This is a genomic window from Leuconostoc sp. UCMA20149, from assembly GCF_030400235.1.
GTDB lineage: Bacteria > Bacillota > Bacilli > Lactobacillales > Lactobacillaceae > Leuconostoc > Leuconostoc pseudomesenteroides.
The window spans coordinates 115,343-173,013 of the sequence record NZ_VJYC01000002.1 but is presented as its reverse complement, the minus strand read 5'-3'; the positions used below and the strand labels follow the sequence as shown (position 1 = coordinate 173,013).

The window sequence follows — 57,671 nt, the reverse complement described above, 5'->3', positions numbered from 1 at the left end:
GACGATATCCAATTAAATGTTGACTAGGTTGACCAGCATCGCCATTGTCTTGACCATTTGGGGTGATCATATATTTCATGCCCAGCAGTGCATCAGATAAGAGACTGCCATTGCTATACACAACATAATTATCGCCGTCCGGTTGTCCAAAATTGCCAAAAAAAGTTGGCGTAGATTTTGGTAAAGCCGAGCTGAAATGGGCACCGCCATAATAATCAAACATCATGCCATCACCACGAGTGCGTTGAAATGTTTGCGCTACACGATACCAAGAGGTATCTTTTTTTAGAAACTTTTTATCCGCTGTGAGCGCTTTGATCGTATTTTGATACTCTGTATTTGTTAAATAAGAAAAGTTGTCTAGCGTGAACACAACATTTGCTGTGAGGGATAATAACGTTAAGCCACCTAAAATGGGTAGCCAAAATTTGTCATGAACTTTAAAAGTGAACTGCGCCAATGTTAGCAGCGCTAAGCCAATAAATAAAGCAATACTTGAACGATTGATGTAATTGATTTTAGCATCACTGAGTGTGGCATAAATAGCAATGGCACTAAATATGACTAACAAAGTAGTAATGGTCATCAGGCGTGGCCGCCAAGTTGGCTGCCAACTAATAGCAGCTAAATAAATGACAAAGAAACTAATCAAAAAACTGAAACGGTATGGATACCAAACTGGGTATTGAAAACCGTGGAATAATAAAGTAAGTGGTGCCCAAGTAGTGGCTAATATTAAGAAGGCTAACAGTAAAAATGCCCCGATTTTGACGCGTAATTTAATAACACGTGTCGTGAAAAAAGCTGTTAATGTGATTAAAACGAAAGCACTGACATAAAAATTTGCTTGTCCATTTTGCATCTGGTCAAAATTAAAACTACCCGGAATTAATTTAAACAAAAGATGTAAAGGATTATTATCAAACTTGAAAGAAAAATCAGAATTGTACTGTGTTTTGCCTAATTTAAGCTGAAAATAAGTCGGTAAAATTAGCCAAGCTGATAGGCCACCACCAATAGCTGAACTAACAATAAAGCGTCTTAGAATTAGCCAACGATGTTTAATATTTGGCCAAGTCAAGCGCCAAGAAAAATACAATACGACAAAAATGGCGACCATATAGCCAATATAATAGTTACAAATAATACTGGCACCAAGCAAAAGGCTATATTGCCACCAAGATTGTTGATAAAACAAACGTTCAAGTGCCAAAATTACCAATGGCAGTAAAATGACGGTGTCGAGCCATAACAAATTTAAGTCGTTTGCAATGAACCAACCAGATAGTGCGTAGTTAACGGCGAACAAAGTGACATAGTAATGTTGTTGCAGGTGCAATTTTTGCAATAGATAAGCCATTGATAGGCCAGCTGCCCCAAATTTGAGCACAGTGACGAGTAGAATGGCGCTGGGGAGTGAGGCGTTAGGAACCATTAAAAAAATAAGGTTAAAAGGACTCATTAAGTAATAAGCCCATTCACCCAGCATATCTCCGCCTAAGGCATTGGAAAATGAATAAAAAAAGCTACTAGGATGCTGCAGTAAGGTATGCTTGAATGCTGCAAATTGATCAATGTATTGTTGACCGAGGTCTACTGTTAAAATTGAGTTGGTGCCAAATGGTGCCATGTGACGATAGGCAAAATAAGCTAACATAATCAGTAGGGGGATCCAAAAGCTGAGTGCTAATGGTGACAGTGTGTAGCGTTTTAAAGTGTGTTTCATAAATGAGTGTTCCTAAAAAATAACAACTTGCTAATAAAAAAGGGCAGAAAAATTTGCTTAGTCAAGGCAATTCATTCTGAGACCTTTTTATGATTATCAAGATTAATGAGTTGACGAAATCGCAACGGATTCAGCGATATATTGGTCGGGATTGTTGATGAGTTGTGTGACAAATTCTGCGACACTAGTGCGTGTGATTGGCCCACCAATAATTTCTTCGTTTGGATCAGTTTGAACGTTAAGTTGCTGCATTTTATTGTCATCAGTGAGTTCATTGGGTCTGATAATGGTGTAATCAAGTTGAGATGCTGTAATACGTTGTGCGGCAGCGGCTTGATCACCAATGTAGCTGTTTTCGTTTTCGGGAGTACCCAAAATATTGCGCCATAAATCAGCTTGCTGTGGTGGCAACTCATTGTAAATGCCAATTGTCGCGATCCAAATCAGTCGAGACACACCGGCAGTATGCATGGCGTTGACTAACGCATTAGCCACATTTTTTTGACGACCTTCGGCACCAACATTGGCATATACGATGTCAATATTTTTTAATGCTGTCACCAAATCAGCTTCATTTGCTGCGTCTAGCTTGGTAATGTGTTGGGCTGGTTTGGCGTGAAGAGAGGTGAGCTTTAATTGTGTGTCGGTATTGGCTAACATATTAACCACTAATTTGGCAATTTGACCATTAGCACCGAGAATTAGAATTTTTTTTGTCATACTTTCATTTTAGCATGATTGTTTGGATTGCGGTAAAATATAGATAGGAATGAGGTTCATTATGAGTTTAACTTATCAACAACTATTAACGGCAGTCCCACTGATATTACGAGGCGGTAATGTCCCTAATATTGTTGGAGAAGCAGGCATTGGCAAGTCTGCTTTAGTGAGCGATGTGGCAAACCAAATGAACGCGCAATTGTTTACAACGGTGGTTTCTCTGTCAGAAAAAGGCGATTTGGCGATTCCAATACCGCCCTTGACTGAAAGCGCATTTTTAGAAACTAAGCATTATGGGCAACTTGCTGATGTTAAATTTGGCTACACACACACGCTGATTCAAATTATTCAGCATGCCGAATCGGTGCCGCGTCAACCAATCATTTGGTTTTTAGATGAATTTAATCGCGGCTCACAAGCTGTTCAGGCCGAACTGATGAATTTAGTGCTACAACGACAGATTAATGATCTAGTTTTGCCAAAAAATGTTTTCCTTATCTTGGCAGAAAATCCAGATGATAGTATGCATGGTTTTGAGACATCTGAATATGCGGTTCAAACTTCTGATGCCGCAATTAAGGATCGGACAACAAGATTAGTGATGAGCGTATCAGTGAAAGATTGGCTAGCATGGGCTGCTAAAGGCGATCAACGACCCAATATTCATGATTTGGTGCGCAGGTTTATCGCTGAAAATGCTGGTTTGTTATATCCTGATGTGCGTGAAGTTGACTTGAATCCAACGCCACGTGCTTGGCAACGTGTGTCGGATAATCTTTTTGAATTGCTTGGGCTGTCTAGTCGTCAGCAAGAAGATTTATTATTTGATATTGTGGCGGGTGATTTAGGTCAAGTAGTAGCTACACAATTTGTTCGATTTGTACGGGAACAAACGCCAAGTCTCACAGCTGAAGACGTTTTTGACTCAAAACCAGACGGCCCTAAAGTACCTTTAAACATTCGTTCTAAATTCGAAAGTTATTCAGAAATTCAAAAAATGACAGTGATGAAAACATTGTTATTGACGGCAGATATGACACACGATAATAACGCTGCACGTTTTAGTGAATTACTACAATTGGTGGCGCCAGATGGTCAATATGCACTGGTTAAGCAAATGACAAATGCTCCAATTTTAGATGATCTATACAATTCAGAAGAACACTATGCAAACGTGTTGTATCAACAAATTATGGATATTGCGACCAGATGACAACGCAGGATGAAACGGATAATTTAATATTAGGTGGTATTAAAACCTTGCTAGATGTTTCACCGCTATATGGCAACATTGTCATGAATTTAACCCGTGAAATGAACCTGTTAGCACCGCATCCATTGGCATTAAAATGGCAAAATCATCGTTGGTACTTAGTAATCAATCCAGCTCGTTTAACAGAAAATTTCAGCACATACAATCAGATTGCGGCTGCATTGGCACATGAAGCACTGCATGTTATTTGGGAACACCCAGTTCGCTATGCTACAACGCACCAAGCAAAATCAGTTGTTGATCTAGGAACTGATGTGGCGATTAATCAATATTTACCTAAGGAATTAGGTGAGTTACCAACGGCTGTGACTTTGCAAATGCTGTTTGATGTGTACGGCGAATGGTTTGCGCCTTATCAAGATTCGCAAACTTATATTGATTTAATCAGTCGTTTTGAAGATGATGTGCCCGCTCATGGGGACATCGACGGCCACGGTGATTGGGCGAGTGTTGGCGATGAGGCTGATGAGGCTAAATCGGCACTTGAACAAGTCATTCGCCAAGCCAATGAAGATGCACAAAAATCTGGGCGAGGTCACTTGACTAGTGCTGTCATGCAGCAGATTGCTGCGGTGGTGGTGCCTAAAAAAAATTGGCATCAAATCCTCAAAACAGGGGTAAGCCAAGTACCTAATCAAAAGAAACCATCACGCGCACGATTTAATCGACGCCAAGCCTACCGAATGGATTTATTTGGTGAAATTAGTACGTATGAAAATGAAATTTTGGTATTTGTCGACAATTCGGCTTCTATTAGTGATAAACTAGTGGGTAAATTCCTAGCCAATGTGATGCAAATAACACAACAATTTGATGCTAAAGTTCGCGTGTTTTCATTTGATACAGCAGTTGAAGTGATTCAAAATATCAATCATTGGCAGCGCCGTGCTGGCGGGGGGACGGCATTTCAAAGTATTTTTGACTATCTAGATAAACAAAAAACACCTCGTGAGACGACAACAGTGATTATCCTAACTGATGGTGACGGTGAAACATCACCGATTATGTCACAGTATCGTCGTGTTTATTGGATACTGCCAGAACAGCAACAACTCAGTTTGCCTAATCAAATTGGAAAGGTGTTGACCCTATGAAATTAAATCCAAGAGATCTGAGTAGTTTTATTGCCAAAGACAATCGGTTCAAAAGAGCTGAAGCATTATTAACCGATCAATGGGAATCACTGTTGCTGAGCGAGCCATGGGGCATGACGATGATGACGCGTTCAGATATTGTTTATGCAAAAGCATTAGTTGCATCAGACGCTATGACACCCACAGTTGATCTGACAACGTTTAAAGGCGTTCAACAGTTTATTCAGCGTAATGCAGTTCGGCTTTCACCAGATGTCGTCACAATGTTAAAGGAGCCATTCTTATGAAAATTAATCTTGTACTTGCACCAGAACAGTCAGTTTCAGAATTATTAGCACTTCAAACAGCGAATCCAGACAATGTGTTTTACCTCGGGAAGGTATCACAATTGGCTGGTTCGAATATTTTGATTTTGGATGCACCAGAAATTGTCCAACAATTTCAACGGCCATTAGGATTTGATAGTCGTTATACTAATGGTCAGTTAACTGGTCGTGTGATTCATCAAATTACCTTTCAGGCTAAAGATGATAATGATAAACTAATTGGTAAGTTAGTAAATGTTGCCGGTGTTGTGGCTCAAAATGATAATGGTAAAGCAGATTATATGCTGTGGACTTTTTGGCAAAATCACAGTCAATTAGCTGATTTTTTGAAAAGTACGCAGTATCAGCAAATGATTAATTTGATGAAAAATCCTTATACAACAACTTATCAACGTGTTACAAGTGATTCGCAATTGTCACTAAAACATCAAATGAGAGATGTTGATCCTGAATGGTGGGGTTGATTATCTGGTGACATTCATTTACACTTATCTTGAATTAAATAAAATATCTGGGGTGCCGATTGGCTGAGAAATACCCATTGAACCTGATGACGTTAGTACGTACGCAGGGAGATATGTTGCATAAGCTAGTGTTTTTTAAATGTTGATTACTGGCCGTGAACGCATCTTCTTGGAGTGGGTTCGCGGCCTTTTTGTGTCCTATTATGGAGAAAACATGACCTCATTACAAACCATTAGAGAACAATTTATGCCTCAAATCATGGCTGAACCTTTCGTGAAAGCTATTGGCAGTAATTCATTAACTCAGCGGCAAGCTGATTATTATACAGCACAAGATGCAAGCTACATTGAAGCATTTATGCCCATTGTGAATCAAATTGATGAATCATTACATTTAACCAGACCGACAAGCGACGATGAAGGACAAGCACATCTTAGTCTAGTGGATGCTGTTGCCCCAAAGCCTTTAGATTTGGTTGGGCAATCTTATGTGAATCACATGCGTTCTGCAGCTCAAAAAGGTGCTATGGCAGCAATTATGGCAACCTTACCTTGTGTAGAATCCTATTATTTTATAGCTAAAGCACTGGCACATCAAACAAACAATGGTTGGCAGCAATATTACGCCAGTAAACAATATCATGATTTGGTAACCTATTACTGGCAGATTGTTGACCATTCAGACGGTCAACTGGATGTCGCTATTTTTGAAAAATCATATCAATTTGAACTAAAATTTTGGCGGAATGCCTATGAAAAAGGGAGTCAATACTAATGACGATTAAAAATGTACGGACACAATCACCGCTTGTTCTGACTTATGCTAACTTTGTTACCCCACAATTCGTAGCCAATGTCGTGAATGTTATTGGTGCTTCGCCACTTATGAGTAGGGAAGTTAGTGAATTTAATGATTTATGTCAAATTGCAGATGCCGTTGTCATCAATATTGGTACGCTTAAGGCCAATGAACTGTCTGATATTGTAACGCTTTCAAAGGTCGCTACTAATTTAGATAAACCTGTTATCTTGGATCCAGTTGCTGTTGCAGTACCTTTTCGTAGTAAGGCTGTGCAGACTTTGATGCAAGAAGGGCATGTTGATATTATTCGAGGCAACGCAGCGGAAATAGCGTGGTTTGCCGATATTGATTTTGACAGTCAAGGCATTGATGCCACTGGTAGTGGGGATGTGATTGCCATCGCACAATTAGCAGCAGAAAAGACTGGTGCCATAATTGCATTAAGTGGCGCCAAAGATGTTATTAGTGATGGCCATCAAACTGCCGTCATTGAGACAGATGTGCCATTATTATCAACTAATGTGGGTACTGGCGATGCATTATCGTCTGTTATTGGTGCCTTTGTAGCTGAATCACTCACTGTGGAAAATGTCACGTATGCGATGGCAACTTTTAAGTTAGCTGGGCTCAAAGCCAGCCGTCAAATTACGACACCAGGTTTTTATAGTATGCAATTGCTAGATGAGCTTGCTGCAATTACAAGCGAGGAAGTAGCGACATTTATGACTGAAAGTGTGCAATATTTATGAGCAATGAAACACCACAAGTATTAACAATCGCTGGTGCTGATAGTAGTGGTGGTGCCGGTATTAGTGCTGATTTAAAGACATTTGCTGCACAGGGTGTCTATGGTGCTAATGTATTTGTCGCTTTAACAGCGCAAAATACATTGGGTGTTCAAGATGTTTTGATGACCCCACCTGATATGATTTGGTCACAAATGAAATCAATCGCTGATGATTTAGCGATTAAAGCAATCAAAACTGGCATGCTCGGTAACGCAGAGACAGTAGCGCTTGTTGCCAAAGGCTTGCAAAATTTTGATTTTGGTAAATATGTGTTAGATCCGGTAATGGTTGCGAAAGGTGGCGCAAAGCTGCTTAATCCTGATGCAGTGGCTGCCGTGAAAAGTTTATTGTTACCGCTGACAGAACTTGTAACGCCTAATATGCCAGAAGCTGAAATTTTAAGTGGTCAAGCGATTAATAATCGGCAAGACATGCAACGTGCAGCTAGGACGATTCAAAAATTAGGCGCCAAAAATGTTTTATTGAAAGGAGGTCATGGGCAGTCATCACGTATTGAGGATTACATCTTATTGGCTGATGGGACAGATTTCTGGTTGGCAAGTCAGCGGGTCCATACTGAGCGTACCCACGGCACCGGAGACACTATTTCGGCAGCGATTACTTCACAATTAGCGCTTGGCAAAACTTTAGATGTGGCAATTTTGAATGGGAAAAGATACGTTGACGCCACAATTCGTGATGGCATTGCTGTTGGACACGGACATGGACCACTTAACCATGGGACCAAATTGGTGACAGAAGATACAATTGAGGTACTTCATGACATTTAATCCGTTAATATTACGACGTTATTTTGTTTTAGGCACTCAAAATGTGGAAAACGAATCACAATTTTTTGATATTTTAACAATCGCTTTGAAATATGGTATTACTGCTTTTCAATATCGTGAAAAAGGTGATGGCGCATTAAAAGGCGCTGAAAAATATCGTGTGGCAGAGCGTGTACGCGATTTAACACGCCAGTATCATGTGCCTTTAATCATCGATGATGATATACCATTAGCTCACCAAATTCACGCTGATGGTGTACACTTTGGTCAAAAAGATGGTAGTATTATTGAAAATGTGCGCGCTTGCAATGGTATGTTTGTTGGTGTGTCCGTGACGACAAAGTCAGATTTTCATCGTTTAGAAGGTCTATCCGGAATTGATTACATCGGTGTTGGACCAATATTTGCGACGCAGACAAAGGCTGATGCTAACCCACCAATTGGTCTTGAAGGCTTGAGACACATTAAAAGCATTAGTGATTGGCCAATCGTCGCTATTGGTGGTATTTCAAATCAAAATATTGATGATATTTATACGACTGGCATCAATGGCGTTGCTGTTATTAGCATGATTAGTGCAGCTGATAATGTCGCAGACGCAGTGATAAATTGGCAACAAAACTCATAAAGATTAAAAGAGGCTCAACATGTTTAACACGTTGAGCCTCTTTAATATGATTTTTACTTGATAAATTGTTCAGATAGCGACAAGAATTCATCAATATCTTTTTTAACCAAATCAGCACCAGCTTGCCAGAAATCTGGCTTAGTCAGATCAACACCTAAATGTTTTTGAGCTAATTCTTCTGATGTCATATTTGCTGTGTCACGAAGCAACGCAATATATTTATCCTCGAAATTATCACCATCTTTTTGTGCTTGTGCATAAATACCGGCTGAAAAGAGATAGCCGAAAGTGTATGGGAAATTATAAAATGGGACTGAATCAATAAAGAAGTGCAACTTTGAAGACCAGAAATGTGGGTGACGTGTATCTAGCATACCATCAAAGGCACTTTTTTGTGCTTCATCCATCAATTCGTTCAGTCGTTGCGGTGTGACAACGCCATTTTGACGTTCAGTATAGAAAGCATCTTCAAATAAGAAACGCGCATGAATATTCAAAAACATGGCAATAGGATTAGTCATTTTAGCGTCTAATAAGACCACTTTTTCAGCGTCAGTCGTTGCTGCTTTTACGTTAGCGTCATTGACAATAAGTTCGGCGAAAGTTGAAGCTGTTTCAGCGACATTCATGGCATACGCATCACGCCAGAACGGCAAATCATTAAGTTGTGCAGAGTGAAAAGCGTGTCCCAACTCATGGGCAATCGTTGCGGCATCATTGACTGATCCAGTATAAGTTAGAAAAATGCGTGATTCATGTAAATCAGGGACAGATTCCATATAGCCGCCCGGTTGTTTGCCAGGGCGGTTTTCAGATTCAATCCAATTATTTTCAAATGCCGTTTTGGCAAAATCAGCCATTTTAGGTGAAAACTTACCAAATTGCGTGATAATAAATTGTGCTGCTTCATCGTAAGAGACTTCTTTAGGGCTGTAGTCACCGATGTTTGTGAGCGGGGCAACTTGATCTTGCCAACCTAATTGCGAGAGACCAAGCAAGGCTTTTTTACGATCAAAGTAAGGTTTGAACATGCCTTTGTTGTTATCAACGACTTGCCACATCGCCTTTAAGGTTTCTTCAGACATGCGATTCATTTCCAAAGGTTGTTCTAAATAGTTTTGACGTTGATGTGCTTTCTGATTAGTTAATCGGAACCCAGCCAAATGATTCAGCGTGTCAGCAGTGAGATTTTCTGCATTACCCCACATTTTCTCATAATTAGCCATAATATTGGCGCGCGTCTCGTTATTGGGTTCACCGTCTAGCATATTAAGCGCTTGACCAGCGGAAATTTGTCGTGTTTTGCCCGTTTCGTCAGTGTAGTTCATTGAGAGTGAAGCCGAAATAGTGTCATAGTGTTGAGACCATGCTTGCTGACCATCAAGGTCAAATTGATTGATCAACGACTCAGTGCTGTCATCCAAAAGACGCTTGGCATCCGTACGTAGCTCTGTCAAATAGAAAGCAATCGGTGATAAGCGTTGTGTTTTAATGGCTGTGGCAAAGGTTGCATCATCTAATTGTAATAACAGCTTTTGGAAGCGGTTGAGTGGCGTTGAAAAAGCAACCCACAAGTTACCTAATTTATCAAAATGAGGTGCATAGACACTATTACCATAATCAACAGATGACCAACCATTAACAAAAATACCTGCTGTGCCAATACCAGCACTAATTGTTTGTGCTAAATCAGCTAAGTTAGCTAATTGGTCAAAATCTTTATCATCAGATGCGCGGTATGCGTCAACTTTTGTCGCGAAGTCTTGTGTTTGAGAAGTGATGAGATCGTATTTTTGAGTGAGTTGTGGTGATGTGATGCCACCCGGGAAAATACTTTCCAAATCCCAAGTTTGTGAATAAGCCATGATTGAATACCTCAATTTATTTTTATCGTTACCTTATGATAACATTGTTTGAAAAAATTGGATATATGAGATTATGAGGAGAACAACATGGCAATTTTTGAAAGGATTAAAAATAGTGGGAATCAACATATTTGCCCCCTATACAATTAAGTTGTAAAATAAAAAGATTGAATTCGAGGAGAATGTGAGTATGAGAAGTGTCTATAAGTGGTTAATTGGTCTGGTAACCGTAGTCATGCTGATATTATTATCAGCGGCGATGTATTTTTTTCATGTTGCAGAAGTTCGCAATCCCGCTGCAAATAAACCAGATGCACTTAGACCAAAATCCAGTCCTGTCTATGATTATGAGCACACGTTTTTAGCACGTCATAAAGCGACTTGGACGCAAAAAACTTTGGATGGGCTGACACTCGATGCTTGGTATGTGACAGCTAGTCGGCCAACAAATAAAACCGCAATTTTGGCACATGGTTGGCATAATAATAAAACAACGATGGCCATCTACGGCGAACTATTTCACGATCTTGGCTATAATGTGTTAATTCCAGATAATCGTGCACATGGTGATTCACAGGGTAAATTAATTGGATACGGTTGGACAGATCGTCGTGATTATATGGGCTGGATTAATCAGGTTCTAAAGAAAAATGGGCAACAATCTGATATTGTTATGTACGGAATGAGCATGGGTGCAGCAACTGTTGTTAATGTTTCTGGTGAACATGATTTGCCAAAACAAGTGAAAGCGTTTATCGAAGATTCGTCATACACTAGTGTTTTGGCAGAAGTGAAACATGAGGCTGGGGATATGTATGGGCTACCTTGGTTCCCTATTGTTAACATTGTCTCCGGTATTTCCAAAGTACGAGCTGGATACTCATATGGTGAGGCTAGTCCGTTGAAGCAGGTTGCGAAAAATAAACGACCAATGTTGTTCATTCATGGTGACAAAGATACGTTTGTACCAACACGCATGGTTTATCAGCTTTACGCGGCAACAAAGGGGCCAAAAAAATTGTGGGTGACGAGTGGTTCAAAACATGTGCAAAGTTTTCCAGATCATCCCGTAGCTTATCGACAAAAAGTGACCAACTTTTTGAATCAGTATGACAAATAAAAACACAGCTGTTGTTCATAACAGTTGTGTTTTTATTTTGCATCTTTAGGGTCAATACCATATAACTCAATGTGATAACCAGAAATATTGAGACCGCTTGCCTTACGAGCCGCGTCAATTAATGGCTGCACGTCAAAATTATTAGCATCAATAATCTCGTGTGTTTCTTGGTTTATGATGTGATAGTGTGGTTTGCCATAATAATCAAAGTGGCGTTTATCATCGTTCACGTCGATAACAACGACTAAACCAGTTTCTATTAATTTTTCGAGCGTATTATAAACGGTGGCTAAACTAATTGATTGCAAGTCAGCGTGGATCATTTCAGCTGTCGGATGGGTTTTGTGAGACATCAGATAATCTAAAATAATCATACGCTGAGACGTTGCTTTTAGTCCACGTTCTTGCAACATGTTGCGCAATTTTTGATCAGGCATCAGCATCTCCATTTAATATGACCTCATTATATCACGTCTAAAATATTCTACCAAGAAACTTGAATTGTGATAAAAAGAGCGTTATGATGTTATTATATTAGAATGATTCTAAAATCGAGGGGGGAATAAAATGTCGGAAAAGCAGAGTTTGATGCAACGTAACAATGTCATTCGTGCTGCAGTGATGGGCGCCAATGATGGCATCTTGTCAGTATCAGGAATTATATTGGGTGTTGCTGGCGCCACCAGTCATACTGGAACAATTCTTTTAGCAGGTTTTGCCGGTACTTTAGCCGGAACGGTTTCCATGGCAATGGGAGAATATGTGTCCGTGAGTTCACAACATGATGCACAAGAAAAAGTGCGACGAGAACAATCATTAGCGTTGGAACAAAATTTTGAAGGTGAGTTCAACTTTGTTCAAAAGAAATATGAAGATAATGGTATTTCTGAGCAGCTTGCAATGCAAGCAACTCGTGAAATGATGACTAAGGAACCACTTGTAACCACAGTTCGTGAACGATTTGGTTTCTCATTAGACAATGAATTGAGTGCCAAAGATGCGGCATTAGCTTCGTTAATTAGTTTTCCAGTTGGGTCTATTTTGCCGATGTTAGCAATGTATTTGTCACCTAAAAGCAGTCGTGAATGGTTGACTTTTTTCGCCGTTGCTATTGCCTTAGCACTGACAGGCTATGTCGCTGCACATTTGAATGGTGCTGATAAAAAACATGCTGCTATCCGAAATGTGTTAGCAGGTATATTTACGATGGTTGTGACATTTGCCATTGGTAGTTTATTTCGATAAAAGGGGGACACAATGTCAAAGCAAAGAAATAATAAAAGTATGACAATGGATGAGCGACTAAACGCGATTCGAGCAGGTGTTCTTGGGGCAAATGATGGCATTTTAACTGTTGTTGGTGTCTTGTTTTCGGTTGCAGCCGCCACGACTAATCATTTTGCGATATTTATTGCTGGTTTAGCAGATTTGTTAGCGTGTGCTTTGTCGATGGCTTCAGGGGAATATGCGTCAGTAAGTTCGCAATCTGATAGTGAAAAAGTCGTCGTCGCACGTGAAAAAAAGTTATTACATGATGATTTTGAAGGACAGCGAAGGAGCGTGGCAGATTTTTATGTTGAGCGTGGGGTATCTCAAAATACAGCGCTAGCGATTGCAGATGAACTATTAGTTAAAAAACCACTCGAAACAGTTTTGAGTGTTAAATACGATTTGACGTTGGGACATTATATGAATCCTTGGTCAGCAGCATGGTCGTCACTATTTAGTGCTGCGATTGGGGGCGTTTTTCCATTAGCTGCCTTAATATTGGTCACAGGACGCTATCAATTTGTTGCTACCATTGTTGCGACTGTTGTGGCTGTCGCGTTAACTGGATTTTTGAGTGCCAAAATTTCTAACGGTCTTGTTAAGCGTGCCGTTATCCGAAACATTATTATTGGTCTTGTAACAGTCGCCATTCACTTTGGTATTGGAAAATTGTTTTGAGATAGACTTGCTCATGGGGCTTGATATTTGAGATAATGGGACCATGAATAACAAAATTAAGCAAACATGGCGTGTGATCGATGCGCGTTTTAAATTATCCACCTTAGGCGAGCTTTTTTCGCGATCACAAATCGGTTACGTTGGTCCGACTTTTGCTTATTATGCTTTGTTAACAGTGTTTCCAATATTGATGGGCGCAGCGATGATCGTGTCCTTTACAAGCTTTAGTACAGCAGATTTATTGACTGCCATGCGCAATATGCTACCAAAAAATATTGAAAATATTGTGATTCCAATTATGCAGTCAGTTTTGGCGTCAAAAAGTGCCTCATTACTGTCGTTTACTGTTATCTTCACCATTTGGTCAATTTCTCGCGTGATTGCTGTATTCCGTAAGTCTTTCAATGCCATTGCTGATGTTGATGAACGTTTTAATAACATGTTGACACGTTTGTTTTCATTTCTATGGTTACTTGTGATTATTGCAGCGTTCGCTTTATTGATGATTGGGAGTAATGTTCTAACGATTGCTATGCAGCACTTGCCGCATACGCAATGGACCAGCTTTTTGCAACACCAAACACGTTGGTTTATTTGGTTGGGGATGTGGTTAGCTTTAACCATGATGAACTTTTTGTTACCCACTAAAGATGCTAGAGCGCCTCTGCGATTTGTCGTGATTGGCAGTTTCATAGAATTATTGATGCTAAATGCTTTGAACAAAGGGTTTACCATCTATGCTAAGATTGCGATTGGGAAATATGACTTCTATCAATCTGTGAGTTCTATGATTGTACTGTTGATTTGGTTAAATTTGATTGCAACAATTTTAGTATTGGGATATGTAATTATAAAGTGGATAGCTGAGATAAAATGGGGGAAAGATCTTGTTTCAAGACAGTGATTTTGATATTTTTAATGATGAAACGTTAGCAGGGCGAATGGCTAAAATTAAGGCTATTATTGATCCAAAATTTGTTGAATTTGCTGACATAGCTTTACCAATTTTGCAAGAAAATGGACAAGAATGGTATGCACATGTCGCAAAACATTTGCGGCGAACTACCTATGCGCCGGATAATACATGGGTGGCTTTTGCACCCAATCGACGCGGGTATAAAATGTTGCCGCACTTTGAGCTGGGTATGTGGGCTGATCATATTTATTTTTATTTGGCGATTGAAGAAAATATGAAGCCAAAACAAACTGCTGACATTGTCAATAAAATGACAGCAGTGACTGATATGGTTTTATCTTTACCAGCCAGTTATCGGCTTAGTCCTGACCACATGGTCAATGAAACAGTGCCCCTGTCAGACTATTCACACTTAGTTAAACGGTATCAAGATGTCAAACACAGTGAGGTGTTGATTGGCGTTGTGATACCAAGAGGTGATCAACGCGTGGGCACTGAAAGCCTAGTGGTGGCATTAAGCGATGCTCTAAGAACATTAAAACTAATTTATGAACAACTCGTTTAAAAAAAGAACTTCACTGAAGTTCTTTTTTTAGCCACCAATGGCGTCAAACTGATTGTTTTCTTGCAGCTGTAAAGTTTGTGCTTGGTTAATTTCAGTGTATAAGACACTCGCCATTGACGTTGGAATAAAGCCATCTGTGACACCCTGTTGCACAAAATCATATTCAAATTGAAATGCTTGGATGTATAAGCTGTTGTCAACTTGTGTTGTTTGTTGGCGGTAATCACGTTTAATGGCACTGAAGAAGCGATTCATTGTTTCGCGAGTCATGTAGATATAGTCGTTGTCGCTTTGTTTATTATCGAGGCGTTCTCTTAACAAATCATCTAAATGTTTGTCTGTGGCAGTGATCACATCCTCATTTAAGCGCAACATTTCTTTTCTTGTATTAGTCCATTTTTCAACGCTTTCGGCAAATTTGGGGTCACTAGCAAGCTTTGTTTTTCGTATTCGGTCACGTTGCGCTTTGGTAATTGCACCATTAGCTAAGTGCCAAGCAGATTGTCTCATAAAGCGCTTCAAAGTATGCTTCAAATGATGACTAAAATGTCCCATTGTTTTTTGACCATTATTAAATGAATAAGTCAGTATTTTTGTATAAGCGTTGATGGTAGTCAAGCTATATGTTGCAGAGGCATAATCACCATGCACATAAGCTATCATAAAATCCTGCGTGTCAGCAATTAAATCAATAAATTCAGATGATTGACGTTTCCTGTCATCCATCATAAACAGTTTATTTTTTTGTGATTGTAGTTGTGCTGATAGCACTTCACGTGTGTTATGGTCGGTGACAGTATCTAAAATTTTGAGTGAGGCATAATCGACCATCTTATCACGGATATGAATTAAATCACTATCGGAATAAGCTTCTACTTTTTTTGGCAAACTAAGTGGTAATACAATTGCACTGATCAGCATGCTGAGTAAAATGACGATGGTGGCAACAATGATGAGCTCTTCACGATACGGAAAGGCATGACCGCCAATTTGATAAGGTAATGAGAAAGCCATCGCTAGCGTCACAGTACCATGAACACCGCTGATAGCAAAAATTTGGGCATAAAAACGATGATTTTGATCATTACGATCACCAAAGAATGAAGGAAGTGTCTGACGATGACGACGTGAACGATTGTTACGATCATCGTCACGTAAAGCCCAAAAGTATCGTAATACAAGCATAACGACATAAATTAAGAGACTTAGCGCAGCTAGTTGGAGTGTACCAGACACCCCAATCTTAGTCATGGCTGACCAAACAGTTGGTAAGGAAATACCTAAAATTAGAAAGACAATATCGTTTAAAACATCAGCAATGGTGCCCCAAATAGTTCTTGAAGTCAGCTGAACACTTGTTGAAGTTAGTCGCAAACGACTTGATTCCCAGTTGTGGACCATACCAGTGGCCACGACCGCTAAAATACCAGATGTGCCTAAGTGTTCAGCTAATAAATAGACAGCAAACGGTGTTAATAAGCTGATGGGGATGATGGTCGTTTCAGGATTGGAGGCGCGTTGTTGCAAATTGACACGCAATGCCACAATTAGAAGCCCAGAAATAGTGCCAATGACAACCCCGCCAAAAGCGACAAAAAAGAAGTGTTCCAGACCGTTAAGCACCGAAAAAGTGCCTTTTGAGAGGACGGACAAGGATAAATCTAACATGACTAAGCCTGTGGCGTCGTTAAAAAGTGATTCCAATTCTAATGCTTCACCGACGCCCTCAGGCATGTCGGTACCAGCAGTTAGCGATTTGACGGCAACAGCGTCAGTAGGGGTCACGATGGCAGCTAATGTAATGGCTAGTGGCAGTGTCCAAGCTACTTCAACGTGATTGGTAATCATACCAACCACTAAAGCCGTTACTACGGCCAGAACGACCGACAGCGTCCAAATACCACCAAATCGCTTTTTAATTTTGGAAAATGATTGTTTTTGACCGTCAATAAACATAATCGGAGCAATAATCATTAACATAAAAAATTCGGGTTCTAATTCAAAATTGTTAAAAATTGGTGTAAATGACATAGCAACACCAACAATGATTAGAATGAATGCTTCAGGTATTTTTGGAATGAAGTCTTTAATAATATTAGTGGCAATAACGCCAATGAGCAGTAGCGAAAGGGTATAGAGTGTTTCCATTTGAATCCTCATTAATGGTTGTTAGTAATCATGAAATTAATGTATGTGGCGTGCAATGCTTAAAACCACATGATTCAATTTTAACACTAGTCGATTATTTTCGCCGTATTTACCAATATAGGCTGTTATCTGACAATTCATGGTAAAGTCATTCTGATTGACAAATTAAAGAGAGTCACGCATTTGAATTTCGGATGGGATACGAGTATTTTTTGGTGGTGTGGCTTGACCGTTAACACTTGATAATAATTGCTCTGCTGCGACACGGCCAATTTCTTGGGGATTTTGTGACACTGATGAAATTGCCGGCGTGATCATATCGGCAAATTGGTCGTCATCATAGCCAATTAAACCGACATCTTCAGGAATATTGAGTGAGCGTTCCTTGGCAAAACGCACGGCAGACCAAAGCACTTGCCCATTGAGTGCAAAAATGGCTGGATGTTGGTGCTGTTTGATTTCCGCATGTAATAATGATTGCCAATCGCTGCCATCAATTTCAATTAGTTTGACGGTGATACCACTACCAGTTAAGCCAGCTTCTAAACCGTTATAGCGATTCATTCGGCTAGATACGCCATTGATGTGGTTGGCCAAAACAAGAATAGCATCGTAGGATTTTGTTTTGAAAATTTTAGCTAATTCGACTGATTTTTGAAAATTATCAGACACGACAGCAGGCCAAGCGAAGGGCTCAGTGTAACGATCTACTTGGACTACTGGTGTGTTTTCGGCGACAAGCAACTGATAATGTTCAGGTTGATGAACAAGTGGTTGCAAAATGATGCCATCGACTTGTTCAGTCATCATTTTTTCAAGGTTACTTAATTCTTGCGCAACACTATTATCGGCGTCCATAATCAAGACTTGATAATGTGTTTTTTGAAAATATTCGCCAATGCCTTTGAGCAAACGTGATGTGTACATATTAGAAATATCAGCGACTGAAACGCCAATTAAAAAAGAGTGATGCGTTTTTAAGGCTTGCGCTTGACGATTAGGCCGATAATCGAGTTTATCAATTGTTTCCTCGATACGCGCTTTTGTATTACTCGACATATTATCAAATTTACCATTCAAATAACGCGAAATGGTGGTTTTTGATACCCCTGCTTGGGTGGCAATATCATTAATTGTGACTTTTTTATCCATGAAAACATTATACGACAAATTGAAATTAGGGGTTGACAAATGTTTGAAAGCGTTTACAATATATTTTGTAAACCGGTTTCCGAAAACGATAAACTAAAAAGGACACTAAGATGGCTACAGAACAAATGCACATTGATCCAGAAAAATTTGCCTTGAGATTCATTGAATCGTTCAACTTCGATTTTAATGCAAAGGAATTAGAGAGTATGGCCAAAAAAGAATTGGCTGCCTACTTATCGGCGTACTTCCTTGTTGAAAAATTCAATAGGATTGAAAGTGAAAATTTTGATAAAAACGATACTAATAATTTGTCTGATTTAGGATTTGACGAATTATTAGAACATGTAAAAGATTTAAACCAGTATTAAGGAGTTAATCATGAAAAAATCTCAAATCGTCTTGAACCATCTGGTGTTTGCTAAAGATCATGACAACGGCATGCAGCAATTAGACATGTTAAAAAAAGTGGTCGCATTGGGCGTTCAGTCAGCCGAATTACGTCGTGAATATTTTGATGACATTGCCGCTGAAACGCCAGCTATTGCTGATTACGCAAAAGCACATCAATTACGTTTATTTTATTCGGTGCCGGATGAAGTCTTTGTTAATCATCGTATCAATCCAAAATTGGAACAATATTATGATGAGGCTACGCAACTTGGCGTTAGCGTGATCAAATTTAATACAGGTGATTTTGATACATTGTTGCCTGAAGATATTCAACAACTCAATGCTTTCTTAGACCGTGGTATTGAAACCAATATTGAAAATGACCAAACACAGGTATCAGGTAAAATTGATGCCATTAAGGCATTCATGACTGCTGCCAAAGCAGCTAAGCTCGACATAGGCTATGTCTATGATATGGGTAATTGGCGTTATGTCGGCGAAGATGAAGTTGTCGCAGCGAAAGCACTTGCACCTTACGTTCGCTACATTCATGTGAAAGATGATAAGGGTAGTGGGGATAATCTTGTGACAGTGCCTTTAAATGACGGGGATATCAATTGGCAAGCAATCTTGACGATTTTGCCACAAGACGTACCAGTCGCAGTTGAGTATCCGACTGCTAGCGAGCAAGTCATTATTGATGGTGTGCAGGCACTAGAAGCGTATAACTGAGGCAAATCATGACTAACATTATTATTAGTATCCTATTGTTACTGACATTTGTCGGGTTCATTTATTACATTGTGAAGGGTGGCAATCTTGTGATTGGCTTCTTCGTGATGGCATTACTTTGGTCAGTTATTGGTTTGGTGCCATTCAATAAAGTCATTCAAGACGTTATTGCAACACCAGCGTTAAATTATGGTCCAACGATTATATATATTGTTTTTGGTTCTTGGTTTGGGCGAGTGTTGGTTGATTCAGGCATTGCCGGGTCAATTTCGGCTCAGACAGAAAAAGTTGGTCGAAAAGCACCGATATTAGCTGCTATTTTGGTGGTATTGGTCACGGCGTTGATTTTCTCATCTGCTTATGGTGTTGGATCAGTAATCGCAATTGGTGTTATTTTAATTCCAATTTTGCTATCAATCGGCGTTCCCAAAAAGGTCGCTATACCAGCATTTACCATGGCAATCGGTGCGCCAATGTACATTAACGTGGTGTTATTTAATCAAATTAAGGCTTTCTTCCCATCTGTTAGTTTCTCGGGTAAGTATCTGATATTTGGTTTAGCAGCGATGAGTGTTCAATTGATTGGTGTGATCATCTTCATTTTGATTAATAGTAAAAGTATTAAAAATGGCAAAATTGAGACGATTGCCGCCAATAATCAAGCTGATTTTAAAAAAACTCATCCAATTACTTTCATTGTGCCAGTCTTACCAGTTGCATTAAATATGTTTTTCCACTGGGATGCAATTCCTGCGTTGTTATTGGCAACCATTATTGCGTTGCTTTTGACGGGTCAGATGAAATCTTATAAAGGACTGGTTGAATTTATTAACAAAACTGTTTCCCAAGCCATTAATGATATTTCAGGACTGATTATCTTTTTGATGGCGCTGGTGATGTTTGCGGGTGCTGCCACAATGAATGTGCCTCACTTTAAAAGTATCATCGAAGTTATCTTGCCAAGTAGTCCACTTGTGTTGGCGATTGCAGTTGGTATTCTAGCACCATTGGCATTATTCCGTGGGCCTTTGCATGTTTGGGGTGCCGGTGCCGCAACTGCTGCGGTTTTGGCCGCTACGGGCACATTCCAACCAATTTTCTTATTGCCATTGCTATATACAGCAAGCATCATGGCGGTTTCAATTGATTTAACACAATCATGGAACACATGGGCATTGACATATTCAAAGTTAGAAACTAAAGAATTTTTGAAGATGGGCATTCCGGTTATGTGGGCAGTTTCAATTGTCAATGAACTGCTAGTATTTGCTTTCTTCGGTCACTAAAAACAACAGTTTAAGGAGTAAAATAATGAGTGAAATTTTGACATTAGGTGAACCAATTGTAACCTTTACATCAACTGACTTGAATGCTGGGTTAGTTGATAGCATTAACTATTATAAGTTTTTGGGTGGCGCTGAGTTAAACGTGATGATTGGTGCGACGCGTCTGGGACATTCAACTGAATATATTTCTCAAGTGGGTGCTGATCCGTTGGGACAATTTGCAGTAAAAGAAATTGCCAAGTATCATGTAGGTAATCATTATATTTCAACAGATGACCATAACTGGACTGCCTTCCAATTGAAAGAGTTAGTTGATAAAGGTGATCCTTCAACCTTTAACTTTAGACGTAATTCTGCTGCTGCTCACTTTGACAAATCAAACATTGATCACATTGATTTTGATGGTGTTAAAATTGCACATTTATCAGGCATTTTTCCTGCTATTTCTGATCAAGCGCGAGAAGCATTTCGTTACTTTGCCGAACAATTAATTCAACGTGGTATTCGGACAACATTTGACCCTAATTTAAGACCTGCTTTGTGGGAATCACAAGAAAAAATGATTACAACGATTAACGATTTGGCAAAGTATGGCGAAATTGTTTTACCAGGCATTAACGAAGGTGAAATTTTAATGGGCTCGCGTGATCCAGAAAAAATTGCTGATTTCTATTTGGCAAATAGTGAACGCACGCAAACGGTTGTTGTTAAACTTGGTCCTGAAGGCGCATACGTCAAAAATAAAGCGGGAGATAGTTACACAGTTCAGGGATTCAAAGTTGAAAAAGTAGTGGATACAGTTGGCGCTGGCGATGGGTTTGCATTGGGACTCATTACTGGCTTGATTGAAGGTTTGACAATGGCACAAGCAGTGGAACGTGGTAACGCCGTTGGTGCATTGCAAGTTCAAACAACAGGTGACAATGACGGCTACCCAACCCCAGAACAATTGGCAAGTTATTTAGCCAAAGAACAGAAAGAGGCATAAACATGACAGAACAAATTTATTTACCAGATGATATTCCTGCAGTAGGTAAAAAAATACTAACTGACGCTGGATTTGAAGTGGTTGTTGGCACTGGACGTGCCCGTGAAACGATGAAAATCGAAGGCGCTAACGCAAGTGCTGTCTTGATTGGTACGCAACCATTTGATGGTGACATTATGGATGCCATGCCAAACTTAAAAGTGATTGCGCGTAATGGGGTTGGTTATGACGCTGTTGACGTTGATGCTGCTACAAAGCGGGGCATTTATGTGGTCAACACGCCAAAAGCTCTGTCAGGTTCAGTAGCTGAGACAGCCGTGTCAGAGCTGTTAGCTATCAGTAAAAACCTCTATCAAGATGCTAAAGCCATTCACGATGATAATTGGAATTATCGTAAGTCACATCCTGGCCGCGATATTGAAGGCAAGACGGTTGGTATTTTAGGCTTTGGTCGAATTGGTCAACAAGTTGCAAAAAAGTTAAGCGGCTTTGATGTTAAAGTTATTGCTTATGATCCATTTGCTAAATCAACTGATAGCGTATCAATTGTTGATCGTGATACTATTTTCAAGACAGCAGATTATGTGATGGTGCATCTACCAGCTTTGCCAGAAACAGAGCATTCAATTGGCGCAGCCGAGTTCAAAATGATGAAAAATGACGCGTACTTGATTAACATGGCACGTGGCGTCATTATCGTCGAATCAGATCTTGTTGCAGCACTTAAAAATAATGAAATTGCTGGTGCAGCATTAGATGTCTTTGAAGAAGAGCCTTTGCCAGTAACCAATCCATTGGTTAGCTTAGAAAATGTTTTGCTGACACCACACATTGCTTCCAATACAATTGAAACAAAAGCACGTATGGCAGTTGATGCTACCAATGATATTGTTCGGGTGCTTAAAGGCGAACAACCAGAAGCAGCTGTTAACCATCTAGAGGTATAACCATTGTTTTGACGTCCCGCTTGTGGGACGTTTTTTATTTTAAAAGCGTATAATGGAATTATTCTAACAATTGATAGGAGATATTATGGCTGAATTGACACGATTTTATAATACATTCCAACCAAAACATTATGAAATCTATTTGGATATTGATCGAGAATCGAAGCGAATCAGTGGTAAAACCACAATCACTGGAACTGCTAAATCGGAAACGATTGCGATTCATCAAAAGGATTTGATGATTAGTGCGGTCCAAGCGGACGAGCAAGACGTGACGTTTATGGTAGATCGTGACGCAGACGCTATTCGGATTGAATTACCTAAGTCAGGTGAAACAAAGGTTACCATTACTTATACAACAGTTTTGACTGATACGATGATGGGCATTTATCCTTCATATTATGAAGTTGATGGTGAGAAAAAGCAGATTATTGGCACGCAATTTGAAACCAATTTTGCCAGACAGGCTTTTCCAAGTATTGATGAACCAGAAGCCAAAGCAACCTTTGATTTAGCCATTAAGTTTGATGAACAACCAGGCGAAACTATCTTGGCGAATATGCCTGAAGTGCGTGAAGCAAATGGTGTACACTATTTTGATACCACAGTGCGTATGTCAACGTATTTAGTTGCCTTTGCTTTTGGTGACTTGCAAAAGAAAGAAACCAAAACGACGAGCGGTGTTCAAATTGGTGTGTTCGCAACCAAAGCACATCAGGCTAAGGAACTTGATTTTGCACTAGATATTGCGAAGCGCTCAATCGAGTTTTATGAAGACTTTTATCAAACGCCTTATCCATTGCCACATTCATGGCAGCTTGCGTTGCCTGATTTTTCAGCGGGTGCAATGGAAAACTGGGGCTTAGTAACCTATCGTGAGGCATACTTATTGCTTGATCCCGACAACACAGCGCTAGATACCAAGCAGGTAGTAGCAACTGTGATTGCTCATGAGTTGGCGCACCAATGGTTTGGTGATTTGGTGACGATGAAGTGGTGGGATGATTTGTGGCTAAATGAAAGTTTTGCCAATATGATGGAGTATGTCGCCATCGATGCTTTAGAGCCTGATTGGCACATTTGGGAAAGTTTCCAAACAGCTGATGCACCAGCTGCTTTACAACGAGATGCGACTGATGGCGTGCAATCAGTCCATGTTCAAGTTGAACATCCTGCAGAAATTGATGCGCTGTTTGACGGGGCAATTGTTTATGCTAAAGGTGCGCGCATGCTCGTCATGGTGCGTGCGTTGATTGGGGATGAGGCGCTTCGTTCTGGCTTGAAAGCTTATTTTGCTGCGCATCAATTTGGCAATGCTACTGGAGCTGACTTATGGGCTGCATTGGGGCAAGCCTCTGGCATTGATGTGAGTGCTATCATGACTTCTTGGTTGGAACAGCCTGGTTATCCGGTTGTTACTGCTGCTGTGGTTGATGGGCAATTGACACTTTCACAACAACAGTTCTTTATTGGCGATGGCAAAGAGGTTGGCCGTCAATGGGACATTCCATTGAACAGTAATTACGATGCCGTACCCGCTATTTTCAAAGATCAGTCAGTGACGATTGGTAATTATGGAGCATTAAGAGAACAGTTTGGTACACCCTTCCGTTTGAACGTTGGTAATAATTCTCATTTTATTGTTAAATATGATGAGACATTGTTACAAGATATTTTAAGTCAATCAGATCAGCTAGATGCGATTTCACAATTACAAATTTTACAAGATTTGAGATTATTAGCTGAAGGGCGACAAATTTCTTATGCACAATTAGTGCCATTACTAGGTCGTTTTGCCAATAGCCATTCAGCTGTTGTGACAGCGGCACTTTATCGTGTTGCAGTGAATTTGAAAAAGTTCGTGACCGCTCATTCTGATGAGGAAAAGGCTTTGAAGGGGTTGTATGACCAACTGAGTCAAGATCAATTAGCACGTTTAGGCTGGCAAGATACTGATGGTGAGTCAAATGACGATCAACTGTCTCGTCCATATATTATCAGTGCAGCTTTGTATGCTGAAAATCCAGCCGCAATTGCAGCGGCACATGATATATTTATGACCCATGTAAATGATTTAGCAAGTCTCTCTGCTGGTACACGTGTCTTCATTTTGGCAAATGAAATGAAACAGTTTGGGTCTGCTGATTTGTTTAATCAGTTACTGGCTGAGTATCACGCTACTTCTGATGCAAGCTATCAGTCTGATTTGCGTGCGGCTATCACTAGCACAACTGATAAGGCGCTGATTGAAAAACTAGTTGGCAAATTTGAAGATGCTGACACAATTAAGCCACAAGATTTACGTGGTTGGTTCTATGGGCTTTTGGCTAACGAAGATGGACAACAAGCCGCTTGGGATTGGGTACGTGAAGAGTGGCAATGGCTAGAAGATACAGTGGGTGGCGATATGGAATTTACGACCTATATCACCGTCATTGCAAATGTTTTCAAGACACAAACTCGCCTTGATGAATTTAAAGATTTCTTTGAACCAAAATTAGATACGCCGGGATTGACGCGTGAAATTAAAATGGATACAAGTGTGATTACAAGTCGTGTAGCGCTTGTTGCCGCTGAGAAAGATGCTGTCAACGCAGCAATTGCTGAAGTGACACAATAAAAAATATTTATACCTGAGTGACCTTGATAGTTTGCAGAACTATCAAGGTTTTTTTAACCAAGTATTCAACGCCAAAAAATTGCAATTGTGATACGATTAGCGATAAAATATAAGTGTATTGAAAGCGTTTCCAATTTGAAAGGAGATCAGCATGTATTATAGTAATGGTAATTATGAGGCATTTGCCACACCACGAAAGCCAAAGGGGGTCGATCAAAAGTCAGCTTATATTGTCGGTTCTGGGTTGGCTGGGTTGTCGGCTGCGGTATTTTTGATTAGAGATGGTCAAATGAAAGGTGAGGCAATTCATATTTTAGAAGAACTACCGTTAGCTGGCGGTTCATTAGATGGCATAGCACGCCCAAATGTGGGTTTCGTAACGCGTGGTGGTCGTGAAATGGAAAATCATTTTGAGTGCTTATGGGATTTGTATCGATCAATTCCATCACTTGAAATTCCGGGTGCTTCATATCTTGATGAATATTATTGGTTAGACAAAGATGATCCCAATTCTTCAAATTGCCGATTGATTTACGATCGCGGTAATCGTGTGCCAGATGACGGTGACTATACTTTGGGTAAATCATCACAAGAAATTATCAAACTGATTATGACACCAGAAGCCAAGCTGGGTACCCAAACGATTGAAGATTACTTCTCAGATGCTTTCTTTGAAAGCAATTTTTGGACTTACTGGGCAACAATGTTCGCCTTTGAAAAATGGCATTCTGCTGTTGAAATGCGTCGCTATGCCATGCGATTTATTCACCATATTGATGGATTACCAGATTTTTCAGCTTTGAAATTCAATAAATACAATCAATATGACTCGATGGTTTTGCCCTTGATTCATTACTTAGAGGATCATGGTGTTGATGTACAATTTGATACCACGGTCGATAACATTATTGTGGATTTTGATAATGGTCAAAAGGTGGCTAAATCAATAGAATTAACCGTTAGCGGGCAACACGAAACAAGACCATTAACTGCCAATGATTTGGTGTTTGTAACCAACGGATCTATCACCGAAAGTACAACTTATGGCAGCCACTTTGAACCAGCACCAGTAACCAATGAGCCGGGTGGATCATGGCAATTATGGGAAAATTTGGCGGCACAATCTGATGAATTTGGTCATCCATCGGTCTTTTACCAAGATTTACCTGCAAAAAGTTGGTTTGTGTCAGCGACCGCCACAATTGAAAATACAGAAATTGATCCCTATATTGAACGTTTGACGAAACGTGATTTGCATGATGGTAAAATCAATACTGGCGGCATTATTACAATTACAGATTCTAATTGGTTAATGAGTTTTGCTGTACATCGTCAGCCACATTTCAAAACACAAAAGCCAAATGAAACAACTGTCTGGATTTATGGCTTGTATTCTGATGTGCCTGGCAATTATGTAAAAAAGACGATTGTTGATTGCTCCGGCGAAGAAATTACGCAAGAATTACTTTATCATCTTGGCGTGCCAGAAAGTAAAATTCAGCAATTATCCAAGCAAGAGTCGATTAATACTGTGCCGGTTTACATGCCGTTTATCACAAGTTACTTCATGCCACGTGTAATGGGCGATCGACCAAAAGTCGTTCCTGACGGGTCGGTTAATTTGGCATTCATTGGTAACTTTGCGGAGTCGCCATCACGCGATACAGTGTTTACGACTGAATACTCAGTCCGTACAGCAATGGAAGCCGTGTATAGTCTGCTAGATGTTGAACGCGGTGTGCCGGAAGTGTTTAATTCAATTTATGATATTCGTGAATTATTACGCGCCATGTATTATATGAACGACAAAAAAGCTATTACGGATATGGATTTGCCAATTCCTAAGTTAATTCAAAAAGTTGGTATGAAAAAAATTAAAGGGACATGGTTAGAAGAGTTGCTTGTTGAAGCACACTTGATGTGAGCATGATTGAAACAGTAGCTTCTCATCATTAAATTATGTCGTCATAAAAGCACGCGTCGTCAGGCGGGTGCTTTTGTCGTATAATGAGATAATAATAACAATTAAAGGAAAAAAATATGATTAATCAATACGGGCGAATTAAGGTAGACTTGGCGACTGAATTACAAGAATTAAAAGCATTAGGATTTAGCAGTGCCAACTTTGAAACGCTGTTACGACAGGCTTTGCCTAGCTTTCACTCTATGTCATCTCAAAATGATTGGTTGCGGTTGCATTTGGCAACGACCGAACAAGATATTTATAGTTTTTTCCAACAAAAATTAGCATTAGATCAAGCAATTTTTTATCGTATTGGGGCACAACTACTAGGTTTTAATGATGAATTGGCCAATAATAACTTAGACGGTGTGGCGACATTTCAACAACTGGGCTTGCCGATTGTTGCGGTTGATAATATCCCCCATGCTTGGTATACGTTGCTAAATACTCATAATAGCACTGGATTATTGTTGATTGATGCATTAGTTAGCCAAGGTTATTTACCACAAAACAATCAACGTCTCATTTTTAATGGCAAGTCATTACCAACGTTTGATACAAATGATTTGATTCGCGAGTCTGTCTGGGTAGAAACGAGTGTTGACACTGATAATGATGGACAGCTTGATTTAGTACAAGTCGACATTGTTCGTCCAAAAAGTGAGACACCATTGCCCGTTTTGTTCACTGCTTCTCCATATTATCAGGGACTGAATGTCAAAGAAAATGATGCTAAAATTCATTCGGTCAATGTGCCTTTGCAGCGGAAAGAACCAACTCAAGTTGATAAAAATGACGTGACGTATCAAGGATTATCGGCGTCGACTGCTAAACCGCGAGAAGTTGCAGGTCACGCAACTGAAACGGAAGTTTCATTTACAGCTGAAGCTGGTTTGCCAGTTGATCTTAATCAGTACTTTTTGTCGCGTGGTTTTGCGATTGCTTATTCTGCAGGTGTCGGCACGCGGCACGCTGATGGCATGCAAGATACGGGGTCGCCAGAGCAAGTCGAATCAATGAAAAATGTTGTCGAATGGCTTGCTGGTAATCGCGTGGCTTTTACGAATCGATACGATAACATGGCAATTACGGCTGACTGGTCGAGTCACAAAATTGCGATGACGGGGCGTTCGTATTTGGGCACATTAGCAACTGCTGTTGCAACAACTGGCGTTAAAGGGTTAGAAACAGTTGTGTCTGAAGCTGCTATTTCGAATTGGTATCAATATTACCGTGATAATGGCTTAGTGGTGGCACCGGGTGGTTTTCCGGGAGAAGATATGGACGTGTTGGCTGAATTGGTCTACACAAGAATGAAAGATCCGGCAGATTGGTGGCGAACACGCTCTCAGTGGCAAGCTTTTCAATCAGAAACTGCACATCTGATGGCACGTGATAACGGCAATTATGACCGCTATTGGGATTCGCGTAATTACCTGAACCATATACAAAATATCAAAATCGATATGCTGATGGTCCATGGTTTGAATGATTGGAATGTTAAACCACGTCAAGTTTACCAACTTTGGTCTGCCTTAAAACAAAATAATCATGTTAAAAAGATATATTTGCATCAAGGAGAACATATTAACATCAATAATAACCGTTCCCTTGATTTTTCTGATCAAATTAATCTTTGGTTTTCCGAAAAACTATTAGGATTGCATGTGGACGCCACGACTGCCTTGCCAACAGTGACATGGCAAGATAACACCAATCCAGAAGCTTGGCATGCCTTAGAAGATTGGGGAATTGGTGAAAAAGTCAGTTATCATTTCGCGGATAAAAAATTGTCGCGTAGCTCACAATCAGCTGGTGAAGTAAGCTTCAGGGATTGGCTACCTGAGGACCAATTCAACCATTATGGCAAGCATTTCAATGCTTGGCGTCAAGCAATTATTTCAGGAAAAATAGCAGAAACAGCACAGATTTTTAAGACAGAAGCATTATCAACCGCTCAGACGATTGATGGTGAAATCACGCTAAATTTGCGGGTCAAATCCTCAAAAAATATTGGTTTATTGAGCGCTATGATTGTGGATTATGGGACTGATCAATACCTGAAAGTTTCACCAACACCACAGGAAGCCACAGTTGATCGCGGACGAAACTTTAGCCCAACGCGTTTGATGGCTTTTGAAATGACCAAGGCGAATCAGAAAATGGTAACATTGGGTCACATTAATTTGCAAAATCGAACCAATGCGTGGCAAACTGATGATTTGCAAGCAGACGAGTTTGTCAATGTCTCATTGACTTTACAGCCAACTCACTATCAAATGCGTTCAGGGCACCAACTTGGTGTTGTTTTGTATGCGACTGATTTTGAGATGACTGTCCGCGGTAATCAGGATATTGTTTACACGATAGATTTAGCCAATAGTCAAATTGATTTACCAATTGTTAACAAATGATGACGTGAAGCGGGAAGCAATTATCAGTTGCTTTTTTTTTGCACTTTTTTATTTGTGCATAACTGAACGACCAAAATGAATAAATATCCTGTCTAGTCGTCAAAAGGTTATCAGATACTAACACTAGGCTACTTGTCTATACAATCTCTAAAAAACCTTTAAAACAGCGTTGTAAACGCTTTCAACAGATGGTATATTGTTGTTGTAGACATCAGTGAAGGAGATTAAAAATGAATAAATATCAAATCATCCACGATGAACTACTGAAAGAAATTAACGATGGTAAATATCCAAATAATGCGATGTTGCCGAGTGATTTTGCGTTAATGAATCGTTACCACGTCGCTCGTGAGACGTCACGAAAAGCTGTGGCAATGCTAGTTGATGAAGGATATGTTATGCGAATTAAAGGACGAGGCACGTTCGTCATTAATCAAAATCGCTATTCATTTCCGATTTCACACGTTGAAAGTTATCGTGAGTTGGCTGCGCGTCTGAAATTAAATGAACGAACACAGTTGTTGACGATTACAGATAGTGAGGTACCATCGGTATTTGAGTATGGTGACGACACGCCTGTGCCGGCAACTGCTGTTGTCCGAATTCGATATTTGGACAACGAACCGGTGATTATTGATCACGATTACGTTTTAAAAGATGTTGTGCCTGAAATCAAAAAGTTATCGCAATCAGTGTCATTATTTGAATTGTTTGAACAGCAATTGGGATTGGTGATTAGTTATGCTAAGAAAACCATTACGGTTGAACCTGCCAATGCTACAGACAGGCAATTAATGGGATTAGCTGAGTCCATTCCAATTGTTGTGATTAGATCAGAGACATTTTTGAATGATGGTCGAATTATCTCTTTCACTGAGTCTAGACACCGAGCCGATCGATTTAAAAGCGTTGAATTTTCAAGGCGACATTGAGTGTTGTTGTTAATTGTATTGAGGAGAAAAAATGGCAGATACAAAAATTTTAGCGCCACTAGCAGGTCACGTTATCTCACTTGCTGATGTGGCTGATCCAGTATTTAGTAAAAAAACCATGGGAGATGGTTTCGCCTTGCAACCCACTGGGCATGATATTGTAGCCCCAGTTAGTGGCGTCGTTATCGCCACGCAAGGTCATGCATTTGGCATTCGACGTTCTGACGGTTTAGAAGTACTGACGCATGTTGGTTTGGAAACCGTCAGTCTCGAGGGTAAGCCTTTCGAATGGCGAATTAAAGAAGGTGATCAGGTCAACGCAGGCGATCATGTCGGGGATGTTGATTTAGCAGAAATCAAAGCAGCACATCTTGATACAACAACGATGGTTGTCTTTACTAATACGGCTGATCTATTAGACAAATTAACACTGATTTCTGGTCAAGATAATGTTTCAGCTGGTGAGACTGTTGCTGACGCGACTGTCAAAACCACTCCGAAGGTTGCACCGGTAACATCATCAGCACCAGCAAAAGGGAATGGGACTAAGTACGAACCCTTAGCGGCAGACATTATTCAAGGCGTTGGCGGTGCACAAAATGTGGACAAGGTCATTCATTGTATCACGCGTTTGCGGTTTTATTTGAAGGACCACACAGTCGCTGATGATCACAAGATTGAATCTCTAAATGGGGTTGCCGGTGTCAATTATGCTGATTCGTTGGGACAATATCAAGTTGTCATTGGACCGGCAGTCACCGATGTTTATGATGAAGTCGTAGCGCAACTTGGCAGCAGTGTTGTAGATGATGCGGCAACGGCAGATGCAGTTGCTGCAACCAAGCAAGAAAAAGGTTCCAAGAATCCCTTGGTCCATGCATTTCAAGCAATCATCGGTACCATAACTGGCTCAATGATGCCAATCATTGGTTTATTGGCTGCTGGTGGTATGCTAAATGGATTTTTGAGCTTGTTTTCAAACAAAGCGTCGTTTCCAGCGATTTACTTCATTGATCCAGCATCAAGTACGTTTACGATTTTACAGTCAATGGCCATGGCACCGTTCTACTTTTTGCCTATTTTAGTTGGCTTTTCCGCAGCGCAACAGCTTAAAAGTGATCCTTTCGTAGTTGCCGCTATTGGTGCTTTCTTGGTTAAGCCTGATTTTATTTATTTGACAACGGCGCATGTTGTTGATGGCAAAGTTGTGCAACCAGCGCAAGCGCTGGGTAGTTTGTTTGGCGTAAGCCTTAATTCAAGTTTCTTTGGTTTACCCATCAATATTCCAAGTTACGCATACTCAATTTTCCCAATTATTTTTGCCGCTTGGTTGGCACGTCCAGTAGGTAATTGGCTCAAAAAGCATTTGCCATTAGTATTACGTTCAATTTTCCAACCTTTGCTAACGCTATTAATTGTGGGATCAGTCGTTGTTGTTGTCGTTGGACCAGCTATCACTTTGGTATCACAAGGTATTTCAACAATTGTTAACTGGCTTTTGCACTTAAATTATCCATTATCTGGTTTGATTATTGGTGGTTTGTATCAAGCGCTCGTTATCTTCGGTTTGCATTGGATGGTTGTGCCATTGATTGCTAATGAAATTGCGCAGACTGGTCACTCTACTTTGAATGCAATTGTGAACTTTACTATGATTGCACAGGGTGCTGGTGCTTTGGCGGTTTGGGCTAAGACCAAGATTCCATCACTTAAGGGATTGGCTGGTGCGGGCTTCCTATCAGCGATGGCAGGTATTACAGAACCAGCAATGTATGGTATTAATTTGAAGTATGGCCGTGTATTTTGGATGGCTAACATTGGTGGTGCTGTCGGCGGCTTAATTGCCGGTTTGTTCAACTTGAATATGTACGGATTCACAGGATCACTGATTGGCTTCCCATCATTTGCGGTACCAAAGGGTCAAACAGGTGCGGATAATAATATGTTGATTTTCTGGGTGGCTTCGATTGCGACAATTGCGGTGTCGTTTGCGATGGTTTACTTCTTCGGATTTAAAGATTCAGATACAGGTCAAATTAAGACTGTTGAAAAGAAGAACGCCTTTAAAGACGCAGTTGCCAAGTAAAGTGAGAATTGTTTAAGGAGTGAACATGACAAATGAAAATTGGTTATTAACTTACAACGACATTGTTGGTGGTGTTAAAAATTACGGTCGCGAGAGTTTGCTAACTTTAGGAAATGGCTTTCTGGGCTGGCGTGGTGCGCTTGTGACAAACGCTTATGATGATGATTTTTATCCCGGGTTGTATGGCGCTGGTATTTTTAACCAAACATCAACACCCGTTGCAGGGCGCGACGTCATTAATGAAGACCTTGTGAATTTGCCCAATATAGCCTTAATCAAGGTACAAATTGATGGTGAATCTCTGTTAATCAACAACTCAACTATCAAATCACTAAAGCGCAGCCTGAATTTTAAAACGGGTGAATTGACAGATGATTATCAAGTGCAGGTGGCGGGAAACTCACAACATTTTGTCACCATTAAAACGGTTAAGGTGATTAATCCGGTTCATTGGCATCAGTTAGGTTTACGTTTTCAAATCACCTCAAATTATGACGCACACATTGCGATTGATGCGATTATTGATGGCAGCGTCGAAAACAAAAATGTGGCACGCTATCGTGATTTTGACTCACAAGAATTTGATGTCCAGTCAGTTCATGACGATCTGATGATCATCAAAACACGAACAACTGATGTTACTGTTGCTTTAGCAGCAAAAACAATAGGTGAAAGTGTTGAAAAAATGATAAAAACTGAAAATCAGGTGACAACACACATCGAACGTGATTGTCAGGCCGGACAATCGTTCACAATTGAACGGGTGATGGCAGTTGCAAGCAGTTTAGAGACAAACGGCGATCTTGCTGAATTTGTTCAAAATGAAACAGCTAACACGACTTTTGAAGAAATTCAACGAGAGAGTCATGATTATTGGCAATCATTATGGCAAACCAAAGATATTCAAATTAGTGGCGACGATGCCATGCAAAAGTTGACGCGTATGAATATTTTTCACCTTAATCAGATGGCTAATCCAAACGCAAATCCATATTTGGATGCTTCGGTTGGCTCTCGTGGTTTGACTGGTGAGGGGTATCGTGGTCATATTTTCTGGGATGAATTATTTGCACTACCATATTACTCAGCAAACGAACCCAAATCGGCTAGTGCTGTTTTGAATTATCGCACGAAGCGGTTGTCAGCGGCTGAAAAAAATGCTATATCAGAGAACGAATCAGGTGCGATGTATCCTTGGCAATCAGGCATGTATGGTGACGAGCAAAGTCAACTGATTCATTTAAACACAGTTGATAACACTTGGATTCCAGATAATTCTAGATTACAACGCCACATTTCATTAGCAATTGCCTATAATATGTGGGTTTATCAGCAGGTGACAGGACACTATGACCATCTTGATAAAGGCGGTTTAAACATGTTAATCCAAATTGGGCGTTTTTGGATTAACAAAGCAGAGAAGATCGGTGACCGTTACCAAATTAAAGGCGTTATGGGACCTAACGAATTCCATGAAGAAATTCCCGGCGCTCATGCTGGCGGATTGCTAAATAACGCTTACACAAACGTTATGGTGGTTTGGTTGTTGAACTATCTGCATGATTTATCGCAGAACGTCAAGATTGACTTTGATGCGGCATCACGAGCAGTCGGCTATACCAAAAATGAAGCGGAAAAAGCAGAAAACATCCGTCATCATTTGAAGTTATCCATTGATGATCGTGGCATTGTCGAACAATATGAAGGTTTCTTCAAACTTGAGCAACTCGATTTTTCAGCATATCAAGCCAAGTATGGTGATATTCATCGAATTGATAGGATCCTCAAGGCAGAGGGCAAGTCGCCTGATGATTATCAGGTCATTAAACAGGCAGACTTTCTAATGCTACTGTATAACCTAGGTGCGCAACAGACAGAGTCACTGATTCATCAACTTGGGTATCAATTACCCGATAATTGGTTAGCAAAAAATACAGCTTATTACTTAGACCGCACAACACATGGTTCAACGACTTCTCGCCCAGTATTTGCTGGTATCTATGTCGAGTTGGCGCGACAAGGTGATACAAAATTTGAAACACAAGCGTACGATTTTTTGACAGACGCAATTGGTTCTGATTATTATGATATTCAAGGTGGTACAACCGCAGAGGGTGTTCACATGGGTGTCATGGGCGAAACATTATCAGTCATTCAAAATGATTATGCTGGAGTTGATTTGTTACACGGTCAGTTCACCATTAATCCACGATTACCAAAACAGTGGGCTGAATTACACTTTACACAGCAATATCGTGGTACCTTAATTGATATTGATATCAAGCCAACTGTCATGGTATTGATGAGTGATCAAGCAACAACTGTTCACGTTTATGGCAAAGCGATTGATTTGGTAGCTGGAGAGGCAAAAGAGGTGTCTTATCATGGTTAATTTTTCAGAAATAAAAGGCTTTACATTCGATTTAGATGGTGTCATCACGGATACCGCTAAGTTTCACGAGCAAGCTTGGCATGATTTGGCTACGTCCTTGAATGTGCCTTGGTCGGCCGAATTAGGGCGTCAACTTAAAGGTATTAGTCGTATGGATTCGCTAAATATGATTTTAGCTGAAGGTGGTCATGAAAATGACTACACAGATGATGAAAAATCAGCATTTGCGGCACAAAAAAATCAACATTATGTTGCATTAATTCAAGCGTTGACACCGGCAGATATTTTGCCCGGAATGACTGAATTTCTAGCCGAAATAAAACGTGAAGGTTACGTCGCGAGTGTTGCCAGTGCTTCAAAAAATGCACCAACGATACTCAAAAAATTAGGCATCATGGCTGATTTTGTCGGCATTGTGGATCCAGCCACGTTATCACATGGCAAACCAGATCCTGAAATATTTACCAAAGCAGGGGAGTTATTGAAGCTACAACCAACACAAATCATTGGGTTGGAAGATGCCAGTGCAGGCGTGCAGGCAATCAAAGGTGCAGGACAAACGGCACTGGGCATTGGTACAGCAGCTAAAGAGGCTCAACCAAACATTTGGTTTGCTGAGACCAAGGAAATTTCCTTGGCTAATATCTCAAAACAAATGAATGGATAACAAAATAAAATCACCGTAATTTGATTTACGGTGATTTATTTTTAAGTTTCAGGATTAGGCGTTGTCAACGCATTATTTCTAATGAAACTACGAAAGGTCTTGAAAGTATCAGCAAATAATTCGTCTGGTTCAATATTTAACATTTCTTTCGGGAAAAAGAATCGCTGATCAAGTGACGCTTTACCTTTAATCGCAGCGACGAGTGTTGATAAATCAGAGAGTTCGCGGTGGGTCCCATCAGCCAACAAAAAGTCAATTTGCGTTCGCGGCTTGGCCACGTTGGGTTTGTAATCGTCGTATGGTAAGTCATAAGCATCGTTGCGTGCTGTGTAGTAATCAGGGTTAAAACCCGCGTTATCCACAAGCTGTTCTAACTCGCCCAATAAAGGTGCTGTTTCATTGGTGATAGCAATTGACTTGAGTGGGCGACGTCCAAGAAAACGCTGTGATAAGTCCGATAAAATCGGATCGGGGTGAGATTGCCAGATATTGATATAAGTCATAAACACATTATCGTCGAGCTTGAGATAATCATCTAATTCCAATGGCTTTTCATCAAATAGTGGCGCCAAAAGTGGGCCGACGAAGTCCTTTTCAGGCACAGGATTATGATGGCTGGCTTGATAAAGCTCGCGAACACGTGTCAAAATATGTTCTAACAGCACTTCCATGCCACGTGAGACAGGGTGAAAATAAACTTGTAAATACATCTGATAACGTGACACAACATAGTCTTCAACGGCATGCATACCGGCGATATCAAAGGCAATGCCGGTTGGGGTTGGGCGCATGGTACGCAAAATACGATCAATATCAAATTCACCGTATTTAGTACCAGTAAAATAAGCGTCACGTAATAAATAATCCATACGATCAACGTCAACTTGACTAGAAATTAATTGCACGACTTGTGGATTTTCATAAGTTTTAGCAATAACACTAGCCACTTTATTAGGAAAATCTGTTGATACTTGTGCCAAAATCGTGTGTACGGCCGTATCACCCATGATAATTTCCCGTGTAATTGCTTCATGATCTGTGCCAAATAGGTGTTCAAATGTATGAGAAAATGCACCGTGTCCGACATCGTGAAGTAAGGCAGCGACAAGCGTGACTAAGCGCTCATTTGAATCCCACACATCGCCATAATATTGATCGAAGTGTTCGGTAATCTGTCGAGCAATCTCGTAGGCGCCCACAGAGTGGCCAAAACGTGAATGTTCCGCCCCATGAAACACTGAACTGGTAATGCCAAGTTGCTTCACGCGACGCAACCGCTGAAATTCAGGGGTGTTAATCAAATCCAAAATAACTTGGTCTTGAATATGAATAAAATTATGAATAGGATCGCGTAGAACTTTTTCATTAGTAATTTTTTTATCTAACATCATATAGTATGCCCTTTTGTGCTTTCTTATATTATAATAGATTTTAGATTGAAATAGGGGCAGAATATGATAATTAACGGGCAATCGGACGTAAAAGTTCACCTAAAAACGAAAATTCGTCAGGGAAATGATATCGAAGACTTTCAATTTGATACAGATGGTCAGTTATTGTTAAAAAATGGCGCACTTTATTTGCGTTATACAGAGATTATTGACGATCAGACAACACAAGTCATGTTCAAAATTGATGATGAACGCGTGCGCTTAAATCGCTCTGGTGAGACAACAACCAAATTAGCCTTTGTGAAATCACAACGTGTTCCGGCTTTGTATCAAACACCTGCCGGACAAATGCAAATTGAAACGTTAACAACATTATTAGCGACTCACTTTGATTTGGCAAACTGGCGAGGTGAAGTTGACGTGGATTATGTTTTATATGCCAATCAACAAATTGTCGGACAATACGAAATTCGGTTGCAATTTAGCGCCAAATCTAGTATGCTAGACTAGTTAGAAACCCCGAAAGGACGTGCAATATGTCACTTACAACATTAGGCAATCACCCTAAAGAAGAATTAGCACTTGTCGAAATAGCAACTGCTGTTTTGACCGAACATAAAGAAGCAATGCCTTTCAGCTCACTCGTTCAAGAGATTCAAGACTTTTTGGAAATTGATTCAGAAACTTTTAAGCCACGTTTATCACAATTTTACACGGACTTAAATACAGACGGTTCATTCATTTCACTTGGTAATAATGAATGGGCATTACGTGCTTGGTATCCAGTTGATGCCATTGATGAATCAATTCATGAACTTGATGATGAAGAAGATGCACCTAAGCGTAAAAAGTCAGCTAAAAAGAAGGTCAATGTCTTCGCTGATAATGCATCTGATGATGATGTTATCGATTATAACGATGATGATCCAGAAGATGAAGATTTCACAACAGTTGAAGATGATGATGACGCCGAAGATGATTCTGAAGACGATGATGTGGCTGTTGACGACGATGATGACGATGCCAACGAAATTGACTTGAGTGAAGATGAATCAATTGATGCCAACATGACTGAATTAACTGGTGGTAATGATCTTGACGATCTTGGTGATGGTGATCAAGAAAAGTAATTTGAGATAGTTGGCTCAACTGGCAACAGTAAGTTGGATGATTATCATTTAAAAAGTATCTACAATAAGCAGTTAGTTATCGCGCGTGCCCCGATAACTAACTGTTTATTTTGCTATCATGAGAACATCAACTTTCTGACAAAACAAAATATTCATTAAATAAATAGTGAATGTTGAATATTTTTTGAAGTAGTGTATATTAAATGAGATAACACTAAATTAACATTTTTTAAATAACAATATAGCTAATTGAAAACGAGGTAATTATGAAAAAAATATTATCTATTGGTGGTTCGGATACGAGTGGCGGCGGGGGCATAGAGGCAGACATTAAAACGTTTGAAAGATATGATGAATTTAACGTAGTGGCGATAGAAAATATTGTCACTATGAATCCAAATAACTGGCAAGTTGCGCAATATTCAATGCCAACTGAAATTTTTTCAGCCCAACTGCAAACGACATTATCTATTCCGCTAGCGGGTATTAAGGTTGGTATGATTTCAGATATCAATAATTTTAATATTTTAATTGATTATCTCGAAACGGCTAACTTTGGTTGGTTGCTGGTGGATCCAGTGATGGCTACAAAGTTGACCATTGCTCATGACAAAACGATTGATTTGACAACTTATAAAAAGAAATTATTATCGAAGGCTGACATTGTGACGCCTAATGTTTTGGAAGCAGCATTGTTGACTGATGTCCAATCAATCAATAGTGTCTCTGAAATGAAAGAAGCAGCAAAGAAAATTTATGATTACGGCGTCAAAAATGTCGTGATTAAATCGGGGAACCGATTTGCTGACGGTTTAGCGACGGACTTATTGTATGATGGGACGAATTTTGAAGTATTCCAGAATGAAATCATAAAAACAGATTATAATCATGGGGCAGGATGTACTTTTTCGGCAGCAATTCTTGCTAATATGGTTAAAAATAAGTCAATCAGTGCTTCAGTTAAAGAAGCCAAAGAATTTACATTTCAAGCAGTTGCTAATGCGATTCAATTAAACCAGTTTGTGGGCCATGTGTGGCAGGGAGATAATCATTATGAAACAACATAATAGCGCCGTTATTAACATTGTACTGGTGGCATTGTTCACTAGTATTACCTTTGTTGCAACCAGTATACAGGTGCCAATGCCGGCATTAATTGGAAAACCTTTTGTGCATTTGGGAAATTCAGCAGTGCTATTGTCAGTACTACTTTTAGGATTTAAACGTGGTGCGCTTGCTGGCGGTTTTGGGCTAGCATTGTTTGATCTATTTCATGGCTATGTGATGGAAGCCCCTTATTACTTTTTTGAATGTTTCGTCGTTGGCGGCATTGCTACCTATGTATTTTCACTGGTTCACTATAAAAAACATGGGACGAGCGTTAAGTTAATTGTGGTTATTTTGGCGGCTGTCGTTACCAAGTTAGTCATGACAACAGGGCATAATTTTGTGATGAGTCTGTTCAAGGGTATGACCATACAACCTGCGATAGTAGCAACAATATCGTCCTTATTTCCAACTGTGATTAACTGTGTGATGACAATGATAGTTGTTTTTGTTGTCTATCGCTGGTTAGCAGAACGATTTGAACAGCTATTTGTCAAAAATAATTTCGTATAAACTTGATTATTGTGCTACATTGCTTGGTTAAAAATCTTGAACAGCACCTCAAATAGTTTCATGATAAAAAAATGTGATAAAAATAATTTTTTGATTTGACATTATTAACGAATGCGCATACAATGGGTATCAATATTATGAATAAGATAACAACACAATTGAACAACACATTTTTTGCCCTCCTTGTCCTCACGTGACTAGTAGGCTATTTTGTGTTAATCGTCTACTATTTTCTTTCAGAAATAGAGTAGACGGTTGGGATATCGGATTAAGCACCTAACTGTTTTGACAGTTAGGTGCTTTTTTGTAGCTTTTGGGAGAAACATGATCAACATAGAAAAATTTATTAAGACGAGAAAACATCTCAAGATATCGCAGGTTGCGCTTTGTTCAGGTATTTGCACGCAAGCCACACTTTCAAAATTTGAAAAACATCAACAAATTCCATCATTTGAGATTATGGTAGCGCTGTGTGAAAGAATAGGATTGACATTAAATGATGTGTTTCCAATAGCAGTTTCTTCACATCAAACACGCAATGAAAAGCTACTGACACAGGCTTTAAAAGCACTATTTTACCAAAATGTTACGCAATTTAAAAAGAATATTGAACAAGTAGCGCTGGATAAAATGCTTGATAAAGAGTTGTCAACCTATCAAATCGCCAAATACTTTTATACGGTAATTTTGTTGCAAGATGATAATCAAGCGAAGAAATTGGTATCGCACATTGATATTGCGTGTTTCAATCAACAATACAAATTATTGTTTTATGCGATAACCAGTCATTATTATTATCGATGTGGTCAATTTACCAAGGCGCAACAAGCGTTTGAAGACGTGTGGCGTCATCAAAAATCAAATGCTGTCAATGACCACACCGGTTGCCAAGAAGCAATTGTCTATCTACTAGCAGAATATCAGATGTTGATGAAAAATTATCAAGTGGCAATGATGTTAGCCACTTATGGAATTGATTTAGCCAATGCCAGTGATAGCACCTATTTTTTGGAAAACTTCTTCTGGCAATTGGTGCAAGCAAGCGACATGTGGCATAGTCAAAAATTTATTGTCAATGAAATGATTGAAAATGCGCGTGTAATTGCTAAAATACATAATAACGAAGCTATCCTAAAAAAGCTCAGTCAACGCAAAGGGGGAAATAAAAATGACAACACTCAAGGTTGAAAACTTACATGTCTCAGTGGCAGGGAAAGAAATTTTGAAAGGGGTTAATTTGGTTGTTAATACTGGTGAAATTCATGCCATTATGGGACCAAACGGTACTGGTAAATCGACACTATCGCAAACCATTATGGGACATCCAGCTTATGAGGTGACTGAAGGTCATATTACCATTGACGATCAAGATTTAGCTGACATGTCAGTTGACCAACGCGCACGCGCCGGTTTGTTTTTAGCCATGCAATACCCATCAGAAATTCAAGGCGTGACCAACGCTGAATTCATGCGGGCAGCCATTAACGCGCGTCGTCCAGAAGATGATCAAATTGGTGTTATGTCATTCATTGAAAAACTGGATGAAAAACGTGAATTTTTATCTATGTCTGAAGAAATGGCGGAACGTTATCTTAATGAAGGTTTCTCAGGCGGGGAGAAAAAGCGCAATGAAATTTTGCAAATGATGATGATTGAACCAAAAATTGCGATTTTGGATGAAATTGACTCAGGATTAGATATTGATGCTTTGAAAGTTGTTTCCCGAGGCGTTAATGACATGCGATCTAGCGATTTTGGCGCGTTAATGATTACTCACTATCAGCGACTTCTGGATTATATTGTGCCAGACTTTGTTCATGTGATGATGGGCGGCAAAATTGTCAAAACAGGTGGCGCCGAATTGGCCAAAAAGCTGGAAACTGAAGGCTATGCTGGTCTTCGAGATGAATTGGGTTTGAGTGTTCAGTTAACTGACGAAGATGTGAACTCATATTTTGTGGAGGATTAATATGGCTGATACTCATGCAATCCAATCTTTACCATTGCCTACATTTGCCAAAGTACGGTATAACGCGTGGCAACTAGATGATATGATACCAGCCACTGAAACAGCCACGACACCATTTTTTATGAAAAATAAAGAAAATGGTATCGAAGTGAGTGGATTATCGACAACCTACCAACATTTGACCGAGGCGTTGACTGCTCAAGGTGTGATTTTGATGAGCATGGTTCAAGCAAAAATCGACTATCCGGCTCTGCTAGAAAAAATGGTTGGCACCGTCATTACTAAGACAACCGATCGTTTATCCGCACAAAATTTTGCGCAATTTAATACAGGAATTTTTGTATATATCCCAGAAAACGTCCAATTTGATGACGTTTTGCATTTAACATTAAATCATTTGGCTGCCTCTGGCAAAGATTTGGTTGCGCGTATTTTTGTTTATATTGGTGCAAATGCTAAGGTGGATATTTTGCAAGAAATACACACGATAAGCGATCAAAAAACCAAAGCTTCAGTTGTTGTTGAAGTCATCGCTGATGTTGGTGCCCAAGTAACTTATGCTAATATTGACGCCTTTAACGAGCAAACAACAGCTTATATTAATCGTGAGGCTGAAGTGAGAGACCATGCCACACTTGATTGGCAAAATGCTGAATTTAATGATGGCAATGCGATAATCCGCTTAGCTAGTCAATTGAATGGTGAGGGGGCTACCTCACATGCCAATGTCATTGGGCTGACAACTAAAAAGCAAACACAAGGATTTGTGACCACTATCTTGAATCGTGGGCGGCATACATTAGGGCATATTTTCCAGCGAGGTGTCATTTTAAACCGCTCAACTCTAGTATTTAACGGTATTGGCAAAATTATTAAAGGCGCACAGGGTTCAGATGCACAACAAGAGTCACGTGTTTTGATGTTATCACGTCGAGCACGCGGTGATGCTAATCCACTATTATTAATTGATGAAAATGATGTGACTGCTGGTCATGCCGCTTCCGTTGGTCGTGTTGATGAGGATCAAATGTATTATTTAATGAGTCGAGGCATTAGTGAACAAGTTGCTCGAAAACTGGTTATTCGCGGATTTATGGGTGAAGTATTAGCAAAAATGCCAACAAAGGAAGCGCAACAGCAGGTAGTGACGGAAATTGACAGAAAGTTAAAACATGAAGATGAATCAAACTGATTTTCCAATACTTAACCAAAAAATTAATGGCGAACCTCTGATATATTTCGATAGCGCTGCAACTTCGCAGAAACCTCAATTTGTCATCGATGCCATCACTGATTACTATCAAAACGACAATGCTAATGTGCATCGTGGTATTTATGAATTATCACAACGTGCTACCAATTTATATGAAAAAGCGCGAGACAAGGTCCAAAAATTGATACATGCCAAAAGGCGAGAAGAAGTGTTGTTCACACGTGGCACAACTGAATCGTTGAATTGGCTGGCAAGTACTTATGGTGTAGAAAATGTTAAACAAGGAGATGAAATTCTCTTATCGTACATGGAACATCATTCTAATATTGTTCCGTGGCAACAGTTGGCCAAGCGGGTTGGTGCTAGCTTGAAATATATTGCTCTTAAAGAAGACGGTACCTTAGACTTGGCGGATGCCGAAGCAAAACTGTCTGATAAAACCAAAATCGTATCAGTTACTCATGCTTCGAACGTGTTGGGTGTGGTCAATCCAATTAAAAAATTAGCTCAGATGGCACATGAACACGGTGCCATCATGATTGCTGACGGGGCACAATCAGTGCCTCACATGGCAATAGACGTGCAAGAAATGGGTGTTGATTTTTTTGCTTTTTCAGGTCATAAAATGCTGGGACCAACCGGTATTGGTGTGCTGTACGGCAGGTATGATGTGTTAAATCAAATGCGACCAGCACAATTTGGTGGCGAAATGATTGAATTTGTCGATTTACATGAAGCAACGTTTCAACCATTGCCTTGGCGCTTTGAAGCGGGGACACCAAATATTGCTGGTGCTATTGGTCTGGGAGCTGCTGTGGACTATCTAACAAATATCGGGATGTTTGAGGTAGCGAAATACGAACAATCACTTGTTGATTATGCTTTGCCAAAGCTTAAAAGTATTGATGGTCTGACTGTCTATGGTCCGCAAGAAAGTGAACAGCACACTGGTGTAATCGCATTTAATATAGCGGGTATTCATGCGCATGATTTAGCGACTGCATTGGATCAAGAAGGTATTGCGGTACGAGCAGGACACCATTGTGCACAGCCACTGATGCATTATTTAGATGTTGCTGCGACTGTTCGTGTTAGTTTTTACATCTATAATACACGTCAAGAAATTGATCGCTTTGTTGCCACCTTAGGAAAAATTAAGGAGTACTTTAACCGTGAGTTTGCATAATTTAGATTATTTGTACCGTCAAACGATTATGGCATACGCGCAACATCCGCACCATTATCAGCCTATGTTGGGAACCGAAAATTATCATATTCGAAAGTATAATCCGACCTGTGGTGATGTCATTGATTTGGCTTTTAATATAGATCATGATATTGTGACTGATATTCATTTTTATGGGGATGGTTGTGCTATATCGAAATCTTCCGCTTCGATAATGACGGATTTAGTTATCGGGAAAAATACCAGCCAGATTACTCAGCTAGTAGATCAATTTTCAAAAATGGTTCGTGGCGAAGCGGGAAATTATAACGCTCTTGGGGAAGCGCAAATTCTTTCAGGTGTGACTAAATTCCCAACGCGAATCAAGTGTGCAACTTTAGCATGGCATGCTTTGGCAGAATTATTAGCAATAGAAAAATAAGAGGGGTGCAAGCATGGAAATAGACAGACAAGTAGCTATTGATCAAACAAAGGCAGCTATTTCAAATGATAAGGCGACTGAATTAGGCTTTCAAGACGATTATCAAGCAGTTTTTTCGACGGGTAAAGGACTAAATGAAAACATTATCCGTCAAATCTCAGCTAAAAAAAATGAACCGGAGTGGATGCTGGATTACCGATTGCAAGCATATCAAACATATCTCAAAATGCCAATGCAGCAATGGGGACCGGATCTAAGCGAAATCAATTTTGATGATATTTATTACTATAACAAGCCAACCAATGACAAATATCGTGACTGGGATGACGTGCCAGCGGAATTGAAAGCCACCTTTGAACGCTTGGGTGTTCCAGAAGCCGAACGGAAGTGGCTAGCCGGCTCTTCTGCACAATATGAGTCCGAAGTGGTTTACCATCGCATGAAAGAAGAATTTGCTAAGACAGGGATTATTTTTACCGACACAGATACTGCGGTCCAAGAATATCCCGAGCTTATTCAAGAATACTTTGGGTCACTTGTCAAACCAACCAACAATAAATTAGCGGCCTTAAATTCAGCAGTTTGGTCTGGTGGTACATTCATTTATGTACCGAAAGGTGTCCACGTGACGACACCGATTCAGTCTTATTTTCGAATTAATACTGAAAATGAGGGTCAGTTTGAACGGACATTGATTGTTGTTGACGAAGGGGCACATGTTGATTATGTTGAAGGGTGTTCAGCACCAATGTATTCAGGGGATGCGCTGCATGCTGCTGTGGTAGAAGTGATTATTAAAAAAGATGGCTATTGCCGCTACACGACGATTCAAAACTGGTCAAATAATGTCTATTCATTGGAAACAAAACGTGCAGCAGCGCATGAAAATGCCACAATGGAATGGGTTGATGGTAATTTTGGTTCAAAAACCACGATGAAATATCCATCAGTTTATTTGGAGGGCGAGGGTGCAAAAGGCACCATGTTATCAATTGCCGTTGCTGGCGAAGGCGTTAATTTAGATTCTGGCGCGCAAATGATTCATAATGCCAAAAATACCTCGTCATCTATCATTTCAAAATCAATTGCACACGATGGTGGTGCCACAGATTATCGCGGTACAGTGAAATTTGGTCGCGAGTCTGATGGGTCATTTGCTCACGTCGAGTGTGACACAATTTTAGTTGATGATAAATCGTCAGCCGATACGATTCCATATAATACAATTTTGAATGGCAATGTGTCGATGGAACATGAGGCAAAAGTTTCACGTGTTTCCGAAGAGCAATTGTATTATCTCATGACACGTGGTATTTCTGCTGAAAAAGCCACAGAGATGATTATTATGGGCTTTATTGAGCCATTCACAAAAGAGCTGCCAATGGAATATGCGGTTGAGTTAAATCGATTAATGAAATTTGAAATGGTGGGATCGGTAGGATAAGCTATGAATCAAAAAATTGAGGCAAGTATTATGGATGCTTTGACAACGGTCATTGACCCAGAACTGCGAGTGGATATCGTTAATTTGGGACTAATTAACGGTGTTGCTATCAGCGCAAGCGGTGACGTCACTGTTAATATGACGTTGACAACAATGGGGTGCCCGCTGATTGGTGTGTTGGAAGAAATGATTGATGACGCATTAAAAATTTTGCCTGAAGTTAAGACAACCAAAGTTGAACTCACTTGGCAACCAGCTTGGGAAATCAATAGAATGTCACGATACGCTAAAATGGCGTTAGGATTATAGCGTGGCAAAATTATATAAATTTGGAATAAAATACACCTGAAAATTGACGATAAATGACATACCCGCTATGATTGGATTATTAAATTAAAAGGAAGTGTTTCACATGAGAAATCAGGCCACAGTACAAATTAACAAAACAAACGCAGCCCTTCTCCTCAACTTGCTTAGACTACCCTAACAAGTTGAGCTTTTGAGCTAGTTGTTAGGTATTTATCTAATGGCTAGTGAATAAAAGGATGTGAGTGCATAATCCCGGACTAGTCATATTGACTAATCCGGGATTTTAATTTAAGGAGAAAATTATGGCAAGCAAAGTAACTTTTTATGACACAACAATGCGTGATGGTGAACAAACAATTGGGGTTAACTTTTCAATTGACGAAAAGATTGAAATAGCAAAAGGACTGGATAATTATGGCGTTGCCGCCATTGAAGCGGGATTTCCTGCGGCTTCTCAGAAAGATTTTGAGGAAGTTAAAAAAATTGCAGAAGTTGTGGATAATGCAAAAGTTGTCGGTTTGGCACGAATGGTCAGAAACGATATTAATGCCGTTATTGAGGCAACTAAGAATGCAAAACATCCAATGATTCACGTGTTCATTGCAACTTCACCCATTCATCGTGAGTTCAAATTGCACATGACTAAAGAAGAAATATTGGACAAAATCAAAGCAGACGTTACTTTTACTAAGCAATATATGCAAGACATTGTGTTTTCACCTGAAGACGCGACGAGAACTGAACCTGATTTTTTGGTAGCCAGCGTGCAAACAGCCATTGACGCCGGAGCAACAATGATTAACATACCAGACACAGTTGGTTATGATACGCCAGAAGAATATGGTGAGGTTTTTGAAAACTTACGTCAAAATATTATTGGTTTTGACACAGTTGGTTGGTCAACTCATACGCATAATGATTTGGGAATGGCAACAGCTAATGCTTTGGCAGGCATTGCGCATGGGGCGACGGAAATTCAGGGCACAATTAATGGTATTGGTGAACGCGCTGGAAATGTTGACATGATTGAAGCAGCCGCAGCGATTCAAGTGCGTCATGAAAAGTTTAATGTTGAAACGGATATTGTCCTAGCGCAGTCGAAAACTATTTCTGACGTTGTCGCACGCGCAACCCACATGCCAGTTGCGGGTAATAAACCAATTATGGGACGCAATGCCTTTGCTCATGAATCTGGTATTCATCAAGATGGCTACTTAAAAAATCCAGAAACATATGAGATTTTGAAGCCAGAAATGGTTGGTGCTACGGCGTCCTTACCTTTAGGTAAATTGTCAGGATCGCATGCCGTCATGTCAAAACTAAATAGCTTAGGTTATGAGGTGACGCGTGATGATATGAAAATAATTTTTCCTATTTTTAAGTTAGTTGCTGAAGCGTCTGATTTGATTACAGATGAGCAATTAAAGGTGATTATGCAAGTCGTTGCAGAAAAAGAAATGGTGAGTTATCAATAATATGACATCCGTTAAAAAAATAGTAGTTTTAAAAGGCGATTATATTGGTCCGGAAATCATGACAGCCGGGTTATCAGTATTAGATGCTGCGACAAGGAATGAAGCATTTTCCTATGAACTTATAGATGCACCTTTTGGTGGTGATGGTATTGATCGAGCTGGTGATCCTTTACCCCAATCGACTATTGATGTTTCAAAGCAAGCTGATGCGGTGCTCCTTAGTGCAATTGGTGGACCGAAATGGGATAATGCGCCACGACGCCCAGAACAAGGGTTATTAGAAATTAGATCAAAACTTAATTTATTTGCTAATATACGGCCAACAAAAGTGACTCAAGCGCAAATTGACCGCTCACCACTGAAGCCAGAGTATGTTGAAAATACGGATTTTGTAATCGTTCGTGAGCTGACCTCTGGTGCTTATTTTGGAAAACCACGTAAGCTCGAAGCACATCAAGCCATTGATACGATGTATTACAGTGAAGAAGAAGTGACTCGTATTATGCACCAAGGTTTTAAAATGGCGCAAAGGCGGCGTAAGCATGTCACGATTGTTGATAAGTCGAATGTATTGGCTACATCAAAGTTTTGGCGAAGGATTGCTCATGAAATTGGCGAAAGTTACCCAGATGTAACAATCGACGATTATTATGTTGACGCGATGACAATGGCAATTATGACTAAGCCCGCAACATTTGATGTTGTGATTATACCTAATTTGTTTGGGGACATTTTAAGTGATGAAGCAGCACAAATTACAGGCTCCATTGGGCAAATACCATCTATGTCAGTTGGTGAAAGCGGTCCTAATTTGTATGAACCAATTCACGGTTCAGCACCTGATATTTCTGGTCAAGGCATAGCCAACCCCATTTCTATGGTGAATACGGTAGCAATGATGTTATCAGAAAGCTTTGATGAAAAAAAGATTGCCAATAAAATTACTGCAGCAGTAGATTACGTTATTGAAAATCACTATGTGACGCCAGACATGGGTGGCACAATGACGACCGATGAAGTCACACAAAAAATGATTGATTACATCAAAAAATATGAATCGGCGGATATAAAATGAGCAAAACACTATTTGATAAAATTTGGGAAAAACACGTCATTACTGGGGAAGTTGGTGAGGCTCAACTGATTTATGTCGATTTGCATTTGGTACATGAAGTGACCTCGCCTCAACCCTTTGATGGGTTGAGAAGTACAAATCGCCGGGTGAGACGACCAGATCTAACTTTTGCAACCATGGATCATAATGTACCAACGAAAGATATATTTAATGTGCAAGATCAAATGTCTCGATTGCAGATGGACACATTAGTCAAAAACACGAAAGAATTTAACATCCCATTAGCATCAATTGGTGATGACAAACAAGGCATTGTGCATATTGTGGGACCCGAACGCGGTCTAACACAGCCTGCAAAAGTAATCGTATGTGGTGATTCCCATACAGCAACTCACGGTGCGTTTGGCGCAATCGCCTTTGGTATTGGTACTTCCGAAGTTGAGCACGTGCTAGCGACTCAAACGATTTGGCAGGTGAAACCAAAAACCATGGGGATTAAGGTTACTGGGAAGCTGCCTAAAAATACGTACGCCAAAGACATTATCATGGGCATCATTGCTAAATATGGGGTGTCATTTGGTGTCGGCTATGCGATTGAATTTTACGGAGAAACTGTTGAAAATCTTTCAATGGAAGCACGTATGACGATGTGTAACATGTCAATTGAAGCTGGTTCAAGAACTGGTATGGTACAGCCAGATCAAACGACATTTGATTACATTGAGGGTCGTGAACAAGCACCCAAGAATTTTGAAACTGCAAAAGAGTATTGGTCACAATTCTATACAGATGATGAAAGTGATTTTGATAAGATACTGACCTTTGATGTATCAAATTTGAAGCCGATGGTGACATGGGGAACAAATCCAGGCATGGCAACAGCTGTTGATCAGTATTTGCCAGAAATTAAAGATGAAAATGATGCTAATGCCTATGAATATATTGGTTTACACCCCAATATGAAGCCAGTTGATATTAATTTGGATTACATTTTCATTGGCTCATGCACGAACAGCCGTTACGAAGATCTTGAAATTGCTGCAAATATGATGAAAGGGCATCATTTAGCGCCCAACGTCACTGCATGGATCGTGCCAGGTAGTCGTGCCATTAGAAATCGTGCAATTAAAACAGGCATTGCTAAAATATTTAAAGATGCTGGGTGTGAATGGCGTGAACCAGGATGCTCAGCATGTTTGGCAATGAATCCTGACAAAATACCGGCTGGCAAACATGTTGCGTCAACATCAAATAGAAACTTCATTGGACGCCAAGGGGCAGGATCAAGAACGCATTTGGCTTCTCCAGCGATGGTTGCTGCGGCAGGAATTGCTGGTCACTTTGTTGATATTACGACAGATGAATTTGTATAGGGGGATAATATGGAAGCTTTTGTAAGCGAAGTAGGCAGAGCGGTTGTGATTCCAAATGACAACATTAATACTGATATTATCTTGCCTAAACAATTTTTGAAAAACATTTTGAAAACCGGATTTGGGAAAGATTTATTTTATGACTGGCGTTACAATACCGACGGCTCATTAAATGAGGCATTCGAGCTAAACAAACCAGAACATAAGGGTGCTTCAATTTTGATTACAGGCAATGACTTTGGATCAGGATCATCACGAGAACATGCAGTATGGGCGTTAACGGATTATGGATTTAGAGCAGTAATTGGCGGCGGATTTTCAGACATTTTTTACATGAATTCAACCAAGAATGGCTTGCTACCAATTGTGTTGCCTGAAGAAAATCGGAAAATATTGCGAGGCATTCAAGCAGATGAAACTATTCAAATTGATTTACCTGAACAAACTGTGACTTATAAAAATAATATTTTCCATTTTGATATTAATTCACAATGGAAAGAAAAATTTATCAATGGTGAAGACGATATTGATAACACAATGAAATATGAAAAATTGATTTCAGCGTTTGAAAAGCAACGACCAAATTTTGGATAAACGAGCAAATCATTTATAAATCAGAAACAAAAAGCAATATATTAAAAGGATGGTATTTTATCATGACAGAAGCAACAACAGCAAAGATTCATTGGAATGGTGGCGTTCAAGCTGAAGCCATTAATATCTTGAAAGAAGATGGCGGAATGATTGTGAGTCCAACAAAAGTGGGTTACATTATCATGACTTCAGACGATAAAGGATTAGAAAGAAAGTTTGCTGCCAAAAATCGCAAGCGTAACAAGCCAGGTGTCGTATTATGTGGTTCAGTAGAACAAGTTAAAGAATTAGCGCAAATGACACCAGAAATCGAACAAATGTATCAACAACATTGGAATGAGGATATTTTGTTGGGGTGCATCTTACCATGGCAAGCAGAAGCTAAGAGCAAGATACCAAATGACGGTACAAAAGATTTGATGATGGATCAACGTGAAACGAGTTGTTTTGTTATCAAGTTTGGTACACCAAGTGAAAATATCGCCAAAGAAATGTGGGAAAAGTATGGCAAGTTCTCGTTTGCAAGTTCAGCTAATCCTTCTGGTAAAGGAAACCGTGGTTTGGTAGCTGGTATTGGTGATCAAATTGAAAATGCTGCTGACCTAATTATTGAGGCCGATGATTATGTGGCATCAATTCAACCTGATAAGACGCTGGACACACGTTACGAACAAGGTGTGATGGTATCAATGGTTGACGAAGCAGGTCAGCTTATCCCAGAACAAAATGGTGCTGTTGGTGTTCAACCAGCACCAATCGTTATTCGTAAAGGATTAGATGTCGACAAAATCATGAAAATTATGAGTGATATTTTCTCGTCATGGGATTATCGTCACGGATTTTATTATTAAACGTTTGACAAAATGAAAATTTAATAATATAATTTTAATTATATTGTTAAATAAATAACAAAAAAAGAGGTAAAATTATGCATAAAACAATGAAGCAAGTCAATCATTCTCTCCTCTACCTACTCCTCAATTGAGGTTTAGTAGGTTCTTTGAGTGACTATCTACTAAATAAAAATCGTTTGGTAGATAGTTGGGACAACATTAAAAACACCCCAACTTTAATATGGTTGGGGTGTTTTTGTGTTGATGCACTCAAAGCAACAAATGTAGTCAGCGATTATCGATCACCTTCTCGTCAAAGTAGCATGTTGAAAGGACATAATTTGTCTACTAAGGACACCATTTGTTCGCTATGTTTACCAGAGAATATATCCTATGATAATCTTATTTTTACAGTGCAAGGAGAAGAAAAAACATGATGTTAAGCACACAAAAACAAACAACGTTACAGTCAGATGCAATGCGCTATGGTGCAATAATCGTCCTTTTTTTAATTTCAGGAATAATGTTATTAATGACCAGTGCTGCGCAGTATCCTGAAATGATAGCAATGGCTTATTTGTCGTTCACCATGGGACTAAGGCATGCATTTGATGTCGATCATATTGCTGCCATTGATAACATGACGCGTAAAATGCTAAATGATGGCAAAAATACGCGCGGTGTCGGCTTCAGTTTTTCATTTGGTCATTCAATGGTTGTGGTATTGATGGCAATGGCAACAGTTTTATTTGTCGAGTGGGCCAAACATGCCATGCCGGTTTTTGAACATATTGGTGGCGCCTTAGGGACTTCAATTGCAGCTGCTATGTTGATAATGTTAGCTATTGTCAATAGTTTTATTTTGCGTGATATTTGGGTGAAATTTACGGCAATGCATCATCGCAATGGTGTGGATGATAAGCAGGAACAAGTTAACACCTCTAAAATATATCGTTTGTTTTTGAAGTTATTGGGCATGATCAAGCATAATTGGCAAGTGGCAATCGTTGGTTTTTTGTTTGGTTTAGGCTTTGATACTGCGACACAAATTGCGGTTTTGGCCACGTCTGCTACCGCTGCTAATGAGGGAATACCATGGTATTCAACCATGGCTTTTCCGTTGCTGTTTACTGCGGGGATGTGTTTGATGGATACTGTTGACGGCTTCTTTATGAGTACAACATATCATTGGGTATTTTCATCACCATATCGAAAAGTCTATTATAATTTGACGATTACAGGCATTTCTATTTTAGCTGCTGGGTTCATTGGGTTTGTGGACTTTATTCAATCATTTTCCGTCATGCTTGGCTGGCAAAATGGTTTAACGAGATGGGCAAACGCGCTGGATTTTAATCAAATGGGTATCATCTTGGTTGGGTTGTTTGTTGTTGCTTGGATTATTGCCATTACTATCTGGCATGTGTTTCATTTAGCTGAAAAGGATGAAGAACAAGTCATATAGATTAATTTGAGCTTAAAAATGAGTGATATAAGAAAATTTGTAACTACGAAAATATGGAGGTGTTAACTAGATGTTCAGGGCCTGTTAAAAGAATACAACTTAGTTGAAAAAAGGGGTTGCTTTTTTTTAGAAAAGTCTGTAATATATATAAATGTGCTAAGGCATAAGAAATGCTCCTGTAACTCAGTTGGTTAGAGTAGGGGATTTTTAATCCCAAGGTCCTCGGTTCGAATCCGAGCGGGAGCACTGAGTTAATCAGGCGACCTTGGGTGATCCACAAAAAACAGAATTCTTAGGAATTCTGTTTTTTATTTGCTTAAAATAGTAAATTAGTGTATTATTGATGAAAACGTTGAAGAGGACAAGTAACTATTGTTGTTGTTGAAGAGATGCCATACTTGGTGAGAGTGGCAAAGCAATGATGGTGAATAACTACCTCCGAAGTGACATACGATTAGCGCACGTGAAAGTATGACCGGTGTCATTGGTCGTTATTCCAATGAGAGTGAAATGAATTGGCTATTTTTGATGACGGCTGATATGACTAAGGTGGTACCGCGCGAAAAGCGCCCTTGAATTTTTATTCGAGGGCGCTTTTATTTGTTTAAAAAAGAGGATGGACGAGTTATGGCAGGAAAAGAATTAAATCGTGATTTATCATCACGTCAAATGCAGATGATTGCACTAGGTGGCACGATAGGTGTCGGCCTTTTCATGGGATCTTCAGCAACTATTAAATGGACAGGTGTTTCTGTCCTGTTGGCATACGCATTGGCTGGTTTAGTGCTGTATTTGGTGATGCGTGCTTTGGGAGAAATGTTATATGTTGATCCATCGGTTGGCTCTTTTGCAAATTACGCTACAAAATATATTCATCCCGTAGCTGGATATCTCACGGTGTGGGCAAATGTATTTCAATGGCTGACAGTTGGTGTTAGTGAAACAATTGCCGTGGGCATTTACTTAGACTTTTGGTTCCCACACATTCCCGATTGGGTGACGGGCGTTGTCGTATTAGCGATGTTGACAGCAGCTAACTTAGTGACGGTGAAAGCTTATGGTGAAATGGAAACGTGGTTTTCGTTAATTAAGGTTGTCACTATCATCTTCATGATTATTCTAGGATTGCTCGTGATTTTACTAGGATTTGGTAATCATTGGCAACCCTTAGGCTTTTCAAATTTGTGGGCGCACGGACCATTTTTTGCTGGTGGGATAAAAGGATTTTTCTTTGCATTATCAATTGTCATTACATCATATCAAGCAATTGAGATTATTGGTATTACAGCAGGTGAAGCCGCCAATCCTCAGGTTGCCATTGTTAAGTCTATTAAATCAATTGTTGCGCGTATTTTAATATTTTATATTGGTGCTATTTTTGTTATCATTACGATCTATCCTTGGGATAAATTAGATCAAGTGGGATCACCATTTGTGGAGACTTTCTCACGAGTAGGTATTACAGCTGCTGCGGGGATCATTAATTTTGTCATGATGACGGCTGCAATGTCTGCGTTGAATTCGGGAATTTTTTCATCAAGTCGCATGCTGTACACGTTGGCTTTGGGAAAAGAATTATCACCTAAGTTTTTGAAATTATCTAAGCACCGTGTGCCAACGCTGCCTGTGTTAGCGATTTCTGGTGGTATCTTGTTAGGCATCATTTTAAATGCAGTTTTGCCCATGTTTTGGCATGGTAGTTCTAGCATTTTTGTACTGGTTTATTCAGCCAGTACGTTACCCGGTATGGTGCCTTGGTTTGTCATTTTGGTTAGCCAAATCAAATTCCGAAAAGCTAATGCGGTATTAATGGCAGATCATCCCTTTAAAATGCCATTTGCACCATACACCAACTATTTTGCGATTTTGATGTTATTGGTGACGTTGGTATTTATGATGATTAACCCCGATACACGAGCACCATTGCTTGTTGGGTTTGCTTTTCTAGTCATCATGACCATTGTTTTCTTTGCAACACGTGCTTGGCATGCTAAGAAAATGCAGCAAGGTTCAAACAGCAATCATTAAGTTGCTGTTTTTTATTTGCTTTAATTGATCGTTGTTATTATGATAATATTACTAAATAAATTTCGCAAAGATGGGGAAGAGACGTAATGTTAGAAACAAAATGGCATGAAATGTCGGATAATTTGGACCATTACAAACGATTCTTGTTTGATCAGTCAGCCACAATTAATCCCCAAGCGATTAAATTATTACCAGGTGTTGATTTTATTTTACATGATTATGATATTGCACATTATCGTGCCAATATTAATTTTCCAAATAAAATATTGCGCCTTGACTTTGCTTATGCTGGCAATGTTCATGCTGTTAACAATCATAGGGAAGCAGTATTTTTAGAACCCGGATTTTTAAAAATTTCTCAAGAAGCAGATGAGCAAAGAAACTACAATATTATTGATGGACATTATCGTGGTGTCACTTTTTTAGTTAATCCAGAAAAAGTTGACGAAGAATTATTTAGTTTAGTTGGCAATCCTGATATTTGCCAACAAATTTTTCAAAATCAATTAACAAATCGAAATTTTCGATTGATGAAAACTGAATTTATTGATCGTCTCTTTAAAGATATTGCGGAAGTTGAAACCCATAATCAACGCCAATTTTTAAGATTAAAAGTTGCTGAACTGTTGCTATATCTCACAACATATCAAAGTACTTTCCCACAACAATATTTTGCCACCAAAGATATTAAAAAAATTAATGCGATACATGATTTTCTGCTACAAAATTTAGACAAAAGAATAGCGATTGTGCAACTATCCAATCAATTTCATATTAGTCAAACGAGATTACAGAAATTATTCAAATCAACTTATCAACAGACAATTCACCAGTTTGTTTCTGAGAAGCGATTTGATAAAGCATGCGATCAACTCAAAAATAGCAACGCCAAGATACTATCAATTGCAACTGGAATTGGTTATGGTAATGTCAGTAAATTCTCGGCCATTTTCAAAAAGAAAACACAGATGACACCAAAACAGTATCGACAACTCTACAACATCAATTAAGCCGTCAATTTTTATAAAATACTCAAAAGGGCTACTTTTGTCAAAAAAGGATAGTAAAAGCAGCAGAACTTCTTTAGATTAGTTAACAGAATAGTTAATCAACAGGAAGGGAAGTTCTATTCATGAAAAAGAAACTCTTTGTGGCAACACTTGTGTCGTATTTAGGAATTTACATTACGATGCCAGTGCTCTCAGCCATTTCAACAAAAGCACATTTAATGCCAGGTCAAATTGGCATTATGATTTCGTTAGGTGCTTTCGCCATGCTGCTCTTTGCACCAATTTGGGGAAAGTTGAGTGATTCATTTGGCAGACGTATCGTTATGATTATTGGTCTATTGGGTATGGGTGCGTTTTTCATTCTATACGTCGCCTTGCTCCACATGGCGATTGGAACGGCGACAGCCAGCTCGATGCTGATATACGCGTTAATGGGCACTAGGTTTTTGTTAGGTATTTTTATGACCACAACGCCAACGGCTGCTAATGCTTATATGGCAGACATTTCATCAGTAACAGATCGCGCAAAAGATATGTCTTCATTGGGATTTGCTACCGGTCTAGCTATGGTTTTGGGTCCTATCATTGGTGGTCTAATTTCGGCCTCAGGCAATTTGTATTTACCTTTTTACACAACGATAGTTTTGCTCTTAATTTTTGCAGTGATTATGACAGGTATCTTGCCAAAACAGCAAATCACAATTGACAATGCAAAAAATGACGAAACAACCCAAAAGCAAAAAAGCAAATTTTTCTCGGTGCAATTATTGAGTTGGTTGTTGGTTGGTAGCTCAGTGATGTTTGTGGTTGTCGGCTTACAATTACTCACATCATTATATTTACATGACAACATCGGGCAAAGCGTCATCCAAAGTGCCAAAACATCATCATTTTTGTTTGTTATTTTAGGTGTTACGTTGATGATTGTTCAAATACTTCAAATCAAAGTCTTTAATTTTTCAGCGCGACAAATGATGCTGATTGGTATTCCGCTCATTGTGATTGGGTTATTACTCATTGCTTCTGCAAATGCTTATTGGTTAATGATTGTCAGTTATATTTTCATTGGTGCTGGCGCGGCGTTAGGTATGAGTTCATTATCAGCAGGCGCTTCATTAACAGTTTCTCAAGAACATCAAGGTGCGGTTGCCGGCGCTGTTGCTATGACACAAGCAATTGCTGGAATTGTATCCCCATTGTTTGGATCATTTATCTATCAAATTAATACTAAATTACCATTTCTGTTTTTTGCAGGATTTGCTGTGTTGACATACGTGTTGTTTATGATAATTACTGCACACCAAGCTGAAAGAGGGGTGCGTTCCGAATGACAAATATTAAACAAACTGGCACGCAAGATTGGCCACCAATTCCAGAAGAGCTGCAATCAATA

53 protein-coding genes, 1 tRNA gene and 1 riboswitch (2 of these 55 running past the window's edge) are annotated in these 57,671 nt (G+C 39.6%); of the genes, 47 read left to right on the top strand and 7 right to left on the bottom strand.

Going from position 1 to position 57,671, the window contains the following annotated elements:
* Both FF105_RS02845 and FF105_RS02840 read right to left on the bottom strand, forming a co-directional pair.
* On the bottom strand, window positions 1–1,726 hold the 5' portion of the coding sequence (locus FF105_RS02845) for a YfhO family protein (protein ID WP_228933877.1). 884 nt of this gene lie to the left of the window's left edge; the window shows 1,726 of its 2,610 coding nt (coding positions 1–1,726); the start codon lies at window positions 1,724–1,726; its stop codon lies off the left edge, out of view.
* 102 nt (window positions 1,727–1,828) lie between these two features.
* Window positions 1,829–2,446 carry an NAD(P)H-binding protein gene (locus tag FF105_RS02840; RefSeq protein ID WP_147651264.1) on the bottom strand — a complete coding sequence of 206 codons (618 nt, stop codon included), beginning with the start codon at window positions 2,444–2,446 and terminating at the stop codon, window positions 1,829–1,831.
* A 61-nt stretch (window positions 2,447–2,507) separates the two neighbouring features.
* On the opposite strand from FF105_RS02840, the gene FF105_RS02835 reads away from it, so the two are divergent.
* The 8 genes from FF105_RS02835 to thiE all read left to right on the top strand — a co-directional run bounded on the left by FF105_RS02835 (window position 2,508) and on the right by thiE (window position 8,612).
* Window positions 2,508–3,659 carry an ATP-binding protein gene (locus FF105_RS02835; protein WP_010291451.1) on the top strand — a complete coding sequence of 384 codons (1,152 nt, stop codon included), beginning with the start codon at window positions 2,508–2,510 and terminating at the stop codon, window positions 3,657–3,659.
* A complete protein-coding gene (locus tag FF105_RS02830; protein WP_010291450.1) occupies window positions 3,656–4,813 on the top strand; it encodes a vWA domain-containing protein in 1,158 nt (385 codons plus the stop codon). Before FF105_RS02835 ends, FF105_RS02830 begins: the two co-directional genes overlap by 4 nt.
* Entirely contained in the window at window positions 4,810–5,100 is a 291-nt protein-coding gene (locus tag FF105_RS02825) for a hypothetical protein (RefSeq protein WP_010291449.1), read from the top strand. Before FF105_RS02830 ends, FF105_RS02825 begins: the two co-directional genes overlap by 4 nt.
* Window positions 5,097–5,603, top strand: coding sequence for a hypothetical protein (locus FF105_RS02820; RefSeq protein WP_290046332.1), 507 nt, complete (start codon window positions 5,097–5,099; stop codon window positions 5,601–5,603). The genes FF105_RS02825 and FF105_RS02820 overlap by 4 nt, the downstream gene beginning before the upstream one ends.
* A 38-nt stretch (window positions 5,604–5,641) precedes the next feature.
* Window positions 5,642–5,730: riboswitch (TPP riboswitch) on the top strand.
* Between the two features lie 87 nt (window positions 5,731–5,817).
* Window positions 5,818–6,378 (top strand): transcriptional activator, encoded by a 561-nt coding sequence (locus FF105_RS02815; protein ID WP_010291446.1) that lies wholly within the window; start codon window positions 5,818–5,820, stop codon window positions 6,376–6,378.
* Complete coding sequence (thiM, locus tag FF105_RS02810; RefSeq protein WP_010291444.1) at window positions 6,378–7,154, top strand: hydroxyethylthiazole kinase; 777 nt, start codon at window positions 6,378–6,380, stop codon at window positions 7,152–7,154. Before FF105_RS02815 ends, thiM begins: the two co-directional genes overlap by 1 nt.
* Entirely contained in the window at window positions 7,151–7,984 is an 834-nt protein-coding gene (gene thiD, locus FF105_RS02805) for a bifunctional hydroxymethylpyrimidine kinase/phosphomethylpyrimidine kinase (protein ID WP_147651266.1), read from the top strand. The genes thiM and thiD overlap by 4 nt, the downstream gene beginning before the upstream one ends.
* The gene (gene thiE / locus FF105_RS02800; RefSeq protein ID WP_010291441.1) at window positions 7,974–8,612 is read left to right on the top strand and encodes a thiamine phosphate synthase; all 639 of its coding nucleotides are present in this window, start codon (window positions 7,974–7,976) and stop codon (window positions 8,610–8,612) included. The genes thiD and thiE overlap by 11 nt, the downstream gene beginning before the upstream one ends.
* A 53-nt stretch (window positions 8,613–8,665) precedes the next feature.
* Here thiE and FF105_RS02795 read toward each other — a convergent pair whose 3' ends face one another.
* A complete protein-coding gene (locus tag FF105_RS02795; protein WP_147651267.1) occupies window positions 8,666–10,477 on the bottom strand; it encodes a M3 family oligoendopeptidase in 1,812 nt (603 codons plus the stop codon).
* A 190-nt stretch (window positions 10,478–10,667) separates the two neighbouring features.
* Here FF105_RS02795 and FF105_RS02790 point away from each other — a divergent pair, with 190 nt between their 5' ends.
* Window positions 10,668–11,597, top strand: a complete 930-nt coding sequence (locus FF105_RS02790; protein WP_010291438.1) for an alpha/beta hydrolase — start codon at window positions 10,668–10,670, stop codon at window positions 11,595–11,597.
* Window positions 11,598–11,629: 32 nt separating this feature from the next.
* Here FF105_RS02790 and FF105_RS02785 read toward each other — a convergent pair whose 3' ends face one another.
* A complete protein-coding gene (locus FF105_RS02785) occupies window positions 11,630–12,034 on the bottom strand; it encodes a Fur family transcriptional regulator (RefSeq protein WP_010291435.1) in 405 nt (134 codons plus the stop codon).
* A 130-nt stretch (window positions 12,035–12,164) separates the two neighbouring features.
* Here FF105_RS02785 and FF105_RS02780 point away from each other — a divergent pair, with 130 nt between their 5' ends.
* From FF105_RS02780 to FF105_RS02765, 4 genes are read left to right on the top strand one after another with little or no spacing between them, the layout of a single operon-like run.
* The gene (locus FF105_RS02780; RefSeq protein WP_010291432.1) at window positions 12,165–12,842 is read left to right on the top strand and encodes a VIT1/CCC1 transporter family protein; all 678 of its coding nucleotides are present in this window, start codon (window positions 12,165–12,167) and stop codon (window positions 12,840–12,842) included.
* 12 nt (window positions 12,843–12,854) lie between these two features.
* Window positions 12,855–13,544: a VIT1/CCC1 transporter family protein gene (locus FF105_RS02775; RefSeq protein ID WP_010291431.1), complete on the top strand. Its 690-nt coding sequence runs from the start codon at window positions 12,855–12,857 to the stop codon at window positions 13,542–13,544.
* A 43-nt stretch (window positions 13,545–13,587) separates the two neighbouring features.
* Entirely contained in the window at window positions 13,588–14,448 is an 861-nt protein-coding gene (locus FF105_RS02770; RefSeq protein WP_010291429.1) for a YihY/virulence factor BrkB family protein, read from the top strand.
* Window positions 14,432–15,025, top strand: a complete 594-nt coding sequence (locus FF105_RS02765) for a DUF1054 family protein (RefSeq protein ID WP_010291427.1) — start codon at window positions 14,432–14,434, stop codon at window positions 15,023–15,025. Before FF105_RS02770 ends, FF105_RS02765 begins: the two co-directional genes overlap by 17 nt.
* A gap of 27 nt (window positions 15,026–15,052) precedes the next feature.
* On the opposite strand, the gene FF105_RS02760 is transcribed toward FF105_RS02765, so the two are convergent.
* Together FF105_RS02760 and FF105_RS02755 are read right to left on the bottom strand one after the other, a co-directional pair.
* On the bottom strand, window positions 15,053–17,173 hold the full coding sequence (locus tag FF105_RS02760) for a cation:proton antiporter (RefSeq protein ID WP_010291426.1): 2,121 nt from the start codon (window positions 17,171–17,173) through the stop codon (window positions 15,053–15,055).
* 165 nt (window positions 17,174–17,338) lie between these two features.
* Complete coding sequence (locus FF105_RS02755) at window positions 17,339–18,325, bottom strand: LacI family DNA-binding transcriptional regulator (protein ID WP_290046331.1); 987 nt, start codon at window positions 18,323–18,325, stop codon at window positions 17,339–17,341.
* Window positions 18,326–18,435: 110 nt separating this feature from the next.
* Between FF105_RS02755 and FF105_RS02750 the strand changes: the two genes are divergently transcribed.
* The 12 genes from FF105_RS02750 to pgmB all read left to right on the top strand — a co-directional run bounded on the left by FF105_RS02750 (window position 18,436) and on the right by pgmB (window position 35,742).
* Entirely contained in the window at window positions 18,436–18,693 is a 258-nt protein-coding gene (locus FF105_RS02750; RefSeq protein ID WP_010291424.1) for a hypothetical protein, read from the top strand.
* A 10-nt stretch (window positions 18,694–18,703) separates the two neighbouring features.
* On the top strand, window positions 18,704–19,447 hold the full coding sequence (locus FF105_RS02745) for a sugar phosphate isomerase/epimerase family protein (protein WP_010291422.1): 744 nt from the start codon (window positions 18,704–18,706) through the stop codon (window positions 19,445–19,447).
* A gap of 8 nt (window positions 19,448–19,455) precedes the next feature.
* Window positions 19,456–20,733 (top strand): hypothetical protein, encoded by a 1,278-nt coding sequence (locus tag FF105_RS02740; protein WP_010291420.1) that lies wholly within the window; start codon window positions 19,456–19,458, stop codon window positions 20,731–20,733.
* A gap of 25 nt (window positions 20,734–20,758) precedes the next feature.
* Window positions 20,759–21,721 carry a sugar kinase gene (locus FF105_RS02735; RefSeq protein ID WP_010291418.1) on the top strand — a complete coding sequence of 321 codons (963 nt, stop codon included), beginning with the start codon at window positions 20,759–20,761 and terminating at the stop codon, window positions 21,719–21,721.
* A gap of 2 nt (window positions 21,722–21,723) precedes the next feature.
* Window positions 21,724–22,668: a phosphoglycerate dehydrogenase gene (locus FF105_RS02730; RefSeq protein WP_010291415.1), complete on the top strand. Its 945-nt coding sequence runs from the start codon at window positions 21,724–21,726 to the stop codon at window positions 22,666–22,668.
* A gap of 85 nt (window positions 22,669–22,753) precedes the next feature.
* Window positions 22,754–25,288 carry a M1 family metallopeptidase gene (locus tag FF105_RS02725; RefSeq protein WP_010291414.1) on the top strand — a complete coding sequence of 845 codons (2,535 nt, stop codon included), beginning with the start codon at window positions 22,754–22,756 and terminating at the stop codon, window positions 25,286–25,288.
* A 151-nt stretch (window positions 25,289–25,439) separates the two neighbouring features.
* Window positions 25,440–27,212, top strand: coding sequence for an oleate hydratase (locus tag FF105_RS02720; RefSeq protein ID WP_010291412.1), 1,773 nt, complete (start codon window positions 25,440–25,442; stop codon window positions 27,210–27,212).
* A 116-nt stretch (window positions 27,213–27,328) separates the two neighbouring features.
* Window positions 27,329–29,665, top strand: coding sequence for a Xaa-Pro dipeptidyl-peptidase (locus FF105_RS02715; protein ID WP_290046330.1), 2,337 nt, complete (start codon window positions 27,329–27,331; stop codon window positions 29,663–29,665).
* A gap of 230 nt (window positions 29,666–29,895) precedes the next feature.
* Window positions 29,896–30,597: a trehalose operon repressor gene (gene treR / locus FF105_RS02710; protein WP_010291410.1), complete on the top strand. Its 702-nt coding sequence runs from the start codon at window positions 29,896–29,898 to the stop codon at window positions 30,595–30,597.
* 31 nt (window positions 30,598–30,628) lie between these two features.
* Window positions 30,629–32,683, top strand: a complete 2,055-nt coding sequence (locus FF105_RS02705) for a glucose PTS transporter subunit IIA (protein ID WP_010291409.1) — start codon at window positions 30,629–30,631, stop codon at window positions 32,681–32,683.
* Window positions 32,684–32,708: 25 nt separating this feature from the next.
* Complete coding sequence (locus tag FF105_RS02700) at window positions 32,709–35,075, top strand: glycoside hydrolase family 65 protein (protein WP_010291407.1); 2,367 nt, start codon at window positions 32,709–32,711, stop codon at window positions 35,073–35,075.
* Complete coding sequence (gene pgmB, locus FF105_RS02695; RefSeq protein WP_010291406.1) at window positions 35,068–35,742, top strand: beta-phosphoglucomutase; 675 nt, start codon at window positions 35,068–35,070, stop codon at window positions 35,740–35,742. The genes FF105_RS02700 and pgmB overlap by 8 nt, the downstream gene beginning before the upstream one ends.
* 41 nt (window positions 35,743–35,783) lie before the next feature.
* On the opposite strand, the gene FF105_RS02690 is transcribed toward pgmB, so the two are convergent.
* A complete protein-coding gene (locus FF105_RS02690) occupies window positions 35,784–37,130 on the bottom strand; it encodes an HD domain-containing protein (RefSeq protein WP_031941250.1) in 1,347 nt (448 codons plus the stop codon).
* 66 nt (window positions 37,131–37,196) lie between these two features.
* Between FF105_RS02690 and FF105_RS02685 the strand changes: the two genes are divergently transcribed.
* The 22 genes from FF105_RS02685 to FF105_RS02580 form a co-directional block, all read left to right on the top strand.
* Window positions 37,197–37,643, top strand: a complete 447-nt coding sequence (locus FF105_RS02685; protein WP_010291403.1) for a DUF1934 domain-containing protein — start codon at window positions 37,197–37,199, stop codon at window positions 37,641–37,643.
* A 26-nt stretch (window positions 37,644–37,669) separates the two neighbouring features.
* Complete coding sequence (gene rpoE, locus FF105_RS02680) at window positions 37,670–38,263, top strand: DNA-directed RNA polymerase subunit delta (RefSeq protein ID WP_010291401.1); 594 nt, start codon at window positions 37,670–37,672, stop codon at window positions 38,261–38,263.
* Window positions 38,264–38,529: 266 nt separating this feature from the next.
* Complete coding sequence (locus FF105_RS02675; protein WP_010291400.1) at window positions 38,530–39,330, top strand: hydroxymethylpyrimidine/phosphomethylpyrimidine kinase family protein; 801 nt, start codon at window positions 38,530–38,532, stop codon at window positions 39,328–39,330.
* A complete protein-coding gene (locus tag FF105_RS02670) occupies window positions 39,317–39,883 on the top strand; it encodes an ECF transporter S component (protein WP_010291398.1) in 567 nt (188 codons plus the stop codon). Before FF105_RS02675 ends, FF105_RS02670 begins: the two co-directional genes overlap by 14 nt.
* 324 nt (window positions 39,884–40,207) lie before the next feature.
* Window positions 40,208–41,071 carry a helix-turn-helix domain-containing protein gene (locus FF105_RS02665; RefSeq protein WP_010291397.1) on the top strand — a complete coding sequence of 288 codons (864 nt, stop codon included), beginning with the start codon at window positions 40,208–40,210 and terminating at the stop codon, window positions 41,069–41,071.
* Complete coding sequence (gene sufC / locus FF105_RS02660) at window positions 41,052–41,852, top strand: Fe-S cluster assembly ATPase SufC (RefSeq protein ID WP_010291396.1); 801 nt, start codon at window positions 41,052–41,054, stop codon at window positions 41,850–41,852. Before FF105_RS02665 ends, sufC begins: the two co-directional genes overlap by 20 nt.
* A gap of 1 nt (window position 41,853) precedes the next feature.
* Window positions 41,854–43,044: a Fe-S cluster assembly protein SufD gene (gene sufD / locus FF105_RS02655; RefSeq protein ID WP_010291395.1), complete on the top strand. Its 1,191-nt coding sequence runs from the start codon at window positions 41,854–41,856 to the stop codon at window positions 43,042–43,044.
* On the top strand, window positions 43,025–44,251 hold the full coding sequence (locus FF105_RS02650; RefSeq protein WP_031941249.1) for an aminotransferase class V-fold PLP-dependent enzyme: 1,227 nt from the start codon (window positions 43,025–43,027) through the stop codon (window positions 44,249–44,251). The genes sufD and FF105_RS02650 overlap by 20 nt, the downstream gene beginning before the upstream one ends.
* A complete protein-coding gene (gene sufU, locus FF105_RS02645) occupies window positions 44,238–44,672 on the top strand; it encodes a Fe-S cluster assembly sulfur transfer protein SufU (RefSeq protein ID WP_010291391.1) in 435 nt (144 codons plus the stop codon). Before FF105_RS02650 ends, sufU begins: the two co-directional genes overlap by 14 nt.
* 13 nt (window positions 44,673–44,685) lie before the next feature.
* Complete coding sequence (gene sufB, locus FF105_RS02640) at window positions 44,686–46,116, top strand: Fe-S cluster assembly protein SufB (RefSeq protein WP_147651270.1); 1,431 nt, start codon at window positions 44,686–44,688, stop codon at window positions 46,114–46,116.
* A 3-nt stretch (window positions 46,117–46,119) separates the two neighbouring features.
* Window positions 46,120–46,425 carry a metal-sulfur cluster assembly factor gene (locus FF105_RS02635; protein ID WP_004915505.1) on the top strand — a complete coding sequence of 102 codons (306 nt, stop codon included), beginning with the start codon at window positions 46,120–46,122 and terminating at the stop codon, window positions 46,423–46,425.
* A gap of 302 nt (window positions 46,426–46,727) precedes the next feature.
* The gene (locus FF105_RS02630) at window positions 46,728–47,900 is read left to right on the top strand and encodes a 2-isopropylmalate synthase (RefSeq protein WP_147651271.1); all 1,173 of its coding nucleotides are present in this window, start codon (window positions 46,728–46,730) and stop codon (window positions 47,898–47,900) included.
* 1 nt (window position 47,901) lies between these two features.
* Entirely contained in the window at window positions 47,902–48,975 is a 1,074-nt protein-coding gene (leuB, locus tag FF105_RS02625; protein ID WP_290046329.1) for a 3-isopropylmalate dehydrogenase, read from the top strand.
* The gene (gene leuC, locus FF105_RS02620; RefSeq protein WP_010295055.1) at window positions 48,972–50,348 is read left to right on the top strand and encodes a 3-isopropylmalate dehydratase large subunit; all 1,377 of its coding nucleotides are present in this window, start codon (window positions 48,972–48,974) and stop codon (window positions 50,346–50,348) included. The genes leuB and leuC overlap by 4 nt, the downstream gene beginning before the upstream one ends.
* 9 nt (window positions 50,349–50,357) lie before the next feature.
* On the top strand, window positions 50,358–50,942 hold the full coding sequence (gene leuD / locus FF105_RS02615; protein ID WP_010295047.1) for a 3-isopropylmalate dehydratase small subunit: 585 nt from the start codon (window positions 50,358–50,360) through the stop codon (window positions 50,940–50,942).
* A 62-nt stretch (window positions 50,943–51,004) separates the two neighbouring features.
* On the top strand, window positions 51,005–51,793 hold the full coding sequence (locus FF105_RS02610) for an L-threonylcarbamoyladenylate synthase (protein WP_147651272.1): 789 nt from the start codon (window positions 51,005–51,007) through the stop codon (window positions 51,791–51,793).
* Between the two features lie 415 nt (window positions 51,794–52,208).
* Entirely contained in the window at window positions 52,209–53,240 is a 1,032-nt protein-coding gene (locus FF105_RS02605; RefSeq protein WP_010285830.1) for a HoxN/HupN/NixA family nickel/cobalt transporter, read from the top strand.
* Window positions 53,241–53,412: 172 nt separating this feature from the next.
* A tRNA-Lys gene (locus FF105_RS02600) sits at window positions 53,413–53,486 on the top strand.
* Between the two features lie 381 nt (window positions 53,487–53,867).
* Window positions 53,868–55,268 carry an amino acid permease gene (locus FF105_RS02595; protein WP_010285834.1) on the top strand — a complete coding sequence of 467 codons (1,401 nt, stop codon included), beginning with the start codon at window positions 53,868–53,870 and terminating at the stop codon, window positions 55,266–55,268.
* A gap of 86 nt (window positions 55,269–55,354) precedes the next feature.
* On the top strand, window positions 55,355–56,278 hold the full coding sequence (locus FF105_RS02590) for a helix-turn-helix domain-containing protein (protein WP_010285836.1): 924 nt from the start codon (window positions 55,355–55,357) through the stop codon (window positions 56,276–56,278).
* 122 nt (window positions 56,279–56,400) lie between these two features.
* A complete protein-coding gene (locus FF105_RS02585; RefSeq protein ID WP_010285838.1) occupies window positions 56,401–57,609 on the top strand; it encodes an MFS transporter in 1,209 nt (402 codons plus the stop codon).
* Window positions 57,606–57,671 carry the beginning of an FAD-binding oxidoreductase gene (locus FF105_RS02580; protein ID WP_290046328.1) on the top strand. The gene runs 951 nt beyond the window's last position, so the window shows 66 of its 1,017 coding nt (coding positions 1–66); the start codon lies at window positions 57,606–57,608; its stop codon lies off the right edge, out of view. The genes FF105_RS02585 and FF105_RS02580 overlap by 4 nt, the downstream gene beginning before the upstream one ends.

What these genes read in the sequence shown, in the direction of transcription:
- FF105_RS02840 (WP_147651264.1), bottom strand. Translation starts at nt 2,446, where the DNA reads ATGACAAAAAAAATTCTAATTCTCGGTGCTAATGGTCAAATTGCCAAA.
- FF105_RS02835 (WP_010291451.1), top strand. Translation starts at nt 2,508, where the DNA reads ATGAGTTTAACTTATCAACAACTATTAACGGCAGTCCCACTGATATTA.
- FF105_RS02830 (WP_010291450.1), top strand. Translation starts at nt 3,656, where the DNA reads ATGACAACGCAGGATGAAACGGATAATTTAATATTAGGTGGTATTAAA.
- FF105_RS02825 (WP_010291449.1), top strand. Translation starts at nt 4,810, where the DNA reads ATGAAATTAAATCCAAGAGATCTGAGTAGTTTTATTGCCAAAGACAAT.
- FF105_RS02820 (WP_290046332.1), top strand. Translation starts at nt 5,097, where the DNA reads ATGAAAATTAATCTTGTACTTGCACCAGAACAGTCAGTTTCAGAATTA.
- FF105_RS02815 (WP_010291446.1), top strand. Translation starts at nt 5,818, where the DNA reads ATGACCTCATTACAAACCATTAGAGAACAATTTATGCCTCAAATCATG.
- thiM (WP_010291444.1), top strand. Translation starts at nt 6,378, where the DNA reads ATGACGATTAAAAATGTACGGACACAATCACCGCTTGTTCTGACTTAT.
- thiD (WP_147651266.1), top strand. Translation starts at nt 7,151, where the DNA reads ATGAGCAATGAAACACCACAAGTATTAACAATCGCTGGTGCTGATAGT.
- thiE (WP_010291441.1), top strand. Translation starts at nt 7,974, where the DNA reads ATGACATTTAATCCGTTAATATTACGACGTTATTTTGTTTTAGGCACT.
- FF105_RS02795 (WP_147651267.1), bottom strand. Translation starts at nt 10,477, where the DNA reads ATGGCTTATTCACAAACTTGGGATTTGGAAAGTATTTTCCCGGGTGGC.
- FF105_RS02790 (WP_010291438.1), top strand. Translation starts at nt 10,668, where the DNA reads ATGAGAAGTGTCTATAAGTGGTTAATTGGTCTGGTAACCGTAGTCATG.
- FF105_RS02785 (WP_010291435.1), bottom strand. Translation starts at nt 12,034, where the DNA reads ATGCCTGATCAAAAATTGCGCAACATGTTGCAAGAACGTGGACTAAAA.
- FF105_RS02780 (WP_010291432.1), top strand. Translation starts at nt 12,165, where the DNA reads ATGTCGGAAAAGCAGAGTTTGATGCAACGTAACAATGTCATTCGTGCT.
- FF105_RS02775 (WP_010291431.1), top strand. Translation starts at nt 12,855, where the DNA reads ATGTCAAAGCAAAGAAATAATAAAAGTATGACAATGGATGAGCGACTA.
- FF105_RS02770 (WP_010291429.1), top strand. Translation starts at nt 13,588, where the DNA reads ATGAATAACAAAATTAAGCAAACATGGCGTGTGATCGATGCGCGTTTT.
- FF105_RS02760 (WP_010291426.1), bottom strand. Translation starts at nt 17,173, where the DNA reads ATGGAAACACTCTATACCCTTTCGCTACTGCTCATTGGCGTTATTGCC.
- FF105_RS02755 (WP_290046331.1), bottom strand. Translation starts at nt 18,325, where the DNA reads ATGGATAAAAAAGTCACAATTAATGATATTGCCACCCAAGCAGGGGTA.
- FF105_RS02750 (WP_010291424.1), top strand. Translation starts at nt 18,436, where the DNA reads ATGGCTACAGAACAAATGCACATTGATCCAGAAAAATTTGCCTTGAGA.
- FF105_RS02745 (WP_010291422.1), top strand. Translation starts at nt 18,704, where the DNA reads ATGAAAAAATCTCAAATCGTCTTGAACCATCTGGTGTTTGCTAAAGAT.
- FF105_RS02740 (WP_010291420.1), top strand. Translation starts at nt 19,456, where the DNA reads ATGACTAACATTATTATTAGTATCCTATTGTTACTGACATTTGTCGGG.
- FF105_RS02735 (WP_010291418.1), top strand. Translation starts at nt 20,759, where the DNA reads ATGAGTGAAATTTTGACATTAGGTGAACCAATTGTAACCTTTACATCA.
- FF105_RS02730 (WP_010291415.1), top strand. Translation starts at nt 21,724, where the DNA reads ATGACAGAACAAATTTATTTACCAGATGATATTCCTGCAGTAGGTAAA.
- FF105_RS02725 (WP_010291414.1), top strand. Translation starts at nt 22,754, where the DNA reads ATGGCTGAATTGACACGATTTTATAATACATTCCAACCAAAACATTAT.
- FF105_RS02720 (WP_010291412.1), top strand. Translation starts at nt 25,440, where the DNA reads ATGTATTATAGTAATGGTAATTATGAGGCATTTGCCACACCACGAAAG.
- FF105_RS02715 (WP_290046330.1), top strand. Translation starts at nt 27,329, where the DNA reads ATGATTAATCAATACGGGCGAATTAAGGTAGACTTGGCGACTGAATTA.
- treR (WP_010291410.1), top strand. Translation starts at nt 29,896, where the DNA reads ATGAATAAATATCAAATCATCCACGATGAACTACTGAAAGAAATTAAC.
- FF105_RS02705 (WP_010291409.1), top strand. Translation starts at nt 30,629, where the DNA reads ATGGCAGATACAAAAATTTTAGCGCCACTAGCAGGTCACGTTATCTCA.
- FF105_RS02700 (WP_010291407.1), top strand. Translation starts at nt 32,709, where the DNA reads ATGACAAATGAAAATTGGTTATTAACTTACAACGACATTGTTGGTGGT.
- pgmB (WP_010291406.1), top strand. Translation starts at nt 35,068, where the DNA reads ATGGTTAATTTTTCAGAAATAAAAGGCTTTACATTCGATTTAGATGGT.
- FF105_RS02690 (WP_031941250.1), bottom strand. Translation starts at nt 37,130, where the DNA reads ATGTTAGATAAAAAAATTACTAATGAAAAAGTTCTACGCGATCCTATT.
- FF105_RS02685 (WP_010291403.1), top strand. Translation starts at nt 37,197, where the DNA reads ATGATAATTAACGGGCAATCGGACGTAAAAGTTCACCTAAAAACGAAA.
- rpoE (WP_010291401.1), top strand. Translation starts at nt 37,670, where the DNA reads ATGTCACTTACAACATTAGGCAATCACCCTAAAGAAGAATTAGCACTT.
- FF105_RS02675 (WP_010291400.1), top strand. Translation starts at nt 38,530, where the DNA reads ATGAAAAAAATATTATCTATTGGTGGTTCGGATACGAGTGGCGGCGGG.
- FF105_RS02670 (WP_010291398.1), top strand. Translation starts at nt 39,317, where the DNA reads ATGAAACAACATAATAGCGCCGTTATTAACATTGTACTGGTGGCATTG.
- FF105_RS02665 (WP_010291397.1), top strand. Translation starts at nt 40,208, where the DNA reads ATGATCAACATAGAAAAATTTATTAAGACGAGAAAACATCTCAAGATA.
- sufC (WP_010291396.1), top strand. Translation starts at nt 41,052, where the DNA reads ATGACAACACTCAAGGTTGAAAACTTACATGTCTCAGTGGCAGGGAAA.
- sufD (WP_010291395.1), top strand. Translation starts at nt 41,854, where the DNA reads ATGGCTGATACTCATGCAATCCAATCTTTACCATTGCCTACATTTGCC.
- FF105_RS02650 (WP_031941249.1), top strand. Translation starts at nt 43,025, where the DNA reads ATGAAGATGAATCAAACTGATTTTCCAATACTTAACCAAAAAATTAAT.
- sufB (WP_147651270.1), top strand. Translation starts at nt 44,686, where the DNA reads ATGGAAATAGACAGACAAGTAGCTATTGATCAAACAAAGGCAGCTATT.
- FF105_RS02635 (WP_004915505.1), top strand. Translation starts at nt 46,120, where the DNA reads ATGAATCAAAAAATTGAGGCAAGTATTATGGATGCTTTGACAACGGTC.
- FF105_RS02630 (WP_147651271.1), top strand. Translation starts at nt 46,728, where the DNA reads ATGGCAAGCAAAGTAACTTTTTATGACACAACAATGCGTGATGGTGAA.
- leuB (WP_290046329.1), top strand. Translation starts at nt 47,902, where the DNA reads ATGACATCCGTTAAAAAAATAGTAGTTTTAAAAGGCGATTATATTGGT.
- leuC (WP_010295055.1), top strand. Translation starts at nt 48,972, where the DNA reads ATGAGCAAAACACTATTTGATAAAATTTGGGAAAAACACGTCATTACT.
- leuD (WP_010295047.1), top strand. Translation starts at nt 50,358, where the DNA reads ATGGAAGCTTTTGTAAGCGAAGTAGGCAGAGCGGTTGTGATTCCAAAT.
- FF105_RS02610 (WP_147651272.1), top strand. Translation starts at nt 51,005, where the DNA reads ATGACAGAAGCAACAACAGCAAAGATTCATTGGAATGGTGGCGTTCAA.
- FF105_RS02605 (WP_010285830.1), top strand. Translation starts at nt 52,209, where the DNA reads ATGATGTTAAGCACACAAAAACAAACAACGTTACAGTCAGATGCAATG.
- FF105_RS02595 (WP_010285834.1), top strand. Translation starts at nt 53,868, where the DNA reads ATGGCAGGAAAAGAATTAAATCGTGATTTATCATCACGTCAAATGCAG.
- FF105_RS02590 (WP_010285836.1), top strand. Translation starts at nt 55,355, where the DNA reads ATGTTAGAAACAAAATGGCATGAAATGTCGGATAATTTGGACCATTAC.
- FF105_RS02585 (WP_010285838.1), top strand. Translation starts at nt 56,401, where the DNA reads ATGAAAAAGAAACTCTTTGTGGCAACACTTGTGTCGTATTTAGGAATT.